The sequence below is a fragment of the Streptomyces sp. NPDC102441 genome, from assembly GCF_044765585.1.
Taxonomy (GTDB): domain Bacteria; phylum Actinomycetota; class Actinomycetes; order Streptomycetales; family Streptomycetaceae; genus Streptomyces.
In genome coordinates this window covers 519,518-573,997 of sequence record NZ_JBIWKH010000001.1, presented here as the reverse complement: position 1 = coordinate 573,997, position 54,480 = coordinate 519,518, and the positions used below count along the sequence as shown (strand labels likewise).

Genomic DNA, 54,480 nt, shown 5'->3' with positions numbered 1-54,480 from the left:
TGATGCTGACCCCGGACCGCTGGGACGACTGGCTCGACCCCTCGCACACCGGCATCGAGGAGCTCAAGGCGCTGCTGGAGCCGCCGCCAGGCGGGCTGATGAGGGCCTACCCGGTGGCCACCTCCGTGAGCAACGTCCGCAACAACGGCCCGGAACTCCTGGAGGAGCTGGCCGCGCCGGAGGTGAGCACGCTCTTCTGACCCGGCAGGATGGGCACTGTGAGCCGTACGACAGGGACAGCGCGGAAGACCGAGAGCGTCGAAACGGACGCCGGAGTGGCCAGGATCACCTGGATCCCCGCGAAGGGGGCCCGTCTGGTGCTCGCCGTCAGCCATGGCGCGGGCGGCGGCATCGAGGCCCGGGACCTCCAGGCCCTGGCCGGCGTGCTGCCGGGCCGGCGGGTGACGGTGGCCCTGGTGGAGCAGCCCTGGCGGGTGGCAGGGAAGAAGATGGCGCCCGCGCCCCGGACCCTGGACACCGGCTGGCGGGGGCTCTGGCCGGCGCTGGAGGCCCCGGGGCTCCCCGTCGTCGCCGGGGGACGCAGCGCGGGGGCCCGGGTGGCCTGCCGTACGGCGGCGGAGCTGGGCGCCCACGCGGTGCTCGCCCTGAGCTTCCCGCTCCATCCCCCGGGCAAGCCGGAGAAGTCCCGCGCGGACGAGCTGCTGGGCGCGGGCGTCCCCACCCTCGTGGTGCAGGGCGGCCGCGACCCGTTCGGGCGCCCGGAGGAGTTCCCTCCGGGGGACCACCGGCTCGTCGAGGTGCCGTACGCGGATCATGGCTTCGCCGTGCCGAAGAAGGCGCCGCTGACCGGGGATCAGGCGATGGATCTCCTCGCCGGCGCGGTGGGGGAGTGGCTGGACGGGCTTCCGACCACGTAGTCCCGGCACCCGGGCAGGCCTGGGAATGCGCCGTGCGGGGTGGCTGTTGTGCGTGGTGTCGGTACAGCACCGACCTACGTGGAGAGGGAGTCCGTCGCATGGGTTCGACCATCTGCCCGAGCCGCTCGAACGCCGCCGAACTGGAGTGGACGGTGCTTCACGCGGCCAAGAGCACTCCGGCGCGCGCCCCGGTCGGAGCCGATCGACAGCACGCGCAGAAGCAAGGTCGACTATTCTCCGATGCGAGCGGGTCCGGTCTCGGTTCCGCCACATCGTTGGAGGAGGTGGGTCCGGTCACTGGGACCGACACAGGGACCGACGACGGCCGTGCGCAGGAGACGACTGCCGAGCGCAACGCGCGCTTCGAGCGGGACGCCCTCGGATATCTGGACCAGATGTACTCGGCCGCGCTGCGCATGACGCGCAATCCCGCGGATGCCGAGGACCTGGTGCAGGAGACGTATGCCAAGGCGTACGGCTCCTTCCACCAGTTCCGTGAGGGCACGAACCTCAAGGCGTGGATGTACCGCATTCTCACCAACACCTTCATCAACTCGTACCGCAAGAAGCAGCGTGAACCCCAGCGGAGCGCCGCAGAGGAGATCGAGGACTGGCAGCTGGCGCGTGCGGAGTCGCACATGTCGACCGGTCTGCGCTCGGCGGAGTCCCAGGCACTCGACCACCTGCCGGACTCCGACGTGAAGTCCGCGCTGCAGTCGATCCCCGAAGAGTTCCGCATCGCCGTGTATCTGGCCGATGTAGAGGGCTTTGCCTACAAGGAGATCGCGGACATCATGGGGACACCCATCGGTACGGTGATGTCCCGGCTGCACCGGGGACGCCGTCAGCTGCGCGGCATGCTGGAGGACTACGCGCGTGAGCGCGGACTCGTCCCGGCCGGAGCCGGTGAGTCGGACGACAGGAAAGGCTCGGCCTCATGAGCTGCGGAGAGCCGCACGAGACGGACTGCTCAGAGGTTCTCGATCATCTCTACGAGTTTCTCGACCATGAGATGCCCGAGGGCGACTGCACCAAGTTCGAGGTGCACTTCGAGGAGTGCTCCCCGTGCCTGGAGAAGTACGGCTTGGAGCAGGCCGTGAAGAAGCTGGTCAAGCGCTGCTGCGGACAGGACGACGTCCCGGCCGACCTGCGCTCGAAGGTGATGGGGCGGATCGACCTGATCCGCTCCGGGCACGCCGTGCCCGAGCAGGACGTGGCGGTGGACAGCGCCGACAGCCCGGCCACCGCCGAGTGACGGTTCTCCACCCGCGCTCCGGAACCCCGGCTGTGTCACCCGAATGTGCTAATCCGGCCCGTTCGGGCCCTGGCCGACCCCCAACTCGCTAGCCTGGCGCCTCCATTGACCAGGCTGGGGGCGGGCGGTACGGGTGAGGGGCACACCGGGGGCAGCGCGCTTCCACATCCTGTGTGCGGCGTTCTGCGCCGCACTCTGCGCCCTTCCGGCACTGTCTCCCGGGGCGGCGACACCCTGGGGCACACTCGCGCTCCTCGCCGTGCTCTACCTCGCCTGTGAACTTCCGGGCCGCTGTCCCTTCTTCGGCAGCTCCGTGCCGCTCAGTGCCGGATCGTTCTTTCCCCTGCTGCTCGCCGCGGCGTTCCTGCTGCCTCCCTCCGCCGCCGCCCTCGTGGCCGTACCCGGCGCACTCGCGGGGAGGGTGGAGCGCCCGCCGGCGACGGCCCGCCGTGTCTGGCGGGCCGCCCAGCTCTCACTGACCGTGGGGGCCGCCTCATGGACTTACGCGTTCCTGGGCGGCCCCGCCACGCTCGGCGGATCCTCGGGAGACGCCGCGCCCGATCTTCCGTACGCCCTCCTCCCGGCCTGTGCGACGGCGCTCGTCTTCAGCCTGGTGCTGGCCGCGCTGGACGGCGGAATCCTCGTCACGGCCGAGCGCGTGGCCGTCAGGCACGCCTGGCGCGGGCTGCCGGGCCGCTCGGTCGGGCCCCATCTGGTGCACGCGCTCGCGGGGCTGATGATGGCCGTCCTCTGGCACAGCTCCTACGGTCCGCTGTCCGCGCTGGTCGTCCTGCTGCCGATGTACATCTCCTGCTGGGTCTTCGCGCAGTACCACCGCGAGCAAGCCGCCCACCGCGCCACCATCAGGGCGCTCGTCCAGGCGGTCGACATCAAGGACGGATACACCCGGGGGCACAGCGAGCGGGTGGGGCGTGCCTCCGAGCTGATCGCCCGTGAACTGGGCATGGAGGAGGAGCGGATGGAAGCCCTCCGCTTCGCCGGCATCCTGCACGACGTCGGCAAGCTCGGCGTCCCCACACGGGTCCTGCGCAAGGAGGGGCCGCTCACCCCCGAGGAGCGCCGTGTCATCGAGCTCCATCCGGAGTACGGCCACGAGATCGTCCGGGGCATCGGTTTCCTGGACGAGGCGCGCGCCGCCATCCTGCACCACCACGAGCGGCTCGACGGCAGCGGCTATCCGTACGGCCTCGCCGGGGACCGGATCCCCGAGTTCGCCCGGGTCGTCGCCGTCGCGGACGCCTTCGACGCCATGACCTCGACGCGCTCCTACCGACGCGGGCGGCCCGTCCCCGTGGCCGTCGAGGAGCTGAGGCGCTGCGCGGGAAGCCAGTTCGACCCGCGCATGGTCCGCGCGCTGGCGCGCGCCCTGGACCGCCACGGCTGGTCCGCCGCGGCCAACACGGTCACCTCGGACGAGGAACCCGCCGGGCTGCCGCGCCGGCGGGCCGGCGCACAGCAGCCCGCCACCGGGGCAAAGGACCGGCCGGGACAGCCCAGGTGACCCCGGCCCACCTGCCGCCGGCCGTCCTCGCGGTCCGTGGCGCGGCGCTCGCCGTCGCGCTCGTCGCGCTCGGGCACACCCTGTGGAACGGCGTCGTCGAGCCCGGCCATGCCCTCGCCTTCGGAGTCCTCGTCACCGTCGGTGAGCTGGCCCGCTGGGGCGCGCTGCCCGGTGAGCGCGAGCCCGCGCCGCTGGGGGCGGCGGGGGCACTCGCGTACGCCCTGCTGGGGCGCAGCGCAGGGCAGGAGACGGCGCACGGTGTGCTCCAGGTGATCACCGTCGTCGTCGCGGCGCAGCTGCTCGCCTCCGTGCCCCATATGGCACGGGGCAGCGGCCCCGGGCCTGACCAGGCGGCCCGCCGTGTGCTGGCCGTGGCCTTCGCCGCCGTGTGCTTCCAGCCGCTCCACCATGCGGGCCGGACGGAGCGCTGGTTCGGTGAGGGGCCGTACTTCGCTCTCTTCCTGCTCGTCCTGCTCGTGCTCACCGCCCTCTGCGACGCCGTCCTCGCGGCGGCCCTCGCGGCCGGGACCTCCCGTCCGTACGGGCCGCAGCTCCGGGACGAACTCCGCGCGCTCAGCGGCATCGGCTCGGCGGTCTGCGCGACCGGTGCCGTGATGGCGCTGGGGGTCGCCGTCGCGGGGCTGTGGGCGCTGCCCGTCCTGTGCGTACCGCTGCTGCTCACCCAGGTGTCGTTCCGCCGGTACGCCGCCGTCCGTACGACGTACCGGCAGACCATCGCGTCGCTGGCCCGGTCCACCGAGATCGCGGGCTACACCCCGCACGGGCACGCCCGCAGGGTGGCCGGACTGTCGACGGCCGTCGGGCGTGAGCTGGGGCTCACCGGCCCCGAGCTGACCGTGCTGGAGTACGCGGCGCTGATGCACGACATCGGCCAGCTCTCGCTCGTCGACCCGGTGGCCGACGGGGCGACCGCCGTGCTCCCGGCCGCCGAGCAGCGGCGGATCGCGCTGCTCGGAGGAGCGGTGGTCCGGCAGACCGGTGTGGACACCGCGGTCGCCGTGGTGGTGGAGCAGCAGGCGGATCCGTACCGGGAACAGCAGACCGCCGCGAGGATCGTCCGCGCGGTCAACGCGTACGACGACCTGTGCGGGGAAGGCGTCAAGGGGTCTCTTGGGGCCCTGGAGCAGCTCAGGCTCGGCACGGGCCGCGACTACCAGCCACGGGTGGTGGAGGCACTGGCCAGAGTCCTGGCGCGGGGCGGTCTGACCCGGGCCGGGACTGGGTAACCCATGGGTAATGAGCGAGCGTCCGGCCGGGCATGGTTGGATGCGAAGGAGAGCGGAAAACGAGGGTGTCCAGTCGGGACAGGCGGGAATCGTGAGGATCTTCGGGAAGGTACGGCATCGGCCGTCCGCCTCTTGGCGGCAGGCCACGGACCGCGCGTTCACGCTGATCGGCGACGGCCGGTACGAGGACGCGGGGGCGCTGCTGACACGCGCGGTGGACCTGGAGCCCTGGCTCTCCGAGTCCTGGTTCAATCTCGCGCTGCTGCACAAGTTCCGGCACGACTGGGAACAGGCGAGGGCCGCCGGCCTGCGCGCCGTCGCCCTGCTCGACCGGGAGTCCGGAGCCCCGGACTGGTGGAACGTCGGGATCGCGGCCACCGCGCTCCAGGACTGGCCGCTGGCGCGCCGGGCCTGGCAGGCCTACGGGCTGAGAGTGCCGGGCAACGGCCAGCACAACGCGGCGGCCAACAGCGAGCCCACGGGCATGGAGCTGGGCAGCGCGGCCGTGCGGCTCTCGCCCGAGGGCGAGGCCGAGGTCGTCTGGGGCCGCAGGCTCGATCCTGCCCGGCTGGAGGTGCTGTCGATCCCGCTGCCGTCCTCGGGGCGGCGCTGGGGCGAGGTCGTCCTGCACGACGGGGTGCCGAACGGCGAGCGGATCACGGTGGCCGGGCCGTCCTACCCGGTGTTCGACGAGATCGAGCTGTGGGCGCCCTCTCCCGTGCCCACCTGGGTGGTCCTCCTGGAGGCCGCCACCGAGGCCGACCGGGACGCGCTGGAGCAGCTCGCCTCCGATGCCGGATTCGCCGCCGAGGACTGGTCGTCCTCCGTGCGGCTGCTCTGCCGCGCCTGTTCGGAGAGCCGGATGGAGAGCGACGAGGGCGACGGCGAGCACCTGGACCCGCACGACCACAGTGAGCCGGGTCACCCCGGGCCCCTGGGCCACCGCACCGCCGGTGACCTGTGGGTGCCGGAGCGTGAGTGCGGCATAGCGGCCCCGGCCGGGCTGGTGCGCGGTCTGCTGGACGGCTGGGTGGCGGACAGCCCGGACAGCCGCGAGTGGCGGGATCTGGAAGAAGTCTGCTGACCGGTGCCCGTAGGCTGTACGCGCATCGATTCCGGTGCGGGTACACACGGTTTTCAGGTTTGCAGGAAGGCGTACGGCGGACATGTCGCAGCAGGAGACGGACGAGCAGACCGGTGTGGACGACGAGGGATTCCTCGTGGACACCGAGGACTGCGAGGCGCGTGAGGCGGCGCACCGGGAGCGCGGCACGTCCCGCCCCATCACGGTGGTCGGCAACCCGGTGCTGCACAAGGAGTGCCGGGACGTCACGGAGTTCGGCGACGAGCTCGCGCAGCTGATCGACGACATGTTCGCCAGCCAGCGGAATGCACAGGGCGTGGGCCTGGCCGCCAACCAGATCGGCGTCGACCGCAAGGTCTTCGTCTACGACTGCCCTGACGACGACGGGGTGCGGCACGTCGGCGCGATCTGCAACCCGGTGCTGGAGGACCTCGCGCCGGAGCAGCGCAACCTCGACGACTCCAACGAGGGCTGCCTCTCCGTGCCCACGGCGTACGCCGCGCTCGCGCGCCCCGACTACGCGGTCGTGCGCGGCCAGGACGCCCAGGGCAACGCGGTGAAGGTGCGGGGCGACGGCTACTTCGCGCGCTGCCTCCAGCACGAGACGGACCATCTGTACGGCTACCTCTACATCGACCGGCTCTCGAAGCGCGAGCGCAAGGACGCGCTGAAGGAGATGGCGGAAGGCACCCCGCGCTACGAGATCGTCCCGAACGACTGATCTCCCCTGCCGTACGGAGCGGGGGCCTCGCCGCAGGGCGGGGCCCCCGCTCCGTGCCCGGCGGCGCGGGCGGACGGTTCGGCTCCGTCAACCAGCGTTCTCCGGGGCGTAGTTGACGCGCGTCGACCCGTCCGCCAGGCTCGTCCCCACGCCGCACCACCACGCCTCACGTGCAGGGAGATCCCCATGCTCAGACGTACCGCACATCTGCTGCTCGGCCTTGTCATGACCATGGCCTTCGCCATCGGCGGTGCCGTCGTCACCGCGGGCACCGCACAGGCCGACGGCTGTTTCACCTGGACCCGCACCCTGAAGTCCGGTGCCACCGGCAACGACGTCACCCAGCTCCAGATCAGGGTGGCCGGTTATCCCGGATACAACTCCGTGCTGGCCGTCGACGGCTCGTACGGCCCCGCCACCACGGCCGCGGTCAAGCGCTTCCAGTCCGCGTACGGACTCGCGGCGGACGGGGTCGCCGGACCGGACACGCAGGCCAAGCTCTACGCGCTCCAGGACAACGACTGCACCCCCGTGAACTTCACCTACCCCGAGCTCAACAAGTGCAACAGCACCTGGGCGGGCGGAGCGGTCGCCGCGGGTACGGCCAAGGCCAACGCCCTGAGCAGCATGTGGAAGCTCCAGGCCCTGCGGCACGCGCTGGGCGACCAGCCCCTCCGGGTCACCAGTGGCTTCCGTTCCACGTCCTGCAACTCCGCGGTGGGCGGAGCGACGAACAGCCGCCACCTCTACGGTGACGCCGTCGACCTCGGCGCCGGGCCGCACTCCCTGTGCACCATCGCCCAGCAGGCCCGCAACCACGGATTCAACGGGATCCTCGGCCCCGGCTACGCGGGCCACAGCGACCACATCCACGTTAACCAGGGGCCGAGTCACTTCTGGTCCGCCTCGCAGTGCGGCATCTGACCGCACGCCCCTGGTGACCGGGCCCCGCCGGGACGATCGCGTGATCACCCCGGCGGGGCCTTCCCCGTCAGGCCACCTCGGTCAGGCCTACCGGCCCCCGGAACGTGCGCCGGTAGGCGTTCGGGGTCGTGTCCAGCGAACGTACGAACTGATGGCGCAGCGCCGCCGCGTTCCCGAAGCCGGTCCGCCCCGCGATCGTGTCCATGGTCTCGTCCGAGGTCTCCAGCAGATGCTGAGCCAGCAGCACACGCTGCCGGAGCAGCCAGCGGTAGGGCGTGGTGCCGGTCTCCTGCTGGAAGCGGCGGGCGAAGGTCCGGGGCGACATATGGGTCTGATCGGCCAGCTGTTCGACCGTTATCTCCTGGTCGAGGTGGCGCTCCATCCACGCGAGGGTGTCCCCGACCGTGTCGCACCGGGTGCGGGGCAGCGGGCGCTTGATGTACTGCGCCTGGCCTCCGTCCCGGTGCGGTGGGACCACCATGCGGCGGGCGACGGCGTTCGCGACGGCGGGCCCGTGCGCCTGGCGGACCAGATGCAGGGCGGCGTCGATGCCCGCGGCCGTCCCCGCCGACGTGATGACCGGCCCCTCGTCCACGTAGAGCACGTCCGGCTCCACGCGTGCCTTCGGGAAGCGGCGGGCCAGCTCGTCGGCGTGCCGCCAGTGGGTGGTGCAGCGGCGGCCGTCCAGCAGGCCGGCCGCCCCGAGGACGTACGCGCCGGAGCAGACGCTCAGCACCCGCGCCCCGCGGTCCACGGCCCTGCGCAGGGCGTCCAGGACCTCCTCGGGGTAGGTGCGCTCCACGAAGTGGGTCCCGGCCGGTACGGCGATGAGGTCGGCCTCCTCCAGACGGTCGAGACCGTAGGGGGTGCTGATGGAGAACCCGGCGTGTGTCTGGAGGACCGGGCCCTCCGCCGAGACGACCGCGAAGTCGTGGTTGGGCAGGCCCTCGTCGGAGCGGTCCAGCCCGAACACCTCGCACAGGACGCCGAGTTCGAAAGGGTTGACCTCGTCGAGCAGCAGAGCGGCGACATTCTTCAGCATGGCGCCAGTGTGGCAGCAATTCGATGGTGTGTGACAGTCCTGCCACTGCCGGAATTCGTCCGCCCGGACGACAGTAGAGCCATGAACACATTCCTGAGTTACCTGTCCATAGCCGCCCTTTTCGCCCTCGTTCTGCTGCCCGCCCTCGTCGGGCTCGCGCGGGAACGCCGGATCGACCGCGAGCTGCGTGACGCGGAACGGCGCAGGGAGACAGCGCCCCCGGAAACGGCGGGCGCCGCGCAGCCGCTCACGGCCACGCGGCGCCCGTACGTCAGGTCCTGGGCGCGGATCTAGAAGTCGTCGTCGAAGCCGACGGACCCCTCCACCGCCACCTGGTAGGCGGAGGGGCGCCGCTCGAAGAAGTTCGTCAGCTCCTGCACGCCCTGGAGCTCCATGAAGGAGAACGGGTTCTCGGAGCCGTAGAGCGCGGGGAAACCGAGCCGGGTGAGCCGCTGGTCGGCGACGCACTCCAGGTACTGGCGCATCGACTCGGTGTTCATCCCCGGCAGGCCCTCGCCGCACAGATCGCGGCCGAACTGGAGCTCCGCCTCGACAGCCTCCTTCAGCATGTCGGTGACCTGCTGCTGGAGGGCGTCGTCGAAGAGCTCGGGCTCCTCCTTGCGGACGGTGTCCACGACCTCGAAGGCGAAGTTCATGTGCATCGTCTCGTCACGGAACACCCAGTTGGTGCCCGTGGCCAGCCCGTGCAGCAGACCGCGCGAGCGGAACCAGTACACGTACGCGAAGGCGCCGTAGAAGAACAGCCCCTCGATGCACGCGGCGAAGCAGATCAGGTTGAGCAGGAAACGCCGGCGGTCGGCCTTCGTCTCCAGCCGGTCGATCTTCTCGACCGAGTCCATCCACCGGAAGCAGAACTGCGCCTTCTCCCGGATCGAGGGGATCTCCTCGACCGCGTCGAAGGCCGCCGCACGGTCCTCCGGGTTCGGCAGATAGGTGTCCAGCAGCGTCAGATAGAACTGGACGTGCACGGCCTCCTCGAACAGCTGACGCGACAGATAGAGCCGCGCCTCGGGCGAGTTGATGTGCTTGTAGAGCGTCAGCACCAGGTTGTTGGAGACGATCGAGTCACCCGTCGCGAAGAACGCGACGAGCCGGCCGATCATGTGCTGCTCACCCGGCGACAGCTTGGCGAGATCGGCGACGTCGGAGTGCAGGTCGACCTCCTCCACCGTCCAGGTGTTCTTGATCGCGTCCCGGTAGCGCTCGTAGAAGTCCGGGTAGCGCATGGGGCGCAGGGTCAGTTCGAAGCCCGGGTCGAGCAGGTTCTTGTTCTCGGATGTCGTCATTACTGACAGGCCTCGCAGGACTCGGGGTTTTCGAGGGAGCAGGCGATCGCGTCTGCGTCGGGAGCCGTCGCCTGCTGTACGGGAACGGTTGCGGCGGCGGCCTTGCCGGACGCCGCGCGGGCGATCCGGGTCGCCGGGCGCGACCGCAGGTAGTACGTCGTCTTCAGCCCCTGCTTCCAGGCGTACGCGTACATCGAGGAGAGCTTGCCGATCGTCGGCGTCTCCAGGAACAGGTTGAGCGACTGGCTCTGGTCGAGGAACGGCGTACGGGCCGCCGCCATGTCGATCAGGCCACGCTGCGGGATCTCCCACGCCGTGCGGTACAGCGCCCGCACCTCCTCGGGGATCCAGGCGAAGCCCTGCACCGAGCCGCTCGCCTCGCGCAGCGCCTCACGGGTCCGCGCGTCCCAGACGCCGAGCCTCTTCAGCTCGTCGACCAGGTAGGCGTTGACCTGGAGGAACTCACCGCTGAGCGTCTCGCGCTTGAAGAGGTTGGAGACCTGCGGCTCGATGCACTCGTACACGCCCGCGATGGAGGCGATCGTCGCCGTCGGCGCGATGGCCAGGAGCAGCGAGTTACGCATCCCCGTCCTCGCGACCCGGGCGCGCAGCGCCTCCCAGCGCTCCGGCCAGTTCAGCTCGGTGTCGTAGTGGTCGGGGTGCAGCACGCCGCGGGCGGCACGCGTCTCGGACCAGGCGGGGAGGGGACCCGACCGCTCGGCGAGTTCACAGGAGGCCTCGTAGGCGGCCAGCATGATCCGCTCGGAGATCCTCGTCGACAGGGCGCGTGCCTCGGGGGAGTCGAACGGCAGCCGCAGTTGGAAGAAGACGTCCTGGAGGCCCATCGCGCCCAGACCCACCGGCCGCCAGCGGGCGTTGGACCGGCCGGCCTGCTCGGTCGGGTAGAAGTTGATGTCAACGACCCGGTCGAGGAAGGTCACGGCGGTACGGACGGTGGAGTCCAGCCGCTCCCAGTCGATGGTGCCGTCGGCGACGAACGCGCCCAGGTTGACCGAACCCAGGTTGCAGACCGCCGTCTCGCCGTCGTCGGTGACCTCCAGGATCTCCGTGCACAGGTTCGAGGAGTGCACGACACGGCCCGGTTCGGCGGTCTGGTTCGCCGTGCGGTTGGAGGCGTCCTTGAACGTCATCCAGCCCTGCCCGGTCTGGGCGAGGGTCCGCATCATCCGGCCGTAGAGCTCACGTGCCGGCATCGTCCTGCGGGCGAGCCCCTTGGCCTCGGCGGCGCGGTACGCGGCGTCGAACTCGTCGCCCCACAGGTCCACCAGCTCGGGGGCGTCGGCCGGGGAGAACAGCGACCACTCCGTGTCCGCGTCGACGCGGCGCATGAACTCGTCCGGGATCCAGTGCGCCAGGTTGAGGTTGTGCGTACGCCGCTGGTCCTCACCCGTGTTGTCGCGCAGCTCCAGGAACTCCTCGATGTCCGCGTGCCAGGTCTCCAGGTAGACGGCGGCGGCACCCTTGCGGCGCCCTCCCTGGTTGACCGCGGCGACCGAGGCGTCCAGCGTCTTCAGGAACGGCACGATCCCGTTGGAGTGCCCGTTGGTGCCACGGATGAGCGAACCCCGGGCGCGGATTCGGGAGTACGAGAGCCCGATGCCGCCCGCGTGCTTCGAGAGGCGCGCCACCTGGTGGTAGCGGTCGTAGATCGAGTCCAGCTCATCCAGCGGCGAGTCCAGCAGATAGCAGGACGACATCTGCGGGTGCCGGGTGCCGGAGTTGAAGAGGGTGGGGGAGGAGGGCAGGTAGTCGAGCCGGTTCATCAGGCCGTACAGCGCGGTCACTTCCGCCAGGGCGTGCTCGGAGGTGTCCTCGGCGAGCCCGGCGGCGACGCGCAGCATGAAGTGCTGCGGGGTCTCGACGACGTCGCGGGTGAGCGGGTGGCGCAGCAGATACCGGCTGTGCAGCGTACGCAGCCCGAAGTAGCCGAAGCGGTCGTCGGCACCGTCGGCGAGCGCCTGGTCGACCAGGGCGTCGAGCGTGGCGGCGTGCAGCGTGACGAACTCGGCCGTACGGTCCGCGATCAGGCCCTCGCGATGTCCGACGGCGACCGACGCCGAGAAGGAGACAGCACCCTGGCCGGTGGCCTCGTCCGCGATGGCCCGGGTGAGCAGCCGGGCGGCGAGCCGGGAGTAGGCCGGGTCCTCGGAGATCAGGCCGGCGGCGGCCTCGGTGGCCAGCGAGCGCAGCTCGGCCTCGTCCGACCGGGCGTTGCGGCCGCGCAGTGCGGCGGCGGCCACGCGTCCGGGGTCGGTGTCGGGCAGATCGGCGGTGAGACCGGTCAGGGTCCGCAGCAGTGCGGTCCCGGGCGCGTCGGTCGTACGGCCTTCGGATTCCGTGGCTGAAACCGGGTCGGCTGGCGCGATGGTCACTGGGGCTATCCCTCGCTCGGCTCAGGGCCTGCGGGAGCGGGGCAGCCGGGCACGGCGGCGCCCGGGAAAGGGCGGCACGGCGCACGGCGTCCACCGGCCCTCCGCGGGGCCCGGACGTCTCGGCGCCCGGTTCGGTCGAGCCGGACGCACTGTCGACAGGTTTTCGGACTTCGGGGTACGCGAAAGCACACCGATCACACCGTTGCGGGACAGTTCCGGATTCGCACCGGATTCCCCTGCGGCGACAGCGAGGTTGAGCATACATGTGGGGGCTGCTGATTGAAGAAGCCCCCACATGTTGTGTCGTGGTGGGGTCAGAGCTCCAGCCGGAATGTCAGGAGTGCCGGGCCGGGCAGGGGGCACCAGTCCCGTTCCGGCGTTCGTCCGAAGCCGAGCCGGCGGTAGATCCGGTGGGCGTCCAGCATGGCGGACTGCGTCGACAGAACGATCCCGGAGAGCCCTCCGGTGGCCCGTGCCCGCTCGATACAGGCCCGTACGAGCGCCTCGCCCGCCCCCCGTCCACGGGCGTCAGGCGAGACGGCCAGCATCCGGAACTCGGCCTCGTCCTCGCCGGCGATGTCGGCCCAGGGGCTGCCGGGCGCGACATAGGTGACACCACCCAGCAACCGGCCGTCGGCGTCCACGGCCACCAGCACCTCGGCCTCGGCCGCCCGGCGTCCGACGGCGCGGAGGTGTTCCAGGTAGGGGTCGACGGCGCCGAAGTCCAGGAGTCCGTCGCCGAGATACGCCTGCGCGGTGATCTCGCCCAGTTCCTCGAACTGAGCGGGCAGAGCCGGCCTGATCGATACGTCCATGGGAGGAAGTCTGCCGCAGGCAACGGGTGGGGCGCGCCCCGGTTCCGGGCGACGACGGCCACGGGGACGGGGCCGGGAACGACGCCGTCCCGGCAGGGCGGACCCTGCCGGGACGGACGTCGTTGCCGTACGGCGGCTGCCGCGGAGGTCAGTGACCGCCCGGGGAGCCCGCCGTGGCCGGCGGGAGCTCGACCTTGACGCCCGGGTCGCCGGAGTCCGCCGTGTAGTCGGAGGGCGAGGTCTCGTCCACGCCGGCCGGAGCCTTCACCGCGTTGAGGACGAACGTCAGCACGACCACGACCACGAGGTTCAGCACGAAGGCGGTGAGACCGATGTAACCGATCTCGCCGAGGCCCGGGATCTCCTTCGAGGACCCGCCGAAGTGCTTCTGGGTCGGGCTGGCGACCCCGTACGCGGCCACCGTGCCGTAGACCATGCCGACCGCCCAGCCCGCTATCAGGGCCCAGCGGTGGAACCAGCGGGTGAACAGGCCGCCCACCAGCGCGGGCATCGTCTGGAGGATCCAGATACCGCCCAGCAGCTGGAAGTTGATCGCGACCGTCTTGTCCATGGTGAGGACGAAGGCGAGCGCGCCCACCTTGACCAGCAGCGAGACGAGCTTGGAGACCTTGGTCTCCTGGGCCGGGGTCGCGTCGGGCTTGAGGAAGTCCTTGTAGATGTTGCGGGTGAAGAGGTTCGCCGCGGCGATCGACATGATCGCGGCGGGCACCAGGGCGCCGATCCCGATCGCGGCGAAGGCCACGCCGGCGAACCAGTCCGGGAACATGTTCTCGAACAGCTGCGGGATCGCCAGCTGGCCGTTGTCCACCTTGACCCCGGCGGCGATGGCCATGAACCCGAGCAGCGCCAGCAGACCGAGCATCAGCGAGTACAGCGGCAGGATCGTGGTGTTGCGCCGGATCACCTCACGGCTGCGGCTGGAGAGCGTCGCCGTGATCGAGTGCGGGTACATGAAGAGCGCCAGTGCCGAGCCCAGGGCCAGGGTGGCGTAACCCCACTGACCGGAGACGCCTGGCGCGAGTCCGGCCACCGGTTTGCCCGCCGCCTCGTTCGCGGCGGAGAACTTCTCGTCCGCCGCGGCGAAGATGTCGTCGAACCCGCCGAGCTTGATGGGGATGTAGATGATCGCCACGACGATGACCAGGTAGATCAGGCCGTCCTTGACGAACGCGATGAGCGCGGGCGCGCGCAGCCCCGAGGAGTAGGTGTACGCGGCGAGGACGGCGAACGCGATCAGCAGCGGCAGGTCCTTGATGAACCAGTGCGTGGTCTCGCCGCCGCCGACGCCCATGACGTCCAGCACGGCCTGGATGCCGACCAGCTGGAGCGCGATGTACGGCATCGTGGCGAGGATGCCGGTGACGGCGACCGCCAGCGAGAGCCCCTTCGAGCCGAAGCGGCCACGGACGAAGTCCGAGGTGGTGACGTAGCCGTGCTTGTGCGACACCGACCACAGACGCGGCAGGAAGGTGAAGATCAGCGGGTAGACGAGGATCGTGTACGGCACGGCGAAGAAGCCGGCCGCGCCCGCCGCGTAGACCGCCGCGGGCACCGCGACGAAGGTGTACGCGGTGTAGAGGTCGCCGCCGAGCAGGAACCAGGTGACCCAGGTGCCGAACGACCGTCCGCCCAGGCCCCACTCGTCGAGGCTGGCCTCGTTCTCGGCCTTGCGCCAGCGCGCCGCCATGAACCCGATGACCGTGACGGCCAGGAAGAAGAAGATGAACACGGCGAGTGCGACGCCGTTCACGCCGTTGTCCGTCATGCTGACGCACCCCCCTTGCGGGCGCGCTGGTCACGCTGCCACAGCTTGTACGCGATCATGGTGAGAGCGGTCGAGATGAGCACCCAGAGCATCTGGTACCAGTAGAAGAACGGGATGCCGATGAAGGTCGGTTCGACCTTCGCGTACGAGCTGACCCAGAGCATCGCCACGAACGGGGCTATCAGGCAGAGCCCGATGACCACCCTGACGGGTGTCACTGTCGGCGCTGTTGGTGGGTTCGCATCGGTATCTTCTGGCATGTGGCGACTCCGTCCCCTCGCTGATCACCTGGTGTAACGCGCAGGAAATCTAAGCGAATGCCCCGTCCACCGTCACCCCTGTCCGCATTGCGGTCGTGCAACGGTCCGGTGTCGCCCGAAATGCCTGATCCCCCCGCGGGCGCAGGGGGATCGGCTGCCGGTGGGGCCCGGAACGGTCTCAGTCGGTGGGGCGCTTGAGGCGCGCCACGAACTTGTACCGGTCACCCCTGTACACCGAGCGCACCCACTCCACCGGTTCGCCCTCCCCGTCGATCGAGTGCCGGGACAGCATGAGCATCGGAAGGCCGACGTCCGTGCCGAGCAGTCCTGCCTCGCGCGGCGTGGCGAGCGAGGTCTCGATGGTCTCCTCCGCCTCGGCGAGCCGGACGTCGTACACCTCGGCCAGAGCGGTGTAGAGCGAGGTGTACTTCACCAGCGAACGGCGCAGTGCGGGAAAGCGCTTGGCCGAGAGGTGGGTGGTCTCGATGGCCATCGGCTCGCCGCTGGCGAGCCGGAGCCGCTCGATCCGCAGCACCCGGCCGCCCGCCGTGATGTCCAGCAGCCCGGCGAGCGTGTCGTCCGCCGTGACATAGCCGATGTCCAGCAGCTGGGAGGTGGGTTCCAGGCCCTGGGCGCGCATGTCCTCGGTGTACGAGGTGAGTTGCAGGGCCTGGGAGACCTTCGGCTTGGCTACGAAGGTCCCCTTGCCCTGGATGCGCTCCAGCCGCCCCTCGACCACCAGCTCCTGGAGCGCCTGGCGCACCGTGGTGCGTGAGGTGTCGAACTCGGCGGCCAGGGTCCGCTCGGGCGGCACCGGGGTGCCGGGCGGCATGGTGTCCGTCATTTCGAGGAGATGGCGCTTGAGCCGGTAGTACTTGGGGACGCGTGCCGTACGCACACCCGCACCGGTCTCGCTCGTGCTGCTGCCCCCGTCGGCACCCATGGCCCGCCTTCCCGACTGCTGCGTTGCTGCCGTCACCGGCTCCTCCGTCTGTCGCGGCTCACATGGTGGCACGGTCCGGTCACGGGTCGTCGCCCTCCCTCAGGTGTCGGTCCTGTAACGGACGCGAGTGCACTTCTTATACACCCTTGACACCCCTAAAGGTCTAGGCCAAGCTCCCGGTACTGGTCTAAACCATTAAAGACCAGGTCCCAGCCCCACAGGTAGCGCCAGGCGTACGTCTTCGCGGTGGGCGGGGGGTTGCAGCACCCTGAGGAGGGTTTGGCGTGAAGCGCAAGCTCATCGCGGCGATCGGCGTCGCGGGCATGATGGTCAGCATGGCAGCGTGTGGCTCCGACGACGGCGGCAGCGACAGCAAGAAGTCCGGTCCGGACAGCTACAAGGGGGAGACCCTGACCGTCTGGGCCATGGACGGTTCGACGCCCGAGCAGTGGCAGAAGGACCTGTCCGCCGAGTTCGAGAAGAAGACCGGCGCCAAGGTCAAGTTCGAGGTGCAGGTCTGGAACGGTATTCAGCAGAAGCTGACGACCGCTCTCTCCGAGGAGAACCCTCCCGACGTCTTCGAGATCGGCAACACGCAGACCGCGGCCTACGCCAAGACCGGGGGCCTCGCGGACCTGGGCGACCTCAAGTCGGAGATCGGTGGCGACTGGGCCGCCAACTTCAACGAGGCGTCCGTCGTCGACGGCAAGCAGTACGCGGCCCCGTGGTGGTTCGCCAACCGCGTCGTGGTCTACAACAAGTCGGTCTTCAAGGAGGCCGGCGTCACCGAGGCCCCCAAGACCCGTGACGAGTTCTTCGCGGCGCTGGACAAGATCAAGGCCAAGGGCAAGGCCGAGCCGATCTACCTGCCCGGCCAGAACTGGTACTTCTTCGACGGTCTCACCATCGGTCAGGGTGTCGACCTCATCAAGAAGGACGGGGACAAGTGGGTCTCCAACCTCGCCGACCCGAAGATCGGCGAGGCGATGGACCTGTACAAGAAGTTCCAGGGCTACTCCAAGGCCCCCAAGGACAAGGACGAGGCGACGCCGCAGCAGGCGGACGTCTTCGCCAAGGGGAAGACCGGCGCCTTCATCGGCATGGGCTGGGAGGCCGGCACGGCGATCAAGGCCAACCCGGCCATCGAGAAGGAGATCGGCTACTTCACCATTCCGGGTGAGACCGCCGACAAGCCCGAGGGTGTCTTCCTCGGTGGCTCCAACCTCGCCGTCGCCGAGGGCAGCGCGAAGCAGGACCTCGCCAAGGAGTTCCTGAAGCTCGCGCTCTCCGACAAGTACGAGGGCCAGCTGGCCAAGATGAACGGCGTCATCCCCAACAAGGAGTCGCTGAACTCGAACCTGACCGGTAACCCGGTCGCCGAGGCCGCCGCCCCGTCCGCGAAGTTCGGTGGCACCACGCCGCTGATCCCCGAGTGGGCCGCGGTCGAGAACGCGCCGAACCCGGTCAAGACCTTCATGACGGCGGTCCTGAACGGCAAGTCGAACGCCGAGGCCGCCGCGCAGGTCGAGGAAGAGTTCAACAAGCGCCTCGCGCAGAAGCAGTAAGCAGGCCGATTCGCCGGGGGCGGGCTCCATGACGGAGCCCGGCCCCCGGCTGTGTCCCATGGTGCCGAGAAAGAGATGGCGAGCATGACCGTGCAGACCGAACGGCCGCCCTCCGGGCCTACGGAGGTCACGAAGCGGGCCGAGACCGGACCGGGCCGCCGCAGGGCGGGCAGACCGCCCCTGGCCCCGTATCTGCTTCTGCTTCCCCCCGTGGCCGTGACCCTGGTGTTCCTCGGCTGGCCCGTGGTCAAGAACACCCTGCTGTCGTTCCAGAACCTCAACATGAGGCAGCTGATCCAGCACCTCACCGAGTGGAACGGGATCGACAACTACACGGAGATCCTCGGCAGCGAGAACTTCTGGAACGTCACCGGCAGGTCGATCGTCTTCGCCGGCACCAACGTCGTCCTGATCATGCTGTTCGGCACCCTGATCGGCCTCCTGCTCGCCCGTCTGGGCAAGCGCATGCGCGTCACTCTGCTCGTCGGGCTGGTTCTCGCCTGGGCCATGCCGGTCATCGCCGCGACCACCGTCTACCAGTGGCTCTTCGCCTCGCGGTTCGGAGTCGTCAACTGGGTGCTGGACGCCATCGGCTTCCACTCCATGGCGGAGTTCAACTGGACCGGCAGCCAGTTCTCGACCTTCTTCGTGATCACGGTCCTCATCGTCTGGCAGTCGATCCCGTTCGTCGCGATCAACCTGTACGCCGCTACGACGACGATCCCCAAGGAGCTCTACGAGGCCGCCTCGCTGGACGGCGCGGGCCCCTGGAAGAGCTTCACCTCGGTCACCATGCCGTTCCTGAAGCCGTTCCTCCTCGCGACCACGTTCCTCGAGGTCATCTGGGTCTTCAAGGCCTTCGCCCAGGTCTTCGCGATCAACGAGGGCGGCCCGGACCGGCTCACCGAGATCCTCCCCGTCTACGCGTACATCGAGGGCATCGGCAACCAGCACTACGGCATGGGATCGGCGATCGCGCTGCTCACCATCGTGATCCTGCTCGTCCTCACCTCGTACTACCTCAGGCTCGTCTCCAAGCAAGAGGAGGACGAGCTGTGAAGCGCTCGGCTTCGTCCCGGTTCCGCCGCATCTGGCCCAACGCCACGGCAATCCTGCTGGTCATCGGCTTCGTGTTCCCCGTGTACTGGATGTTCGCGACGGCCTTCAAGCCGACGCCGGACATCGTCTCCGAGGACCCGGTCTGGTTCCCGACCGACATCACGTTCGAACACTTCCAGACCGCCATCGACGCCGAGAACTTCTGGACGATGGTCCGGAACTCGCTCACGGTCACCGTGCTCGCCGTGGCGTTCTCCCTGATCCTGGCGCTCGCGGGATCGTTCGCCCTCGCCCGGATGCGCTTCAAGGGCAGGCGGGGCTTCATCATCGGCTTCATGGTCGCCCAGATGGCGCCCTGGGAAGTCATGGTCATCGCGATCTACTTCATCGTGCGCGACACGGACATGCTCAACAGCCTGATCCCGCTGACCCTCTTCTACATGGTCATGGTCCTGCCCTTCACCCTGCTGACGCTGCGCGGCTTCGTCGCCGCGGTGCCCAGGGAGCTGGAGGAGTCGGCCATGGTCGACGGGTGCACCCGGCCCCAGGCCTTCGTCAAGGTGATCCTCCCGCTGCTGGCTCCTGGGCTGATGTCCACCTCGCTGTTCGGCTTCATCACGGCGTGGAACGAATTCCCGCTGGTCCTGGTGCTCAACAAGCAGGCCGAGGCGCAGACCCTGCCCCTGTGGCTCTCCCAGTTCCAGAGTCAGTTCGGCGACGACTGGGGCGCCACGATGGCCGCCTCCTCGATCTTCGCCATCCCGATCCTCGTCCTCTTCGTCTTCCTGCAGCGCAAGGCCGTCAGCGGTCTGACCGATGGCGCAGTGAAGGGATAACACGGCTGTCATGACCACCCTCGTATCCACAACGGACACCCTCACCCGCGACGCGCTCGCCGTCCTTCAGCCCGGATTCACCGGGACGACCGCCCCGGACTGGCTCCTGCGCAGAGTCGGCGAAGGCCTGGCCTCCGTCGGACTGTTCGGCCGGAACATCCACTCGCCCGAGCAGCTCGCCGCGCTCACCGCCCAGCTGCGGGCCGAGCGCGACGACGTACTCGTCGCGATCGACGAGGAGGGCGGCGACGTCACCCGGCTGGAGGTCCGCAGCGGCTCGTCCTTCCCCGGCAACCTCGCCCTCGGCGCCGTCGACGACACCGGCCTGACCAGGGCCGTCGCCCGGGAGCTCGGCCGCAGGCTGGCCGAGTGCGGGGTCAACCTGAACTGGGCGCCGTCCGCCGACGTCAACTCTGATCCGGGCAATCCCGTCATCGGCGTACGTTCCTTCGGGGCCGGTACCGGGCTCGTCGCCCGCCACACCGCCGCGTACGTCGAGGGCCTCCAGTCCGCCGGCGTCGCCGCCTGCACCAAGCACTTCCCGGGGCACGGCGACACGGCGGTCGACTCGCACCACTCGCTGCCCCGCATCGATGTGGACCTGGAAACCCTGCACGCCCGTGAGCTGGTGCCCTTCCGGGCGGCCATCGCGGCGGGTTCCAAATCAGTGATGAGTGCACATATCCTGCTTCCCGCACTCGACCCGACCCGGCCCGCGACTCTGAGCCCCCAGATCCTCACTGGTCTGCTGCGCCAGGAGCTGGGCTACGACGGGCTGATCGTCACCGACGGCATGGAGATGGACGCCATCGCCGGTACGTACGGCATCGAGCACGGATCAGTCCTCGCCATCGCCGCCGGCGCCGACGCCATCTGTGTCGGCGGTGGACTGGCCGACGAGAACACCGTGCTGCGGCTGCGCGACGCGCTGGTGGCGGCGGTGCGGAGCGGTGAACTGCCCGAGGAGCGGCTGGCCGACGCGGCCGCACGTGTACGGGCCCTCGCGTCCTGGACGCAGGGGGCCAGGGGGGCCGCACCGGGGCCGGGCGCGGACACGCAGGAGGGGACCGCGCCCGGTTCCGGAGCCGACATCGGGCTCGTCGCGGCCCGGCGGGCCGTGACGGTCACCGGCACCGCCGCGCCGGTCGGCGAGCCGGCGTACGTCGCGGCGTTCACCCCGGTCGCCAACATCGCCGTCGGCGACGAGACGCCGTGGGGTGTCGCGGCCGAGCTGGCCCGGATACTGCCCGGCACGGAGACGGGCACCTACAGCACCGCGAGCGCCTCGCCGGCCGCGGAGGTGCTGAGGGCGGCGGGGGAGCGGCGCATCGTCGCCGTCGTCCGTGACGCACACCGGCACGCCTGGATGAGCGAGGCGCTGGACGCCGTGCTGGCGGCGCGTCCCGACACGGTCGTGGTCGAGATGGGCCTGCCCCACGCGCCGCCCCGGGGCGCCCTGCACGTCGCCACGTACGGCGCGGCGCGGGTGTGCGGGGCCGCGGCCGCGGAGGCGATCACGGGCACGGTCTCCTGAGACCGCGGGAGCGGACGCACGAGGGCCGGGCCACCGTCACAGGTGCCCGGCCCTCACGCGTACGGGGTCTTTACAGGCCCTGCCACTGCGGCTTCGCCGCGTACGTGGCGCGGAAGTAGTCCGCCAGTTTCAGCTTCGACGCCGCCGCCTCGTCGACCACCACCGTGGCGTGCGGGTGCAGCTGGAGCGCCGAGGCCGGCACGATCGAGGCGATGGGGCCCTCGACCGTCCGGGCGACCGCGTCGGCCTTGCCCTCGCCGGTGGCCAGCAGGACCGGGTGGCGGGACTCCAGGATCGTGCCGATGCCCTGGGTGATGACGTGGCGGGGCACCTGCTCGATGTCGTCGTCGAAGAAGCGCGCGTTGTCGATCCGCGTCTGCTCGGTGAGCGTCTTGATGCGGGTGCGGGAGGCGAGGGACGAGCACGGCTCGTTGAAGCCGATGTGCCCGTCGGTGCCGATGCCGAGCAGCTGGAGGTCCACGCCGCCCGCCTCGGCGAGCGCCTTGTCGTAGGCCTCGCAGGCCGCCTGCACGTCCTCGGCGGCGCCGTCCGGGCCCATGAAGGACTTCTCGGACAGGCCGAGCGGCTCGATGACCTCGCGCAGCACGACCGAGCGGTACGACTCTGGGTGGCCGGCGGGCAGCCCGACGTACTCGTCGAGCTGGCAGATGCGGGCGCGCGAGGCGTCCACGGCGCCGGAGCGGACCTTCTGGGTGAGGGCCTGGTAGATGGGCAGCGGGGTCGAGCCGGTGGCCACGCCGAGCAGGGCGTCGGGCTTGCCGCGCAGCAGGGCCGCGATGGCCTCCGCGATCAGTTCGCCGCCTGCCGTGGCGTCCGGGACGATGACAACTTCCACGCTGTGCCTGCCGATCTGAAGAGTGGCGTCATGTGGTATAGACCAATCTGGCCCCAATCTAGCAGAACGGCGCGGCCCGGAGGTGAACCGTCCGCGTGTGCGCCGCCGGTTGTCGCCCTGTCGGCGGACGGTCCCGACCCTCGGGGGAGCGTCCCCGGAAACACCTGCGGGGAACGCCCCCGGAAACACCCGCGGGGCGCGGCCCCCGGAAACACCCGCGGGCCGCGGCGCCAGGACGGGACCCTCAGCCCGTCCGGCACCGCAGCCCGGAGCTAGGGGCCCGCCTTTCGGCAGGCCCTGCCTGGCCGGCGGTGTGCGGTGCCTCCGGCCACTGGAGGCACCGGCGCAGTCAGGGCAGAGAGCGCCGGGTGCCTCGGTCCGCTCTCCTGTGCGGGGAGAGCGGAGGTTCGTCTCGCGGGGGGCATGTCCTGCCAGTCGCACCCCTACGTGGTGCATTGTGGACTAGACCAATAGCCTGTGTCCATCCATGTGCGCGGACATTCTCCGGTCCGGACCGCGCCCGCTCACAGTGTCACGTATGCGGGGACCCATCGGTTCGGAACCTCCTCGTCTTCACAGGTACGCTCGCACCTGTGCCCTCCATGAACGACCTTGTCCGCCAGCACACAGCCCTGAGTGACACCGACCTCGAGTGGCTCCATCTGCTGGTCTCGGAGTGGCAGCTGCTCTCCGACCTCTCCTTCGCCGACCTCGTCCTGTGGGTACCCACCCGCGACGGGACCCGCTATGTGTCCGTCGCGCAGATGCGGCCCAACACCGGCCCCACCTCCTACCAGGACGACATGGTCGGCCACCTCGTGCCGCGAGGCCGCCGGCCCCTGCTGGACGCCGCCCTGGACGAGGGCCGCATCGTGCGTGAGGGAGACCCGGAGTGGCGCGAGGAGGTGCCCGTCCGGGTCGAGTCGATCCCCGTACGGAGGGAGGGCCGGATCCTCGGGGTCATCGCCCGCAACACCAACCTGCTCACCGTGCGTACGCCGTCCAGGCTGGAGCTCACCTACCTCCAGTCCGCCTCCGACCTGGCCCAGATGATCGCCGCCGGGTCCTTCCCGTTCCCCGGCCAGCAGGTCGACATGGACGCCTCGCCGCGCGTCGGTGACGGGCTGATCAGGCTCGACGCCGACGGTGTCGTGCAGTACGCCAGCCCCAACGGCCTCTCCGCCTATCACCGGCTGGGTCTGGCCTCGGACCTCGTCGGCCACAACCTCGGCGCGACGACCGCCGAACTCGCGCCCTCGCGCGGCCCGGTGGACGAGGCCCTGGTCAAGGTGGCGAGCGGGTACGCCCCCCGGGAGTTCGAGGTCGAGGGTGCCGGCGGGGTCATCCAGCTGCGCGCGATCCCGCTCAAGCCCAAGGGTGTGCGTATCGGTTCGCTGGTGCTGCTCCGCGACGTCACCGAACTGCGGCGCCGTGAGCGCGAATTGATCACCAAGGACGCCACCATCCGGGAGATCCACCACCGGGTGAAGAACAACCTCCAGACCGTGGCCGCCCTGTTGCGGCTCCAGGCGCGCCGGATGGATTCCGAGCGGGGCCGTGAGGCGCTCAACGAGGCCGTGCGGCGCGTCGGTTCGATCGCCATCGTCCATGAGACGCTGTCCCAGAATCTGGACGAGCGGGTCGAGTTCGACGAGATCGCCGACCGGGTGATCGCGATGGTCGCCGAGATCTCGCCCGGAAAGGTCACCTGCCGCCGCACGGGCCGCTTCGGGATCCTCGACGCGGAGGTGGCCACTCCGCTCTCGATGGTGCTCACCGAAGTGCTGCAGAACGCCCTGGAGCACGCGTTCACCGTGGCCGAGCAGGGCACCGTGGAAGTGTCCGCGGTGCGCGGTGGCTCTCCGGCCGAGGGCCGGCTGCGGATCACCGTGACCGACGACGGGCGTGGACTGCCCGAGGGGTTCGATCCCCAGCGGACCGGAAATCTGGGGCTGCAGATCGTGCGGACACTGGTGGAGGGTGAGCTGAGCGGCACCTTCGGCATGGTCCCGGCCCCGGTGCGTGGCACACAGGTGGTGCTCGACATCCCCGTACAGAACGACAAGTAGCGACCGACGTCGCCACACAGCAGTGGGCCCGGACCGTTGTGACGGTCCGGGCCCACTGCGTCGTGCTCACGGTGCGATGCGCTTCGGGGGTACTGCGCGCTGCGACTCGAAGGCGGGGCTGTGCGTACGCTCTGTACGCGCCGCCTGGCTGAGGCTCGTCGTGCGGGTGGCGTCGGTCAGGCGCTGGCGTTACGCGCCCGGTTGCGAGCGGCACGGCGCTTCATTGCGCGGCGCTCGTCCTCGCTGAGGCCACCCCAGACGCCGGAGTCCTGGCCGGACTCGAGCGCCCACTGCAGGCACTGCTCCATGACGGGGCAGCGACGGCAGACGGCCTTGGCTTCCTCGATCTGCAGCAGCGCAGGACCGGTGTTGCCGATGGGGAAGAACAGCTCGGGGTCTTCCTCACGACAAACGGCGTTGTGACGCCAGTCCATGGCTGCTACCTCTCCTTGGTATTACATGCTGATGCTTGTGAATGTGAACGCTTTCACGAATCCCCCCGCAGACGAAGGTCCGACGCCCAGACGAACTGGATGTGGTCCTGTTGTGGTGAGGAGGGGTTCTGGCTCTCAGTGGAGGCCGATGTTGCGGGCCGTCCCGATCGCCATGTAGAGATTCGCAAACCTCGGCGGCGGATACAACCCCTTCTGGAAAGTTTTTTTTGATTCCTCGGTGTCGACTAGGTCACAGCCGTACTTCTAAGGGGTGGGGGCCAGCCCAAACGTTCGAGTTAAAGGACTTTCGCCCCTTCTACTCACACAATCACACGCAGTGCACGGCGTACGCCTGTGAACGTCACGCTCGTACGCAGTCCCAGGTGGTCACCGTCCATCTGGAAGGGCAGTGGAGCCTTTGAATGCAAGGTGAAGTCCGTGAGGTCGTGCAGGGAGACGGCGTGCTTGCCGTGAGGGCCTTTCTCCGGGCTCGAAGTGAGCAGCTGGGTGGCGTACCGGGTCACGGCGGGGGTGGAGAGACGCTTGAGCGCGAGGACGTCCAGGGCGGTGTCGAAGGAGGCCTTCGGGGAGGCGTATATCGGACGATTCCCCAGGTAGGTCCAGGGTGCGGTGTTGCAGATTATCGACAGCGCGAGGTCGGTGACCGGGTCCTGGCCGGGCACCTCCAGGGTGATCATGCCGTTCCGCCGGTGCGGGTCGTCCATGAACTGCCGGAGCACCTGGCGCACGTACAGCGCATGGGTCGACCGCTTGCCCCGCTCGCGTTTCTGTTCGACCCGGCCGATGACGCCCGCGTCGAAACCGAGCCCCGCGCAGAAGGTGAACCACCGGCCGGGAACGGCCTCGTCCGGCGTACCCGGGGTGCCGGCCGCCAGGCCGAGGCCCACCGTGCGCTCGCTGCGGGCCTCGAGGGCGTCGAGGATGGCGCCCGTCGCCTCCACGGCGTCGTTGGGGATGCCCAGGGCGCGGGCGAAGACATTCGTGGAACCGCCGGGAACCACGGCCAGGCTGGGCAGGCCCTCGGGGTCCGGGCCGTTGTGCAGCAGCCCGTTGACCACCTCGTTGACCGTGCCGTCGCCGCCGAGGGCGACCACCAGCTCGATGTCGTCGGAGTCGGCTGCCCGCCGCCCCAGGTCCCGGGCGTGCCCGCGGTACTCCGTCGTCACGGCCTCGATCTTCATCTCGCTCGCCAGGGCGTGGATCAGCACGTCACGCGTGCGCGCGCTGGTAGTGGTGGCAGCTGGGTTGACCACGAGGAGTGCGCGCATGTCCGCCAGAGTACCTACCGCGCGGTACCGCCCTGAAGTCACGATCCGCCGGGTCCATGGGTGGTCACACAGCGTGACCTCCTGCCCGTGGCCCGTGTCCGCCGCTGCCCCGGCTTCGCGTTCCGGAAGTCAGGATGCGAATCTGAAAGACGTGAGCACTCAGCAGAACACGCCCTCTCCGTCGCCCTCGGCCGGCCCGGAGAAGCCGGGTCGGATCGCCGCACTGGCCGTACTCAACGCGCTCGAAGGCGCGGCGCTCGCCGTCGGCGGGATCTACATGCTGGCCGTCGGACTGTTCGGGCGGCCCGACAGCATCCAGCAGGCCGAGATGGGCGGACTCACGCTGGTGGCACTCGGCCTGATCCCGCTGTTCGCCGCCCGTGGACTGCTGCGGAGGCGCAGCTGGAGCCGCGGGCCGGCGCTCATCACCCAGCTGATGGCGCTGCCGGTCGCCTGGACGCTGCTGCGGTCCCAGGGCGCGCTCATCCCCGCGGGCATCGTCCTCGCGGCGGTCGCCGTGACGGCACTCGTGCTGCTGTTCGACCCTGCGACGACGGAGGCGCTGGGCATCCGTCGGGGGCCGCGTACGACCCCCGACGCCTGACCTGATCCGTCTGACCTGATCCGTCTGACCTGATCCGTCCCGGACCGGCCACCGCCGGCTCTCCGGCCGGCGGTGGTCCGGCGCCCGGCTACTCCTCGACGAGCAGTCGCTCGCGCAGCTGCGCGAGCGTGCGCGCCAGGAGCCGGGAGACGTGCATCTGGGAGATGCCGACCTCCTGGGCGATCTGCGACTGGGTCATGTTGCCGAAGAAGCGCAGCAGCAGGATCCGCTTCTCGCGCGGCGGGAGATCCTCCAGCAGCGGCTTGAGCGACTCGCGGTACTCGACACCCTCCAGCGCCTCGTCCTCGGATCCCAGCGTGTCCGCGACCGCCGGCGAATCCTCGTCCGTGTCCGGGACGTCGAGCGAGAGGGTGCTGTAGGCGTTGGCCGATTCCAGCCCCTCCAGGACCTCCTCCTCGGAGATCCCCAGGCGCTCCGCCAGCTCGTGGACCGTGGGGGAGCGGCCGTGCTGCTGGGAGAGCTCCGCGGTGGCCGTGGTCAGCGACAGCCGCAGCTCCTGGAGGCGCCGGGGCACCCGCACCGCCCAGCCCTTGTCCCGGAAGTGGCGCTTGATCTCGCCGACGACCGTGGGCGTCGCGTACGTCGAGAACTCGACGCCGCGGTCCGGGTCGAACCGGTCGACCGACTTGATCAGGCCGATCGTGGCGACCTGCGTCAGGTCGTCCAGCGGCTCGCCGCGGTTGCGGAACCTGCGGGCCAGGTGCTCCACGAGCGGCAGATGCATCCGGACGAGCCGGTTGCGCAGCTCGGCCTTCTCCACCGAGCCGTCGGGAAGCTCCCGGAGCTCGATGAAGAGCGCCCGTGCCCCGCTGCGGTCATGTGGATCGTGGTGCCCGTGCTCGCTCATCCGGCCCGCCCGCTCCGACTGCACCTGTTCCTCCGGCGCGGCCGGACGTCCCTGCGCGCCGTCCACGCCGTCCGCCCCGCCTTCCGGATGCGGCCGGGCCTGCTGCTCCGGAAGGGCTGCCGGGCGCACCGGCCCCGACCGGATCGTCTCGTCCCGCACAGGACCGTCCCCGTTCCCGTCGCTCACGCCGGCCCGGGTCCCGCGCCGCGCTGTTTGTAGAGGCTGATGCTGACCGTACGGTCGTCGGCGACCGTGGAGTCGACCTTGCCGGCCAGCGCGGAGAGCACCGTCCAGGCGAAGGTGTCGCGCTCAGGGGCGCGGCCGTCCGTCGTGGGGGCCGAGACGGTCACCTCGAGGGAATCGTCCACGAGCCGGAAGACGCAGCTGAGGACGGAGCCGGGCACGGCCTGCTGGAGCAGGATCGCGCAGGCCTCGTCGACCGCGATGCGAAGATCCTCGATCTCGTCGAGAGTGAAGTCCAAGCGCGCTGCGAGGCCGGCCGTGGCCGTACGCAGCACCGACAGGTAGGCACCCGCAGCGGGCAGCCGGACCTCTACGAAGTCCTGGTTCCCGGGCTCGCCTGCGATCTGGGACACCCTCACCTCCAAGGTGGCACAAACTCGTTCGAGGCTCCGGGACGGGTGCCCGGGGCCATGCGGTCCGTCGTCGGTTCTGTGGTTCGGCGACGCTGTCGCGACCCATGATGCCGTGTCGCCGAGACCGCAACCCGCTGATTACTCATGGTAAGCACATGAGTACACACAGTGGCTAGAGGTCTGCGGTGGTCAATTGCGAAGAACCGGCGCCGGTTTGACGTACCCAGGCGTCAGACGATCGAACCGTCCACGAAGCACCAGCGCCAGCTCTCGGCGCATTCGAAGCTGCGCATCACCGGATGGCCGGTCGCCTCGAAGTGCGCCGTGGCGTGCTTCAGGAGCGAGGAGTCGCAGCACCCGACGTGTCCGCAGACGAGGCAGAGCCGCAGCTGCACGGGATGGGTGCCGGCCGCGACGCACTCCCGGCAGGTGTCGCTGAGCGGGGCGGGTTCGGGGCGCGGCAGTTCGGATACGTGGAGGCACTCACTCATGATGGCCAGGTTACGGCCGGGTGGGGCCGTCGCGTCGGATGTGAGGACAGCGAGATGGACGCACTGCAGCTGGTGGCGCTCGTCGCGGTGAGCGCGGCGGTCGCGGGGGCCGCCCGCCGCACACCGGTGCCCCCGCCGCTGCTGCTGGTCGCCGCCGGCCTGCTGGCCGCGTACCTGCCGGGCGTGCCGAGCTACACGCTGGACGCACACATCGTGCTGCCCCTGCTGCTGCCGCCGTTGCTGTACACGGCGGCGGTCGACAGCTCGTACCTCGACCTCCGGGCCAATCTGCGGCCGGTCGCCCTGCTCTCCGTGGGGTACGTGCTCTTCGCCACGGTCGCGGTGGGATGGCTGGCCTATCTCCTCGTGCCCGATCTGCCGCTCACCGCCGCCCTGGTGCTCGGCGCGGTGGTCGCCCCGCCGGACGCCGTCACGGCCGCGGCCATCGCCCGCAGGGTGGGACTGCCCGCACGGGTCACCACGATCCTCCAGGGCGAGTCCCTGGTGAACGACGCCACCGCGATCACCGCGTTCAAGGTGGCCCTCGCGGCGGCCGTCGGTGAGGGGATGAGCTGGGGCGCGGGGATCGGTGAGTTCGCGCTGGCGTCGGTGGGGGGCATCGGCGTGGGCCTGCTCCTGATGGTTCCGCTGCACTGGCTGCGTACGCACCTCAAGGAGGCGTTGCTCCAGAACACCCTGTCGCTGCTGATCCCTTTCGTCGCGTACGCGGCGGCGGAGCGGGTGCACGCCTCCGGGGTGCTCGCGGTGGTCGTCGTCGCGCTCTACCTGGGACACCGCTCCTGGCAGGTCGACTTCGCGACGCGACTCCAGGAGGCGGCGGTCTGGAAGATGGTCGCGTTCGTCCTGGAGTCCGCGGTCTTCGCGCTCATCGGGCTGCAGCTGCCCTTCGTGCTCCGGGGGCTGGGCTCGTACGGCGTGGCGGAGGCCCTCGGCTACGCGGTCCTCGTGTTCGTGGCCGTGGTCGTGGTGCGTTTCGTCTGGGTGTACCCGGCGACCTATCTGCCCTCCTGGCTGTCCAGGCGCGTCAGGGAGCGCGAGGGCCCGCTCTCCTGGAGCTCGCCCCTGATCGTCTCCTGGGCCGGGATGCGGGGCGTCGTCTCGCTCGCCATCGCCTTCTCCATCCCCATGGTCACGCACGACGGGGGCGACTTCCCCGCGCGCAATCTGGTGCTGTTCCTGACCTTCACGACGGTCATCGGGACACTGGTCGTCCAGGGGCTGAGCCTGCCCTTCCTGGTGCGGGTCCTGAGACTGCCCACACGCAGCGCGCGTGACGAGACGCTGGCCGAGGCGCAGGCGCAGAGCGAGGCTTCCACGGCCGCCGACGCCTCGCTGGAGGCGTTGCTGGCCGACCCGCGCAACGCGCTGCCCGACCCTCTCCTCCAGCGGCTGCGCGCCGTCATGGAGCGGCGCCGCAACGCCGTGTGGGAAAGGCTCGGGGCGGCCAATCCGGTCACCGGGGAGTCGGCGGACGACACCTACCGGCGGCTGGCGAGGGACATGATCGCCGCCGAGCGCGAGGTCTTCGTGCGTCTCAGGGACGAGCGGCGGATCGACGACGAGATGCTGCGTGCCCTGCTTCGGCGGCTGGACCTGGAGGAGGCCGCCGCGTACCGGGAGCCGGACGGCGGGTGACGGCGACCCGGCCGCCTCGGAGGCGGCCGGGTGGCCTCTCAGGGCCGGCCGGTGACGACCGCGGTGACCGTGGACCCCGGGGCGAAGGCGCCCTCCCCGGCCAGCACGGTCAGCCCGTACAGGAGTTTGGCCACATAGAGCCGCTCGACGGGCAGGCCGTGCCGGTCCTCGAAGTCGTCGGCGAAGGCGTGCAGCTCCGGTGGCGTGCGGGCGTACCCGCCGAAGTGGAAACGTTCGTCCAGGGACCACTGCCCGGCGGGGGCGCCGAAGGCCTCCTGCTGCAGATCGCGCACCGCCGCTCCCAGGAAGCCGCCACGCAGGACCGGGACGCCCAGGGCGCGCTGCCCGTGGCCGAGCCCGGCGGCCAGCCCCGCGAGGGTGCCGCCGGTGCCGCAGGCGACCGCCACCGTGCCGGTCAGGCCGCGCAGTTCACGGCCGAGCTCTGTGCAGCCCTCTGCGGCGAGCGCGTTGCTGCCCCCTTCCGGGATGACCAGACAGTCCCCGAAGAGGCTCAGCAGGCCGTCCAGGACGCCGGGAGAGGCCTTCGCGCGGTAGGTCGTCCGGTCCACGAAGTGCAGACGCATGCCGTCGGCCGCGCACCGGTCCAGTGAGGGGTTGAGCGGGCGCCCGGCCAGCTCGTCGCCCCGTACGACGCCGACGGTGGGGAAGCCCAGCAGGCGTCCGGCTGCGGCCGTCGCCCGCAGATGGTTCGAGTAGGCGCCGCCGAAGGTCAGTACGGTACGGCTGCCGGCGGCCCGGAGGTTGAGGGCGAGTTTGCGCCACTTGTTGCCCGGCAGGTCCGGGTGGATCAGGTCGTCGCGCTTGAGCAGCAGCGTCACGCCGTACCGGGCGAAGCGCTCGTCCTCGACCGGCTGCAGGGGCGAGGGGAGCGCCGGCTGCAGCCGGGAGAGGTCGAGTGCTTCGTCGGTCATGCCCTCATTGTGTGCCGCCCGGTGCCGCCCTACTTCAGCCGGTCATGGATGCGGTTGCGCATCCCGTTCATGGAGAAGCCGCGTGGGTCGACCTTGCCGGGCTGCCACTCCAGGTGTCCGATGACCGAGGGGGAGTCCCAGTCGTGGAAGCGGCAGACCGCTGCCGCCGCCTTCTCGATGGCCTCGAGCTGGACGGCCGGCCAGGGGTCCTTCCCGTCGCCGAGGTTCTCGCACTCGAAGCCGTAGAAGTGCCTGTTCCCGTCGGTGTTGGCCTCGTTGTCCGACGGCAGGCGCTTCTCGGCCACCACGGCGCGCAGGACGTCGTCGTCGCCGAGGCCGGCGTGGTTGGCGCGGCCGTAGCCGACCAGGTGGACCCGCCCGTCCTTGGCGATCACGCCGTGGCAGAGCGGGCCCGGCAGCCCGGAGTGGCCGTCACGGCAGATCTCGACCGTGCGGGCGGTGCCCTTCGTGACGGTGTGGTGGAGCAGCACACCGTGCACCGGCCCCCAGGGGCCCTTGTGGTTGCGGTTGTGCGTACGCCAGTCGCCCACCTGGACGACGGTGAGCCCCTCGTCCTTGAGGGCCTTGAGGAAGTTGCTGGCGGACATGGGTGAGGACATGGCCGACTCCTTCGCTAGCGGGCGAGCGTGTCCGTACAGCGCTTGTACCGGAACACACAGCTCCGGCAAACCTGTTCGGGCGCTGTTCGCGGCGTGTGCGATTTGATCCGGACAGTCCGAGTGCCCCGGGGGGTCGTGCTCAGTCCTGGGCGATCCACAGGTCGGGGCCGAACACCTCGTAGTGGATGTCTGCCGCGGGCACTCCCTTCGCGAGGAGCTGCGAGCGGACGGCTCGCATGAACGGCAGCGGACCGCAGAGGTAGGCGCGGGTGTCCGGGGCGACGGGAAGGCCGCTCAGGTCGACCGTGCCGGTGCGCTCGGCGGTCCGGCCGGGCTCCGGGTTCTCGTACCAGAAGTGGGCCGAGGCGTCGGGGAGCTTTCCGGTGAGCGCCTCGTGTTCCGCACGCAGCGCGTGGTCGGCCGGCGACCGGTCGCCGTGCACCACGGTGACGGGCGAACGGTGCCCCTCCTCCGCCAGGTGCTCCAGCATCGACAGGATGGGGGTGCAGCCGATGCCGGCCGAGGCGAGGAGCAGTGGGCCCTCGGAGCCGTCGAGCACCAGGTCGCCGTACGGTGCGGAGACGCGCAGCCGGTCGCCCGTGCGCAGCCGTGCGTGCAGGTGGGCGGAGACCTCGCCCTCCGGGCCGGCCCCGCCCCGTACCCGCTTGACCGAGAAGGAACGCAGACCGGAACCGGGCGCTCCGGTGAGGCTGTACTGGCGTATCTGGCGGGCGCCGTCGGGGAGGTCCACCTGGACGGAGACGTACTGGCCCGCCCGGAAGGCGGGGGCCGGTGTGCCGTCGGAGGGGGTGAGCCGGAAGGTGGCCACGTCAGGGGTGTCCTCGACCCGGGAGGCGACCGTCCACTCGCGCCACACGTCGTCCGCCGTCACACCCTGCTGCGCGTGGAGCCGGTCCTCGATCGCGATCAGGGCGTTGGCCATCAGCCAGTAGACCTCGTCCCAGGCCTCGGCGACCTCGGGGGTCACGGCGTCGCCGAGCACCTCGGCGATCGCGGCGAAGAGGTGGGTGTGCACGATCCCGTACTGCGGGGCGGTGATGCCCAGTGAGGCGTGTTTGTTGGCGATACGGCTGAGCATCACGTCGGGCCGGGTGTCCGGGTGTTCCACGAGGTGGGCGGCGAAGGCGGCGATCGACCCCGCGAGCGCCTGACGCTGGGTGCCCGAGGCCTGGTTGCCCCGGTTGAACAGGTCCCGGAGAAGCTCCGGACGGGCGTCGAACAGCTTCCGGTAGAAGAGATCGGCGATGTCCCCGATGGCCGCCCCCACGGCGGGGAGTGTGGCTCGGACAGTGGCGGTCGACGTCTCGGAGAGCATCGGGTGACTCCTGGGGTGTGAGGGCGGGCCGTGCGGCGGCCGGCCTGGTAACTGGTATATGAGATGCGTATTTTTGACCGGCGTGAGCCGCGTGGCGCGCGGAGGGGTGCGTGGGGGCGGGTGCGGGCGGATCAGCCGGGCGCGGGGCGGCCGCGGCTGATGCCGAGCAGCAGCGGACCGGTGGGGGAGGAGACGAGGTCGCCGACGGTGAGCGGGTCGAGCGAGGCGTAGAAGGCCTCCTCGGCCCTGCGCAGTGCGGAGCGGAGCAGGCAGGCGGAACGCAGGGGGCACGGGGTGCCGCCCTCGCAGTCGACGACCTCACCGGGCCCTTCCAGCTGCCTCACCAGGGCGCCGATCGACGCGGAGTGTCCGGCGGTGGTGAGCGAGAGGCCTCCGCCCCGGCCCCGCCGCGCGTCGACCAGGCCGAGGTGCTGGAGGCGGGCGACAACCTTCGCCGCGTGGGTGTACGGCACCTGCATGGTGGCCGCCACCTCGCGGGTGGTCGGGGGGGCCTCGTCCTCCGCCGTGACGGTCAGGCGCATGAGCACCCGGAGCGCCACATCGGTGAATCGCGTCAGCCGCATGGCGGCAGCGTAGGTAAGTTGCATCCGGGATGCAACTTAGGGCGCCCGTCCGTCGCGCGGGAGGCCGCGTCATCATGGGAGGTGCGGACCCGTGACGGATGCGGGACGTGTGTGGGACGAGAGAGGCGGTCAGCGGCAGTGCCGAAGCCGAACGCAGCCGACGGGATACCGGCGGCCAAAGTCATCACCGACCCGGACAGCCTGGGCCGCTACGCGCACGACGAGGCGGAGTGGGCCCCGGCGGGGCAGCCACTGGCCGTCGTGCGGCCACAGGACACCGATGAGGTGCGGGCGGTCGTCGCGTACTGCGTCGAGCACCGGATTCCGGTGATCCCGCGCGGCGCCGGTACGGGCCTGTCGGGCGGGGCCAACGCGGTGGACGGCGCCGTCATCCTCTCGTTCGAGGACATGAACCGGATCCTGCGTATCGACCCGGTGGAACGCCTCGCCGTCGTCCAGCCGGGCGTCGTCAACGACGATCTGCGCGCCGCGTGCGCCGCACAAGGCCTCTGGTACCCGCCGGACCCGGCGAGTTCGCCCTGGTCCACCATCGGCGGCAACACGGCCACCAACGCGGGAGGCATGTGCTGCGTCAAGTACGGCGTGACCCGCGACTACGTTCTCGGGCTCGAGGTGGTCAACGGCCTCGGTGAGACCGTGCGGGTGGGCCGGCAGACCGCCAAGGGCGTCGCGGGCTACGACCTGTGCGGCCTGTTCGTCGGCTCCGAGGGCACTCTCGGCGTGATCACCGAGATCACCGTGAAGCTGCGCGGTGCGCGGCCCGCGGAGCGCACGGTGGCCGGCTTCTTCGACTCGGTCGTCGCGGCGGGCGACGCGGTGAGCCGGGTGACGGCGGCGGGCATCGTGCCCTCGGCACTCGAACTCCTCGACCGGCACTGCCTCAAGGCCGTCGACGAGTGGAAGAACATGGGCCTGTCGTCGGACGCGAACGCCATCCTGCTCGGCCGCGTGGACACCCCGGGAGCCGCGGGTGACGCCGAGGCCGAGGCCGTAAGGGCCTGTTTCGCGGAGGCCGGCGCGGCCTGGGCCGAGGTCTCCACCGACCAGGCAGAGGCGGACGCCCTGTTCCAGGCCCGCAGGCTCGCCTACCCGGCGCTTGAGCGGCTGGGGCCGGTGCTCACCGAGGACGTCGTCGTTCCCCGGTCCCAGGTGCCGCGGATGCTCGCGCGCATCGAGGAGATCTCCGTCGCGCACGACGTCCTCATCGCCAACATCGCTCACGCGGGCGACGGGAACCTGCACCCCCTGATCATCACCGAACCCGGCGACGACGCGGCAAGGGCACGCGCCCAGCTCGCCTTCGAGGACATCCTCGACGCGGCGATCTCCTTCGGCGGCACGGTCACCGGTGAACACGGCGTGGGGCTGCTGAAGATGGGCGGCATGGACCGCGAGGTGGGCCCTGTCAACCTCGCCATGCAGCGAGCGGTCAAGGCAGCCCTGGACCCCCACGGCATCCTCAACCCGGGCAAGGTCGTCGTGTCGGGAGCGCCCCTGGCGTACTGAGCGGGTCCTCCCTACCGCAGCGGTTCGCTGAGCTCGACTGCGCGCAGGGCCGCCGCGAGCGACTGCTCGTCGCCGAAGTCCATGGCCGTGTCGGTCAGCTTGATGACGTGCTCGTCGCCGTGGGCCAGGGCCCGTTCCACGACCTCCTCGGGCGTGATCCGGCCCGGCGGTACGTAGGCCACCGGGGCGCCCGGCGCGTACATGGCGGTCACCGCCGCGGAGGCGGTCCAGGCCGCCTGGAGGCTCGGCACCCACAGGGCGTGCGGGAGCGCGGGGAGGGTGCGAAGGACGGCGTTGGGCGCCGTGGCCGCGTGAACCAGCATGGTCTCGTTGCCGTGGCCGTGGGTCGCGTACCGGTGGGTGGCCGCCCGGACCAGCTCGGTGAGCCGACTGTGCGCCTCGGCCGGGTCCGTGACCGTGGCGGCCCACACCGGCACGCTCCTGACCTGGCCGAGCCGGGCGGGGAAGCCGCCTGCCCGTTCGGCGACGGGCTCCACCGCGTCGAGAGCCGCCGCGGCGCTGCCGGCGCCGGGCACGGGGACGAGCCCGGCGACGGGGTGGTGGCGGGCGGCCCAGTAACCGAGGCCGTGGGCGAGTTCGGTCAGACGCGGTCCGGTCGCGTCGTCCGCCAGGAGCGTGCGCACGGCATGGCCCACACGGATCACCGGATGCGTCGATCCGCCGTACATGCCGGGCAGGAGGCGCGGCCACCACAGGGCGAGCACCTCGCGCCAGGGATGCTCGGCGAGCTCCCGGCCGAAGTAGGCGATCCAGTCGGCGGCGCGGCGGGGATCGCCCAGCGCGGAGCGCCAGTCGGCGTCCGTGACCGGCTCGACGCCGGCCGGGAACTCCTCGAGTCTCGGCGCGTACAGGTCGAGCCAGCGGTGCACGGCCGCCGCCTGGCCGTTGGCGGCGAGCGCCTCGACGGCCATCGGCGCGTGGTTGGTGAGCCGCCCGAGCCGCTCGGGACCCGAGGTGTGCAGTCGCTGGAGTGCCTCGTCGAGGGTGCCTGTCGTATCCATGGCGGGAACGCTAGGCGGCCGTGCGCGGCGCCGTAACGGGCGGAAGTCCCGGTCGCGGAGCGGGCTGAAGTCCTAGGTCCTGAGGCCCGGTTCCGGTACGCCGCCACGGCCGGCCCGAGCCCTTCCGGCCTGTCCCCGGGCGCCCGGGTGCGGGCAATGTGCCCCGACCCGGGCCCGAATAGTCACACTCTTTTGTGTAATAGCGCGCCGTGTCCTCCTCCTGCAAGTCTTCCTCTCGCAGGTCAGCCCATGATCGAGAGGATGTCGGATGTCCGTTGGTGAAGAGGTTCGCGACACGCAGCCGCCGCAGCAGAGTCTCGGCACAGCGGCTGCGCGGAACCTCGCGACGACGACCAAGTCCGCCCCGCAGATGCAGGAGATCAGCTCCCGGTGGCTGCTGCGCATGCTGCCGTGGGTGCAGGTGCAGGGCGGCACGTACCGGGTGAACCGGCGGCTGAGCTATTCGGTCGGCGACGGCAGGGTGACTTTCGTCCAGACGGGCGACCGGGTCACGGTCATCCCCGCAGAGCTCGGCGAACTCCCCGCCCTGCGCGATTTCGGCGACGAGGAGGTGCTGGCCGAGCTGGCGCGCCGGTGTGAACAGCGCGACGTCGCGGCCGGTGAGGTGCTCGTCGCGGCGGGTGAAGCGGCGGACCGTGTCCATCTGCTGGCCCACGGCAAGGTCGAGAAGATCGGGACCGGGCAGTACGGCGACGAGACGGTGCTCGGAGTCCTCGCCGACGGCTCCTACTTCGGCGACCACGTCCTGCTCGACGGTGACGCGACCTGGGAGTACACGGCCCGTGCCGTGACCGCCTGCACGCTGCTGACTCTGCGTCGCTCGGACGTGCTCAACCTCGCCGCCCGCGCGGACTCGCTCCGCGACCATCTTGCCGGGCTGCTCGCCATCCCGCACCAGAGGACCAACCAGTACGGCGAGGCGGAGATCGATCTGTCCGCGGGACACGTGGGGGAGAGCGTCGTCCCGCACACCTTCGTCGACTACGAGTCGGCGCCCCGTGAATACGAACTGAGCGTCGCCCAGACCGTGCTGAAGGTCCACAGCAGGGTGGCCGACCTCTACAACCAGCCGATGAACCAGACCGAGCAGCAGTTGCGGCTCACGGTCGAGGCACTGCGCGAGCGCCAGGAACACGAGCTCATCAACAACCGGGAGTTCGGCCTGCTCAACAACTGCGACTACGGGCAGCGCCTCCAGCCCCACGACGGGGCACCCGGCCCCGACGACATGGACGAACTCCTCTCGCGGCGGCGCGGATCGAAGCTGTTCCTCGCGCATCCGCGGGCCATCGCCGCGTTCGGCCGCGAGTGCAACAAGCGAGGCCTGGTGCCGGAGAGCGTCGAGGTCGGGGGGCACCATGTGCCCGCCTGGCGGGGAGTGCCGATCTTCCCGTGCAACAAGATCCCGGTCACCGACGCCCGCACCACATCGATCATCTGCATGAGGACCGGTGAGGCGGACCAGGGCGTCGTCGGGCTCCAGCAGAGCGGCATCCCGGACGAGATCGAGCCGAGCCTCTCGGTCCGCTTCATGGGCATCGACGAGCAGGCGATCATCTCGTACCTCGTGACGGCGTACTACTCCGCCGCCGTACTGGTGCCGGACGCCCTCGGCGTCCTGGAGAACGTGGAGGTGAGCCGCTGGCGGTGACGCTCCCCGGACCCGGGCGGCGGGACCGCCCGCCCGGGCCCCGGCAGGCCGAGGCCGCGACCAAGGCGCCCGTGGCGCCCGGAAGGAGTGACCGTGACCATGACCAGTACGGATGCCGCGATGGAGGGGCACAAGGCAGCCGCGCTCCTGGAGCACACCCGCAGCGCCGTCGACCCCCACCTCCGGGCGGCGGTCGAAACACTGCCCGGGGGGATGCGCCGGGTCGCCATGTACCACTTCGGCTGGCAGAACGCCGACGGGACGCCGGCCTCGGGGCAGGCAGGCAAAGCCATCAGGCCGGCGCTCGTCCTGGCGGCCGCCCGAGCGCTGGGTGGGGACCCGGAGGCGGCGATGCGGGCGGCCGTCGCCGTCGAACTCGCTCACAACTTCACCCTGCTCCACGACGACGTCATCGACGAGGACACCACCCGGCGGCACCGGCCCACGGCCTGGGCGGTGTTCGGTGTGCCGGACGCCGTCATCACGGGCGACGCCATGCTCGCCCTCGCCCTGAGACTGCTGGCCGACGACCCGCACCCCGCGTCCGCGCCCGCCGCGGTGCGGCTCTCCACCTGTGTCATCGAGCTCTGTGCGGGGCAGCAGGCCGACTGCGCCCTGGAGGACCGCGGTCCCGACGACGTCACGCTGGACGAGTGCCTCGCCATGGCCATGGCCAAGACGGGCGCCCTGCTCGGCTGCGCCTGCGCTCTCGGGGCGCTCTACGCCGGTGCGGGGGACCGGGTGGTCCGCGCCATGGACGGCTTCGGCAGGGAAGCCGGCCTCGCCTTCCAGCTCATCGACGACCTGATCGGCATCTGGGGGGACACAGCCCGCACGGGCAAACCCGCCGGTGCGGACCTGAGCGCGCACAAGAAGTCCCTTCCGGTGGTCGCCGCGCTCACCTCGGACACCCCGGCCGCCGCCGAGCTCGCCGCCCTCTACCGGGGGGCCATGGACACACCGGGGGAGGTGAGGAGCGCCGCCGACGCGGTCGACCGGGCCGGCGGGCGCGACTGGGCCCAGACCGCCGCGGCGGACCGAATGGCCAGGGCCGTGCACCACCTGTCCCGTGCGGTGCCCGTACCGGCCGGTGCCGGAGATCTGCTCGCCCTGGCCGAATTCGTCACCCGCAGAAGCCACTGAGCCGGACTGCCCGTGACCGGCCCCCGAGGCCAACTCTAGGATTCCGTGCGTCGGTCGGGACCAACACCACGGGACGAAGAGAGCGGGGCCGGTCATGGGCGTACGGGTACGGCGGGCGGACGAGCAGGACAGGGGCCAGGTCGTACGACTCCTGGAACAGGCGTTCCATCACGATCCGGTGAGCAGCTGGGTCTTTCCCGACGAGGAGCACCGGCGCGCGGTGCACGGGAAGTTCCTCGGGGTCTTCGCCGACATCACGCTGGAGGGAGGCCGTATCGACCTGCTGGAGGACGGCACCGCCACGGCCCTCTGGCTCTCCGTGCCGGCGGGTCTGCCGGAGGAGGACGACACCCCCGCGCTCATGCGGGAGACCGCGGACCCGGACAACGAACGGGCCGAGCTGGTGGGGAGGCTGACCGGTGCCGTCCATCCCCACGACCGTGCCCACGAGTACCTGCTGATGATCGGAGTCTCTCCGGAGCGCCAGGGGGAGGGGATCGGCGAGGCGCTGATGAGGGGGGTGCTGGAGCGGTGCGACCGGGAGGGGACCCCCGCCTATCTGGAGGCGAGCAGCGAGCGCAGCCGCGGCCTCTACGAGCGGCTCGGTTTCACCTTCATGGGACAGACCGTCGACCTTCCCCAGGGCCCGTCGATGTGGCCCATGTGGCGTGAGCCCCGGACCGGATGAGCGGGGCCCGGCCGCCGGAGGCACGGAAGGGGAGGGCGCCACAGGGCGGTCCGGGGGGTACGGGCTACAGTCCCTGCTCATGACAGATGAGTCGTGGGCAGGCTGGTACCGGGACCGTCATGGTTCCGAGGCCGTCATTCTCACCACGGACGGACAGCAGCTCCGTGTCCGCGTACGGGGCACGGACTTCGAGGGCGCGAGCTTCGACGGCCTGGCTCCCGTGGCGGGGGTGCCGGTTCCCGAGGGCCTGTTCGGCCTGGCGGAAGGGGCGCTCGACGACTGTGTCCTGGAGTGGGACCTCCCGCTCCCGGTCCTCGTGTCCGGCACGGTCCGCCAGGCGACGCTCAGCTGTCTGCTGTCCCTGCGGAGGGCGGACCCGGATCTGTATCTCGCCCTCCATCTGGACGGGGCGGTGTACGAGTCGAACCGCGCCGAGGGCGACTTCGCCGCCGCGCTGGCCACGGTCCAGCGGATCCTGCCGCCGGACATGCATCTGCAGACGTGCATCGCCTGCGCCTTCTCCGACTACTTCCCGGCCCCGGTCCGCGGCCTGTCCGGCGGGCTCGCCTGCTTCCGTGGCGCGAAGGCCGCCTACCGCGACGTGGCGGGCGGGGCCGATGTCGCGGACCTCTGGGACCGGCGTACGGGATTCGTCCAGGAGATATGGAGCTGCCGGGAGTTCGAACCGCGTCCGGCGCACGGCGCCGGCACCGGCCACCGGGGTGCCTTCCCGCTCGAAGTCGCCTGATCGTCCCGCCTCGCACCCGGGGGCCGCTCCGCTCCCGCGGAACGGCCCCCGTCTCGTGCGTCGAGGTGCGTCAGGACGTGGCGAGCGCCGCCGCGAGCCCGTTCTGCCAGAGGGAGTTCACCCGCGACCGTTCGGTGGTGTCCGGGTAGGCGTTCGTGCAGGACGGGCCGGGGCCGCCGCCCGACATGAGCTCGCTGCACGGCCCGGTGTAGTGGTCCGGAAGCCCCAGCACGTGTCCGGTCTCATGAGTGGTGACCCGGGTCGAGTCGTACTGCTGGTTCTGGGCGTAGTCGAGGAAGACGTAGCCGCTGCCGTGCCCGTCCGTGCTCGCGTACGAGCCCCGGGAGTCGTTGCCCTCGCGGTAGGTGAAGTCCGCGTTCGAGCCCTCCTGCAGCTTGACGTTGCTCACCGAGCTGTTCCAGATGCTGGCGCTGCCGGCTATCTGGCTGCGGAAGCTCGGGGCGTTGGCGGCGCTGTAGACCACGGTGACCGCCTGGGCGCCCGGGTTCGCGGCCCGCTTCTCGGCGACCGACTTCATGACGGCTTCGAAGAACGCCTTGTTCGCAGCGGCGTTCTCGCTCGAACCGGCGTACGCGGCATAGCCGGACTGCGCCGTGGCCACGGTGTCCGTGGACGCGGGGGACGGAGCGGCTGCGACCGCGGGAGTGGCGACCAGCGCGGCGGCGAGGCCGAGTCCGGCCACGGCCGACATGAAGGCTGTCCTGGGGTGTCTCATGGGGGGTGTCTCCTACCTGTCCGAAGAACCCCGTCCGGAGGCCGGACGGGGAACGGGTGGGGGGTACGGAGAGAGTGTCAGGGCAGCCGGGCCCGCAGCGGATGATGTCAACCGGCGATAGCGCCGCCCTATCCCCCGGACAGGGAGCACACAGAATCAGCACGTACCGGTGGACCGAGACCCTCTGAATAGGCCCGGTTGGTGGTGGTTGGGACATCTGGTGCTCGGCATGCGAACAGCCATACGCTCACCGTCATGGAGCTCGAGGTGAGGCACCTCAGGGCGCTCTGCGCCATCGCCGACACGGGCAGCCTGCACCAGGCCGCACGGCGGCTCGGCGTCAGCCAGCCCTCCTTGACCACCCAGCTCCAGCGGATCGAGAAGACCTTGGGTTCGGAGCTGTTCCGCCGCGGGCGGACGGGCTGCCGTCCGACCCTCCTGGGACGTGCCGTCCTCAGCCGCGCCCGGCCTCTGGTGGACGGCATGTCCGCCCTGGTCGGCGCGGCGACGGCGGAGGCCGCTGCCGCCCGGGCCGGTGGCCCGGGACTGCGGATCGGATCCACCGCGAGCCGGGTCATCGGCGGCTGGCTGCGCGGACTGCGGGTGCGTCTGCCCGGCACCGACATCTCTCTCCGGGTCGACGTGTCGGCCCGGGCGCTGCTGGGATCGGTGGCGGCAGGCCGGCTCGACGTGGCCTTCGTGCACGAGGTGGAGGGCTCTCCGCTCGCCGTACCGGACGGTCTGAGCCAGCGCGTACTCCTGGAGCGCGAACCGCAGTTCATCTCCCTGGCCAGGGACCATCCGGCGGCAGGGCGGCCGGTGGTGGACCTCGACGACCTGGCAGGCGACCGGTGGATGGTCGACCCCTCGGTGGACGGTGAATGGGACGGCGTGCGCCGGGTCCTGGGCGCCGCGGGCCTCGACCCGACCGTCCTGCACGGCGACTACCTCACGGCGGCCTCGCTCGTCGTCCTCGGCGAGGCGGTCGCCCCCTGCCAGCCGACCTCCGGCCCACGTGACGACATGGCGATCCGTCCCCTGCGCGGCGACCCGCTGGCGGTGCGTCTGCTGCTGGTCTCACGGCCGGGAGCGGACGTGGACGCCGTGTACGAGGAACTGGAGACGGCCTACCGCGACGCGGCACGGCGCGCCGAGGAGTACCACCGGTGGCTGTTGCGCCACAGCAGTCCTCTGGCGCGCATCTCCTGAACGGCGTCCCGCAGCCCTTAGCGTGGCCCGATGACCGAACAGCTGCTGCACCTCACGGAAGAGCCCTTGTGGGAGGCCGCCCGCAGAGCGGGGACGTACGAGATGTCCACCAGGGGCCGCACCCTCCGCGAGGAGGGCTTCATCCACTGCTCGCTCCCTCACCAGCTGCCCGCCGTGGCCCGGGCGCTGTACGGATCCGACGGCGAGGGCCTGGTGGTCCTGGTCATCGACACCGGCCTGCTCCCGGCACCCGTCAGGTACGAGGCCATGGAGCCGGGCGGCGAGGAGTTCCCGCACATCTACGGACCATTGCCGGCGAGCGCGGTCGTGGAGGTGCGCCCCTGGGCCGAGCCCATGGCGCCGGAGGGGGAGGCGGGATGATCAGTCCACTGGTGGCGGTGACCGGCGCGAGCGGATCCGTCGGCGGCCGGGTGGCCGCGAGGCTGGCCCGGACGGGCGTCCCCGTGCGTCTCCTCGGCCGGGACCCCTCCCGGCTGCCCCGGCTGCCGGGCACGGTCGCCGCACCGGCCGCCGCGTACGGGGACGGCGAGGCTATGCACCGCGCGCTCGACGGCGCGCACACCCTGTTCCTCGTCTCGGCGCACGAGAGCGCCGACCGGGTGACGGAGCACATCACCGCGGTGGACGCGGCGCTGGCCGCGGGCGTCGAGCGCATCGTGTACGTGTCGTTCCTCGGCGCGTCACCGGACGCGACGTTCACGTTCGCCCGCGACCACTGGCACACCGAGGCGCACATCCGGATGACCGGTGTGCGCCACACCTTCCTGCGGGACGGCTGGTATCTCGCGGGAATCCCCGCGATGACCGGAGCCGACGGAGTCCTGCGCGGCCCCGGCGGCGACGGGCGGGTCTCGGCCGTCTCGCACGACGACATCGCCGACTCGGCGTCAGCCGTACTGCTGGACGAGGGGACCACCCACGACGGCGCGACGTACGACCTCACCGGCCCCGAGGCGTTCACGCTGGCGGAGGCGGCCGGCGAACTGAGCCGCCGCACCGGCCGCGCGATCCGGTACGTGGCCGAGACCAGAGAGGAGGCATACGCCTCCCGTGCCCACTACGGCGCCGAGGACTGGGAAGTGGCCGGCTGGGTCACGTCGTACGAGGCGATCGCGGCCGGCGAGCTGGCGAAGGTCTCGGACGCCGTGCCCACCCTCACGGGCCGTCCGGCCCAGAACCTGGCGGCCTACCTCCAGGCGCACCCGGACAGTTACAGCCACCTCCTGCCGGGCTCCTGAGCCCGGCGGCACGCTCCGGAAACGACCGCACCCGGCCTGCCTGCTCCCCGGAGGGGAAGCGGCGGGCCGGGCGCGGTCGTTGCTGACCTTGCGGAACGGGACCGCAGATCAGGCCTTCTTGGTCTCCCAGAAGATCGTGTCGATCCGGGCGATCAGGTCCAGAGCCTTCTGGCCCGTGGCCGGGTCGTTCGAGCCCTTGGCCGCGGAGAGCGCCTTCAGGGTGTCGTTGACCAGCTGGTGCAGCTCCGGGTACTTCTCGAAGTGCGGGGGCTTGAAGTAGTCGCTCCAGAGCACCGAGACGTGGTGCTTCGCGAGCTCGGCGCGCTGTTCCTTGATCAGAACGGCGCGCGTGCGGAAGTCCGCGTCCTCATTGGCCTGGTACTTCTCCTGGACGGCCTTGACCGACTCGGCCTCGATGCGGGCCTGGGCCGGGTCGTACACGCCGCAGGGCAGGTCGCAGTGGGCGCTGACCTTCACCTTGGGGGCAAACAGGCGGGAAAGCATGGAGCTGTCCTTCCTCGTGATCGTCTTCTCAGGTGGGACATTACTCCGTAGGGAGCCTGTTTCAGCGGCTGCCCCCTAGGGCTTAGGCCAAAAGTCCGGGGTGAGGATGGGACCGCTGGCCGAAAATACGGAGCGGTGCGCGCAGCCGTGTACCGGAGAATGGACCGGGAGGTGCCACAGATGCCGGAGCCGTCACAGGAACCGTGGAGCGGACGGGCGGCGCGTAAGCCGTTCCAGGTGGTGGAGGTGACGGGACCGTCGATGGTGCCCACGCTCTACCACGGGGACGTGCTGCTCGTGCAGCGCGGAGCGCCGGTGCGCCCGGGGGACGTGGTGATCCTGCGTCACCCGTTGCAGCAGGACCTGCTGATCGTCAAACGGGCCACCGAGCGACGCGGCGGCGGCTGGTGGGTGCTGGGCGACAACTCGTACGCCGGCGGGGACAGCACGGACTACGGGGCGGTGCCCGAAGAGCTCGTGCTGGCCAGGGTGCGGGCCCGCTACCGGCCGCTGAGGAAGGATCAGCGGTCGGTGCTCGGGCTGCTGGGCTGGGCGGTGTCCGCGGTGCGCAGGGTCTCGCCGGAGCGGTCCGCCTCCAGGCGCTTGCGGGCGCGGTAGGCGGCCACGTTGGCCCGGGTCGCGCAGCGGTCCGAGCAGTAGCGCCGTGAGCGGTTGGTCGAGGTGTCGAGGTAGGCGTTGCGGCAGGGAGCGGCCTCGCACAGGCCGAGCCGGTCCACGCCGTGCGTGGTGAGGTGGAAGGCCAGGCCCATCGCGGCGATGGCGGCGAAGCCGGCCGTCGCGTTCGACGGGTGGTCGGCCAGGTGCATGTGCCAGTCCGGATTGCCCTCGTCGTCACGGGTGTCGTGGCCGGAGATCTGCGGGCTGACCGGGAACTCAAGCAGCAGCGAGTTGAGCAGAGCGACCGCGAGTGTCTCGTCACCGCCGTCGGCCGCCTCGAAGACCGCGCGCAGCCGGGCGCGCACGGAGCGGAAGCGCGTCACATCGGCGTCCGTGGCACGCCGGGCCGCCTGGGCGTTGGGGCCGAACAGCTCGCGGATGCACTCGACGGTGGTGAGGGAGTCCTTGTTGCGGGCCGGCTCCTCGGTGTTGACCAGACGCACGGCGTAGTCCGAGTAATAGGCCAGTTCCACTTGTAGTCCTTACGGCGTCGGTCTATGGTCGCTGTGCCGACCAGTGTAATGGTCGATGGCGAACGCTGAGTATTACATGGAGGATGGGATGACAGAGGCGGCTGCGGGCACCGACTGGCGGTCCTGGCAGGAGAGCTGGGACCGGCAGCAGGAGTGGTACATGCCGGACCGCGAGGAGCGGTTCCGGGTGATGCTGGACATGGTCGAGGCCGTCGTGGGGCCCGAACCGAGAGTGCTCGACCTGGCGTGCGGTACGGGCAGTATCACCGACCGGCTCCTCAGGCGGTTCCCCGGTGCCACCAGCACCGGTGTCGACCTCGACCCCGCGCTGCTCGCCATCGCGCGTGGCACCTTCGAGGGGGACGACCGGGTCACCTTCGTGAGCGCCGATCTGAAGGACGCCACCTGGACCGAGAGGCTCCCGCACGCGTCGTACGACGCCGTGCTCACCGCCACCGCCCTGCACTGGCTGCACAGCGAACCGCTGGCCGCCCTGTACGGGCAGATCGGCGCAGTGGTCAGGGACGGAGGGGTCTTCCTGAACGCGGACCACATGATCGACACCGACACCCCCCGCATCAACGCCGCCGAGCGCGCCCACCGGCACGCGGCGATGGACCGGGCCAGGGCCGCGGGCGCGGTGGACTGGAGTGAGTGGTGGGCCCTGATGGCGAAGGACCCGGTCCTCGCGGAACCGACCGCCGAGCGGTACCGCATCTACGGTGAGCACGCGGACGGTGACATGCCCTCCGCGCAGTGGCACGCCCGCACCCTGCGGGAGTCCGGCTTCGGCGAGGCCCGCACGGTCTGGGCGTCACCGTCGGACACCATGGTCCTCGCCGTGAAGTAGGGCGCGCACGGCGCGAACGAGGGGCGGCCCGGGCCGCCCCTCGTTCGCGCCGCACGAGTTCGCGCCGCCGCTACAGCACCTTCGACAGGAAGGACTTCGTCCGGTCCTGCTGCGGGTTCGACAGGACGTCGCGCGGGTGGCCGGACTCGACCACGACGCCGTCGTCCATGAAGACCAGCGCGTCGCCGACCTCGCGGGCGAAGCCCATCTCGTGGGTGACGACGATCATCGTCATGCCGTCCTCGGCCAGCCCGCGCATGACGTCCAGGACGTCGCCGACCAACTCGGGGTCGAGAGCCGACGTCGGCTCGTCGAAGAGCATCAGCTTCGGCTCCATGGCCAGGGCGCGGGCGATGGCCACGCGCTGCTGCTGCCCGCCGGAGAGCTGGGACGGGTAGGTCTTCGCCTTGTCGGACAGACCCACCCGGTCCAGCAGCCGTTCCGCGCGGGCCCGGGCGACGGCCTTGGCCTCGCCCTTGACCTGGATCGGAGCCTCCATGACGTTCTCCACGGCGGTCATGTGCGGGAACAGGTTGAAGCGCTGGAAGACCATGCCGATGTCCCGGCGCTGCAGGGCGACCTCGCTGTCCTTGAGCTCGTAGAGCTTGTCACCCTTCTGCCGGTAGCCGACCAGTTCGCCGTCGACGTACAGCCGCCCGGCGTTGATCTGCTCCAGGTGGTTGATGCACCGCAGGAACGTCGACTTGCCGGAGCCCGACGGGCCGATCAGGCAGAAGACCTCCCGCGGGGCGACCTCCAGGTCGATGCCCTTGAGGATGTGCGCGGCGCCGAAGGACTTGTGGACGCCCTCGGCCTTCACCATGGCGGTCATGCGGAGACACCTCCCGAGGGGCGGTTACTGAAGGAGGCGAGGTTGACCTTGACCCGCTGGAACGGCGTGAGCGGCAGACTCCGCAGGGTGCCGCGGGCGTAGCGCCGCTCCAGGTAGTACTGGCCCACGCTGAACACGCTGGTCATCACGATGTACCAGATCGAGGCGACGAAGAGCATCTCCATCACCGCGTAACTGGTCGAGCCGATCTGCGACGTGGAGCGCAGCAGCTCGTTGTAGGTGACCGCGTAGACCAGGGACGAGGTCTTCAGCATGTTGATGAACTCGTTGCCGGTCGGCGGGATGATCACCCGCAGGGCCTGCGGGAGCACCACGCGGCGCATGGTCTTGGCCTGGGTCATGCCGAGGGCGTGCGAGGCCTCGGTCTGGCCCTCGTCCACCGACTGGATGCCGGCCCGGACGATCTCCGCCATGTACGCGGCCTCGTTGAGGGCCAGTCCCAGCAGGGCGCACATGAACGGGGTCATCACATCGGTCATCTCGTCCTTGTAGACGAACGGGATGTTGAGGACCGGGAAGATCAGGGCCAGGTTGAACCAGAGCAGCAGCTGCACGTAGACCGGAGTGCCGCGGAAGAACCAGATGTAGAGCCAGGCGACCCAGCTGGTCACCGGGTTCCTGGAGAGCCGCATGACGGCGAGCACCACGCCCAGGATCACGCCGAGGACCATGGAGAGCACACTGATCATCAGCGTGCGTCCCGCGCCGGCCAGGACGGTGTCGTCGAACAGCTTGTCCCGGACCGCCTGCCACTGGATGTCGCCCTGCGAGAAGGCGTATACCAGGGCGGCGAGCAGAGCGATCACGACCACGCCGCTGATCCAGCGGCCGACGTGCCGGACGGGGATGGCCTTGATGGTCTCCGGTGCGACGGTGGTGGCCTTGGAGACGGGTGCGGCGGCGGCCGATGGGCCGCCGGGCACCTTGTCGAACTTGTCAGTCACGGTGACTGCCCTTCGGTGGTGCGCCGGTCACTTGCCGCCGTTGACGGCGGCCTTGTCGATCGCGCCGGTGCCGGCACCCCACTTGTCGAGCACCTTCTTGTAGGAGCCGTCGGCGATGATCGCGTCCACGGCCTCCTTGAGCACGTCACGCAGCTCGGTGTTGTCCTTGTTCACGGCGATACCGAACGGTCCGGCGTCGACCTGCTCACCGACGACCTCGAAGTCCTTGCCGCCACCGGCCTTGAGGGCCAGGTCGACAGCGACCGGGTAGTCGTTGACACCGGCGACGGCGCCGCCCGACTTCACACGCGTCTGGGCCTCGGTGTCGTTCTCGAAGGACTCGATCTTGACGGCCTTCTCACCACCGTCCGTGCAGGCCGCGGACTGCTTCTTCAGGGCCTCCTCGTACGTGGTGCCGCGCTGGACCGCCGCCACCTTGCCGCACAGGTCCTCGATGGACTTGATGCCCTCGGGGTTGCCCTTCTTGGTGTAGACGGCGGTGCCGGCCAGGAAGTAGTCGACGAAGTCGACGCCCTTGCCGAGCTTCTTGCCCTTGTCGTCCAGGCCTTCCTGACGCTGCTTGTTGTCCGTGATGGACGACATGGCGATGTCGTGGCGGCCCGTGTTGAGCGCGGTGATCAGGCCGTCGAAGGAGCCGGAGGTGAACTCGAACTTCACGCCGAGCTGCTTGCCGAGGGCCGACGCGAGGTCGGGGTCGACACCGACGATCGTGCCGTTCTCGACGGACTCCATCGGGGCGTACTCGGCATTCGTGCCGACCTTGATGACACCGGACTTCTGGTACTTCTCCGGAAGCTTGTCGAAGAGCGGGGCGCTGTTCCCGGAGGTGTCGCCGCCGGTCTTCTTCGAACCACTGTCGGTCTGGTCGCCACAGGCTGTCAGCAGCAGGGTGCCGGCGACCGCGACTGCGCAGGCCGCGGCAATCCGGGACTTCGCGGTCGTACGACAGAGGGTGCTTGCGGTCATGATCGGAGTCCTCCGGCGGTGAGGGAATGCTGGTCAGGCGGGGCGCGCACGCATCTTCGAATGACGCCACCTTGTGTGATTAGGGCATCTTGCCATTCGGACTCACCCAACCAGGGGGCCGGTCATGTCAAAATCGGGTAACGGGCGACCCCCGAACCTCAACGGGCCGGTACCGCAAGGCCGGACCATCTGCTGGAAAGTGCGTGCCCCTCCGGAGAATCTCCGGTGCGTCTCGACCTACGGACGGCCTTTGTGGGCCTTAGTGGACTTGTCCAGATATTCGGCTATGAGTCATGTCACCGAGTCGATACCGACTCGTAAGAGGCCCGGTCCGTCCGGTAAGAAAGACCTTTACACCCCTCATCCGGGGCTCAGGGCGCGTGTGCGGCGCGCCCGCGCGTATGTGTCTCCCCTGCCGGAGCGGTCCAACCGCTCAGCGCCGGGAACGTACGCGGTGCCCGCCCACCCCTCCTCAACCAGGAGTGGCCACCCTCAACTGATGAAGACTTAAGGGGTCAACACAATGGCAGCGGAGATCGTCAATCCTCGCAGCGACAGCAAGACGCACGGCACGGCCGCTGCGGAAGGGCTCAGCAGTGCGGACGAGCCCTTCGATCCGGCTTTCGCGCTCCACCGCGGCGGGAAGATGGCCGTGCAGGCCACCGTCCCGATCCGCGACAAGGACGACCTGTCCCTCGCGTACACGCCCGGTGTCGCGAAGGTGTGCAGCGCCATCGCCGAAAATCCCGAGCTCGTCCACGACTACACCTGGAAGTCGCAGGTCGTGGCCGTCGTGACGGACGGCACGGCCGTCCTCGGCCTGGGGGACATCGGTCCCGAGGCCTCCCTCCCGGTGATGGAGGGCAAAGCGATCCTCTTCAAGCAGTTCGGCGGGGTCGACGCGGTTCCGATCGCGCTCGCCACGACCGACGCGGACGAGATCGTCGACACCGTCGTTCGTCTCGCGCCCTCCTTCGGAGGGGTGAACCTGGAGGACATCTCGGCGCCCAGGTGCTTCGAGATCGAGCGCAAGCTCCAGGAGCGTCTCGACATCCCGGTCTTCCACGACGACCAGCACGGCACGGCCGTGGTGACCCTCGCGGCCCTGCGCAACGCGACGAAGCTGTCCGGCCGCACGCTCGGCGATCTGCGCGCCGTCATCTCCGGCGCCGGCGCCGCGGGTGTGGCCATCGCGAAGTTCCTGCTGGAGGCGGGCATCGGCGATGTCGCCGTGGCAGACCGCAAGGGCATCGTCAGCGCCGACCGCGACGACCTCACCGAGGTCAAGCGCGAGCTGGCGGAGCTGACGAACCGCGCCGGCATCACCGGCTCCCTGGAGACGGCGCTGGCCGGCGCCGACGTCTTCATCGGAGTCTCCGGCGGTACGGTCCCCGAGCCGGCCGTGGCCTCGATGGCACCCGGCGCGTTCGTGTTCGCCATGGCCAACCCGAACCCCGAGGTCCACCCCGACGTCGCGCACAAGTACGCGGCAGTGGTGGCGACCGGGCGGTCGGACTACCCGAACCAGATCAACAACGTGCTGGCGTTCCCCGGGATCTTCGCGGGCGCGCTGCAGGTGCGCGCCTCCCGGATCACCGAGGGCATGAAGATCGCCGCGGCGAACGCCCTGGCGGACGTCGTCGGCGACGAACTGGCCGCGGACTACGTGATCCCGTCGCCGTTCGACGAGCGGGTCGCTCCCGCGGTCACCGCGGCGGTGGCCGCGGCCGCTCGTGCGGAGGGTGTCGCGCGGCGCTGACGCCGTGCGGGGCGAGGTGGGGAGGCGGGGCCGCTGCGCGGGGCCTGTTCCCCGCCCCGCCCCTTCCCGAAACCGGGGCTCCGCCCCGGACCCCGGCCCTCGAACGCCGGGCGGGCCGGGTTTCGCCCAGGCTCGCCCGCGGCGCGGCGCGTGTCACACTCCCGAACGGTTACGTCACGTCGCGTCACGGCCTATCGTCATGGCCATGTTCGCCGCCTACGCCGCACGCATCGACCGCGACCAGCCCCTCGACGGCCTTGAGCTGGGCGAACGCCCCTCGCCCGAGAGCCGGCCCGGCTGGACCACCGTCAACGTCCGCGCCGCCTCCCTCAACCACCACGACCTCTGGTCCCTGCGTGGTGTGGGCCTCGCCGAGGACAAGCTGCCCATGATCCTCGGATGCGACGCCGCCGGCATCGACCAGGACGGCAACGAGGTGGTCCTGCACTCCGTCATCGGCCAGACGGGACACGGCGTCGGCCCGGACGAGCCGCGCTCCATCCTCACCGAGCGCTACCAGGGCACGTTCGCCGAGCAGGTCACCGTGCCCAGCTGGAACGTGCTGCCCAAGCCGAAGGAACTCACCTTCGAGCAGGCCGCCTGCCTGCCGACCGCCTGGCTGACGGCGTACCGGATGCTGTTCACCAACGCCGGTGTGCGACCTGGGGATTCCGTTCTCGTGCAGGGGGCGGGCGGCGGTGTGGCCACTGCCGCGATCGTGCTCGGCAAGGCCGCCGGGCTCCGGATGTTCGCCACCAGCCGCGACGAGGCCAAGCGCGAGCGGGCCGTCGAACTGGGAGCCGTCGAGGCGTACGCGCCCGGCGCCCGGCTGCCGAAGCGTGTCGACGCCGTCATCGAGACGGTCGGAGCTGCGACCTGGTCCCACTCGGTCAAGTCGCTGCGGCCCGGCGGCACCCTGGTCATCTCCGGTGCCACCAGCGGCGACCGGCCCTCGCACGCCGAACTGACCCGGATCTTCTTCCTGGAACTCAGGATCGTCGGCTCGACGATGGGCTCGAAGGACGAGCTGGAGGACCTGCTGTCGTTCTGCGCGGCCACCGGCGTGCGGCCCGTGATCGACGAGACCCTGCCGCTGGACCGGGCCCGTGAGGGCTTCGAGCGGCTCGCCGCCGGAGACCTGTTCGGGAAGATCGTGCTCACCACGTCATGAAGCGGCCGGTCACGGAACTGCTGACGCCGGAAGGGATGTCGCTGAGGCCCTGGCGGGCCGAGGACGCTCCGGCGGTACTCCGCGCCTTCGTGCCCGAGGAGATGGCGCGTCAGGCAGGCCGGCCCGTCACGGACGCCGCCGAGGCGCAGGAATGGATTGCCGCCCGAGAGAGCGAGCGGGCGGCGGGCAGCGCGTACACATGGGCCGTTGTCCGCGACGGCGCCGCGCTCGGCTCGGTGGCCGTGGCGGCGGTGAACCACGTCCACGACACCGGCTGGGTCTCGTACTGGACCGTCGAGAGCGCGCGGGGGAGGGGCGTCGCGCTCGCGGGCGTGCGGGCTCTGGCCCGCTGGGCCTTCGACGAACTGGGCCTCCACCGTCTTGAGCTCGGGCACAGGACGAACAACCCCGCCTCCTGCGCGGTCGCCCTGCGGGCCGGCTTCGTCCCGGAGGGCATCGACCGGCAGAAGCTCCGCTACGGGGACGTCCGGTACGACGTGGAGCGTCACGCGCGCCTCGCCACCGATGATGTCAATGACGGGCGGGGCCGGGCCCAGGCGAACTGACCTGGCGGTCGCTGTCCGGCCGGGGCTTCTCCGGCCGGACAGCACCTGGGATCAGGACGGACCTGAGCTGCCCTTCGCCTCGTCGGCCGGTGTGCGCAGCAGCGCGTCGATGTGCGTCGCCGCTGTGGCCAGGTGGCGGCGGGCCTCCGAGAGTTGCGCCTCGGTGACACCACGGTCCCGGGCCGCGTCGCGGATGTCGTCGCGGAAGCGGTCCAGCAGGCGGTCCAGATCGCGGGCCGGATCACCGGTGGCCGTGGCGTCGGCGGCCCATTCGATATCCGGCTCCTCGGGCGCCGGACGGCTGTACGAGGGCCAGCTGCCGGTCCTGGCGAAGCCGCCGAGCTGGCCGGTGATCTCGGCCAGCCCGTCCCGCACACCCGCCGGCCAGTCGCCGCGCGCGAAGTGCTCCTGGACCTGACGGGCTGCGTTCTGCATCTGCTCCCGCGCCTTCTCGTGTGCCTCCTGGGCCTGACGGCGGGCCTGTTCGGCGTCCTCACGGGCTCTGCGGGACTCGTCCTTCGCCCTGCGGGCCTGTTCCTTCCACTCCTGCTTGGCCTTGCGCAGCTCTTCCTTCGCCGTGCGCCACGCCTCCTTGTCTCCCAGGCCGGCGTCCCAGCCGCCCTTTCCGCTGCCGGAGGTGTGACGGGACTCGGAGGCCGCGGCGCGCATCTCGCTGCGGAGCTGGCCGGCCGCACCCCGCACATCGTCACGGATCTCGGCCGCCAGCTCGGAGACGGACTCGCGGATCTCCAGCTCCAGATCGGCCAGTTCACCCCCGCGGCCCGCCAGCTCGGCACGCCCGGCGTCGGTGATGGAGTAGACCTTGCGGCCACCCTCGGTGGCGTGAGTGACCAGGCCCTCGGCCTCCAGCTTGGCCAGCCGCGGATACACGGTGCCCGCCGAGGGGGCGTACAGCCCGTGGAAGCGCTCCTCCAGGAGCCGGATCACCTCGTATCCATGGCGGGGGGCCTCGTCCAGGAGCTTGAGGAGGTACAGGCGCAGACGGCCGTGGGCGAATACGGGGGCCATGTCAGAGCACCTTTCCGGTCGGCTCGGCGTCATGCGTGTTGTCCTGGGCGGGTGGGCGGCGCAACAGGGCGATCGAACCCGAGACGGTGGTCGCCTTCAGCTTTCCCGTGCCCGCGCCCAGCGTTCCGGTGATCTTCTTGGCGCCCCACTGGCCGCCCACCCGAAGGTCCTCGAAGGCGTTGGAGACCGTGCCGCTCGCGGTGTTCGCCTCGACCTTCGCGTCCGCAGGGTGCGGAAGCCGGATGGCGATCTCGCCGGACACCGAGGTCAGCCTGATGTCCGTCGGCTTCGGTGAGGTGTCGAGGTCGAGCACCATGTGGCCGGTGACCGTCTCCCCGCGGACCGAGGTGCCGGCGCCGTCGACGATCGTGAGATCGCCGGACACGGACTGGAAGCGGAGGTCGCCGGTGACGGTCTGGGCCTCCAGGCTGCCGGACACGGTCTCGGCCCGGACGGCGCCGGAGAGGCCGACCAGGGTGCTGTCCCCGGAGATGCCCCGCACCTCGGTGCGTCCCTGGATCCCCGAGACGACGGCCTCGGCGCCGATGACGCCGACCTCCACCGTCGCGGCGGCCGGCACGGCGAGCGAGACCGCGGCGCTGCGGCGCGGACTCCTGCGGTCGAGCCAGCTGATGAGGCCCTGCCACGGCAGATCCTCGTAGGTGACGGTGAGGGTGCCGTCCTCCAGGGTCACGACCAGCGGCGGGCCCTCGATCGCGGACACCTCCAGCCGGGCGGCCGGCTCGTCGGTGCCGACGACATTGATCACGCCGTCGACGATGCGCACATTGAGCGCGGTCACAGGCTCGTCGAAAGTGAGCTTCTGGGGCTCGGTGACGGTCCACGTCGACTCGGGCATGGATCTGACCTCCCACTGGGTGGTACGACGCAACATATCGCGTCTTCTTGAGAACACGATATATCGCGGATAGGAGAAGTCAAGATGAAACTGGAAAGGCCGCTCGCGGAAGGCCGGTGGGAGTCGTAAATGGTTCACACGGGGGCAAATTGCCCTAGCGTGTGGGGCATGACCGCGACATCCGTGGGCGCCCTGCTCCTGTGCCGGGCCGACCCCGAGACCGTACGGCCCGTGGCCCATCTGCTGCAGGAGCGCATGCTGCTCGTGCCCGCCGGGGAGGGCTGGAGCGTGCTCGTC

General features: G+C 70.5%; 57 protein-coding genes and 1 riboswitch (2 of these 58 only partly in view). Of the genes, 31 read left to right on the top strand and 26 right to left on the bottom strand.

The features are described from left to right. The 9 genes from ACIREO_RS02675 to ACIREO_RS02635 all read left to right on the top strand — a co-directional run. A protein-coding gene (locus ACIREO_RS02675) for an SOS response-associated peptidase (protein WP_404103989.1) crosses the window boundary here: on the top strand, window positions 1–200 show its 3' portion. 616 nt of this gene lie to the left of the window's left edge; 200 of the gene's 816 nt are visible here — the last part of the coding sequence; its start codon lies beyond the left edge, outside the window; it ends in the stop codon at window positions 198–200. A 9-nt stretch (window positions 201–209) separates the two neighbouring features. Further along, window positions 210–878, top strand: a complete 669-nt coding sequence (locus ACIREO_RS02670; protein ID WP_404103987.1) for an alpha/beta family hydrolase — start codon at window positions 210–212, stop codon at window positions 876–878. A 284-nt stretch (window positions 879–1,162) separates the two neighbouring features. Further along, window positions 1,163–1,819 carry a sigma-70 family RNA polymerase sigma factor gene (locus ACIREO_RS02665; protein WP_033298180.1) on the top strand — a complete coding sequence of 219 codons (657 nt, stop codon included), beginning with the start codon at window positions 1,163–1,165 and terminating at the stop codon, window positions 1,817–1,819. Next, the gene (gene rsrA, locus ACIREO_RS02660; protein WP_404103985.1) at window positions 1,816–2,133 is read left to right on the top strand and encodes a mycothiol system anti-sigma-R factor; all 318 of its coding nucleotides are present in this window, start codon (window positions 1,816–1,818) and stop codon (window positions 2,131–2,133) included. Before ACIREO_RS02665 ends, rsrA begins: the two co-directional genes overlap by 4 nt. Before the next feature lie 133 nt (window positions 2,134–2,266). After that, window positions 2,267–3,655 carry an HD-GYP domain-containing protein gene (locus tag ACIREO_RS02655; RefSeq protein ID WP_404103982.1) on the top strand — a complete coding sequence of 463 codons (1,389 nt, stop codon included), beginning with the start codon at window positions 2,267–2,269 and terminating at the stop codon, window positions 3,653–3,655. Then, the gene (locus ACIREO_RS02650) at window positions 3,652–4,902 is read left to right on the top strand and encodes an HD-GYP domain-containing protein (protein WP_404103979.1); all 1,251 of its coding nucleotides are present in this window, start codon (window positions 3,652–3,654) and stop codon (window positions 4,900–4,902) included. Before ACIREO_RS02655 ends, ACIREO_RS02650 begins: the two co-directional genes overlap by 4 nt. Before the next feature lie 91 nt (window positions 4,903–4,993). After that, window positions 4,994–5,986: a tetratricopeptide repeat protein gene (locus ACIREO_RS02645; RefSeq protein ID WP_404103977.1), complete on the top strand. Its 993-nt coding sequence runs from the start codon at window positions 4,994–4,996 to the stop codon at window positions 5,984–5,986. An 82-nt stretch (window positions 5,987–6,068) separates the two neighbouring features. Then, complete coding sequence (gene def, locus ACIREO_RS02640; RefSeq protein ID WP_404103974.1) at window positions 6,069–6,707, top strand: peptide deformylase; 639 nt, start codon at window positions 6,069–6,071, stop codon at window positions 6,705–6,707. Between the two features lie 186 nt (window positions 6,708–6,893). Continuing rightward, window positions 6,894–7,631 (top strand): D-Ala-D-Ala carboxypeptidase family metallohydrolase, encoded by a 738-nt coding sequence (locus ACIREO_RS02635; RefSeq protein WP_404103971.1) that lies wholly within the window; start codon window positions 6,894–6,896, stop codon window positions 7,629–7,631. Window positions 7,632–7,698: 67 nt separating this feature from the next. Here the strand turns inward: ACIREO_RS02635 and ACIREO_RS02630 are convergent, their stop codons facing one another. Next, on the bottom strand, window positions 7,699–8,673 hold the full coding sequence (locus tag ACIREO_RS02630; RefSeq protein ID WP_404103969.1) for a GlxA family transcriptional regulator: 975 nt from the start codon (window positions 8,671–8,673) through the stop codon (window positions 7,699–7,701). A gap of 81 nt (window positions 8,674–8,754) precedes the next feature. Between ACIREO_RS02630 and ACIREO_RS02625 the strand changes: the two genes are divergently transcribed. Continuing rightward, window positions 8,755–8,967, top strand: coding sequence for a hypothetical protein (locus tag ACIREO_RS02625; protein ID WP_404103966.1), 213 nt, complete (start codon window positions 8,755–8,757; stop codon window positions 8,965–8,967). On the opposite strand, the gene ACIREO_RS02620 is transcribed toward ACIREO_RS02625, so the two are convergent. From ACIREO_RS02620 to ACIREO_RS02595, 6 genes are all read right to left on the bottom strand, one after another. Then, window positions 8,964–9,980, bottom strand: coding sequence for a ribonucleotide-diphosphate reductase subunit beta (locus ACIREO_RS02620; protein WP_404103963.1), 1,017 nt, complete (start codon window positions 9,978–9,980; stop codon window positions 8,964–8,966). The genes ACIREO_RS02625 and ACIREO_RS02620 overlap by 4 nt on opposite strands. Further along, window positions 9,980–12,373, bottom strand: coding sequence for a ribonucleoside-diphosphate reductase subunit alpha (locus ACIREO_RS02615; protein ID WP_404103960.1), 2,394 nt, complete (start codon window positions 12,371–12,373; stop codon window positions 9,980–9,982). The genes ACIREO_RS02620 and ACIREO_RS02615 overlap by 1 nt, the downstream gene beginning before the upstream one ends. A gap of 158 nt (window positions 12,374–12,531) precedes the next feature. Continuing rightward, a riboswitch (cobalamin riboswitch) is annotated at window positions 12,532–12,609 on the bottom strand. Window positions 12,610–12,687: 78 nt separating this feature from the next. Next, window positions 12,688–13,188 (bottom strand): GNAT family N-acetyltransferase, encoded by a 501-nt coding sequence (locus ACIREO_RS02610; RefSeq protein ID WP_404103957.1) that lies wholly within the window; start codon window positions 13,186–13,188, stop codon window positions 12,688–12,690. 148 nt (window positions 13,189–13,336) lie between these two features. Then, entirely contained in the window at window positions 13,337–14,974 is a 1,638-nt protein-coding gene (mctP, locus tag ACIREO_RS02605; protein ID WP_404103955.1) for a monocarboxylate uptake permease MctP, read from the bottom strand. Continuing rightward, the gene (locus ACIREO_RS02600; RefSeq protein ID WP_404103952.1) at window positions 14,971–15,234 is read right to left on the bottom strand and encodes a DUF3311 domain-containing protein; all 264 of its coding nucleotides are present in this window, start codon (window positions 15,232–15,234) and stop codon (window positions 14,971–14,973) included. The genes mctP and ACIREO_RS02600 overlap by 4 nt, the downstream gene beginning before the upstream one ends. Window positions 15,235–15,412: 178 nt before the next feature. Then, a complete protein-coding gene (locus ACIREO_RS02595; RefSeq protein ID WP_404104476.1) occupies window positions 15,413–16,177 on the bottom strand; it encodes a GntR family transcriptional regulator in 765 nt (254 codons plus the stop codon). Between the two features lie 284 nt (window positions 16,178–16,461). Between ACIREO_RS02595 and ACIREO_RS02590 the strand changes: the two genes are divergently transcribed. The 4 genes from ACIREO_RS02590 (at window position 16,462) to ACIREO_RS02575 (ending at window position 21,171) form a co-directional block, all read left to right on the top strand. Then, window positions 16,462–17,742 (top strand): extracellular solute-binding protein, encoded by a 1,281-nt coding sequence (locus tag ACIREO_RS02590; protein WP_404103950.1) that lies wholly within the window; start codon window positions 16,462–16,464, stop codon window positions 17,740–17,742. Between the two features lie 84 nt (window positions 17,743–17,826). Beyond that, a complete protein-coding gene (locus ACIREO_RS02585; protein WP_404103948.1) occupies window positions 17,827–18,801 on the top strand; it encodes a carbohydrate ABC transporter permease in 975 nt (324 codons plus the stop codon). Next, window positions 18,798–19,637 (top strand): carbohydrate ABC transporter permease, encoded by an 840-nt coding sequence (locus ACIREO_RS02580; protein ID WP_404103945.1) that lies wholly within the window; start codon window positions 18,798–18,800, stop codon window positions 19,635–19,637. The genes ACIREO_RS02585 and ACIREO_RS02580 overlap by 4 nt, the downstream gene beginning before the upstream one ends. A 10-nt stretch (window positions 19,638–19,647) precedes the next feature. After that, window positions 19,648–21,171, top strand: coding sequence for a glycoside hydrolase family 3 protein (locus ACIREO_RS02575; RefSeq protein ID WP_404103943.1), 1,524 nt, complete (start codon window positions 19,648–19,650; stop codon window positions 21,169–21,171). A 70-nt stretch (window positions 21,172–21,241) separates the two neighbouring features. On the opposite strand, the gene nagB is transcribed toward ACIREO_RS02575, so the two are convergent. Further along, window positions 21,242–22,027 (bottom strand): glucosamine-6-phosphate deaminase, encoded by a 786-nt coding sequence (gene nagB / locus ACIREO_RS02570; protein WP_404103940.1) that lies wholly within the window; start codon window positions 22,025–22,027, stop codon window positions 21,242–21,244. A 602-nt stretch (window positions 22,028–22,629) separates the two neighbouring features. On the opposite strand from nagB, the gene ACIREO_RS02565 reads away from it, so the two are divergent. Then, on the top strand, window positions 22,630–24,096 hold the full coding sequence (locus ACIREO_RS02565; protein WP_404103938.1) for a sensor histidine kinase: 1,467 nt from the start codon (window positions 22,630–22,632) through the stop codon (window positions 24,094–24,096). Window positions 24,097–24,272: 176 nt separating this feature from the next. Here the strand turns inward: ACIREO_RS02565 and ACIREO_RS02560 are convergent, their stop codons facing one another. Further along, window positions 24,273–24,530: a WhiB family transcriptional regulator gene (locus ACIREO_RS02560; RefSeq protein WP_003953983.1), complete on the bottom strand. Its 258-nt coding sequence runs from the start codon at window positions 24,528–24,530 to the stop codon at window positions 24,273–24,275. A 320-nt stretch (window positions 24,531–24,850) separates the two neighbouring features. After that, entirely contained in the window at window positions 24,851–25,819 is a 969-nt protein-coding gene (locus ACIREO_RS02555) for a diacylglycerol/lipid kinase family protein (RefSeq protein ID WP_404103935.1), read from the bottom strand. Window positions 25,820–25,970: 151 nt separating this feature from the next. Here ACIREO_RS02555 and ACIREO_RS02550 point away from each other — a divergent pair, with 151 nt between their 5' ends. Next, window positions 25,971–26,423, top strand: a complete 453-nt coding sequence (locus ACIREO_RS02550; RefSeq protein ID WP_404103932.1) for a hypothetical protein — start codon at window positions 25,971–25,973, stop codon at window positions 26,421–26,423. Between the two features lie 88 nt (window positions 26,424–26,511). Here ACIREO_RS02550 and ACIREO_RS02545 read toward each other — a convergent pair whose 3' ends face one another. The 3 genes from ACIREO_RS02545 to ACIREO_RS02535 form a co-directional block, all read right to left on the bottom strand. Next, window positions 26,512–27,477, bottom strand: coding sequence for an RNA polymerase sigma factor SigF (locus ACIREO_RS02545; RefSeq protein ID WP_404103930.1), 966 nt, complete (start codon window positions 27,475–27,477; stop codon window positions 26,512–26,514). Continuing rightward, on the bottom strand, window positions 27,474–27,887 hold the full coding sequence (locus ACIREO_RS02540) for an anti-sigma regulatory factor (RefSeq protein ID WP_003966375.1): 414 nt from the start codon (window positions 27,885–27,887) through the stop codon (window positions 27,474–27,476). The genes ACIREO_RS02545 and ACIREO_RS02540 overlap by 4 nt, the downstream gene beginning before the upstream one ends. A 230-nt stretch (window positions 27,888–28,117) precedes the next feature. Beyond that, window positions 28,118–28,378 (bottom strand): UBP-type zinc finger domain-containing protein, encoded by a 261-nt coding sequence (locus tag ACIREO_RS02535; protein WP_404103927.1) that lies wholly within the window; start codon window positions 28,376–28,378, stop codon window positions 28,118–28,120. A 54-nt stretch (window positions 28,379–28,432) separates the two neighbouring features. On the opposite strand from ACIREO_RS02535, the gene ACIREO_RS02530 reads away from it, so the two are divergent. Continuing rightward, complete coding sequence (locus tag ACIREO_RS02530; protein ID WP_404103924.1) at window positions 28,433–30,034, top strand: Na+/H+ antiporter; 1,602 nt, start codon at window positions 28,433–28,435, stop codon at window positions 30,032–30,034. 38 nt (window positions 30,035–30,072) lie between these two features. On the opposite strand, the gene ACIREO_RS02525 is transcribed toward ACIREO_RS02530, so the two are convergent. The 4 genes from ACIREO_RS02525 to ACIREO_RS02510 all read right to left on the bottom strand — a co-directional run bounded on the left by ACIREO_RS02525 (window position 30,073) and on the right by ACIREO_RS02510 (window position 33,506). Then, the gene (locus tag ACIREO_RS02525; protein ID WP_404103922.1) at window positions 30,073–30,966 is read right to left on the bottom strand and encodes a 1-aminocyclopropane-1-carboxylate deaminase/D-cysteine desulfhydrase; all 894 of its coding nucleotides are present in this window, start codon (window positions 30,964–30,966) and stop codon (window positions 30,073–30,075) included. Window positions 30,967–30,995: 29 nt separating this feature from the next. Continuing rightward, window positions 30,996–31,586 carry an N-acetylmuramoyl-L-alanine amidase gene (locus ACIREO_RS02520; RefSeq protein WP_404103919.1) on the bottom strand — a complete coding sequence of 197 codons (591 nt, stop codon included), beginning with the start codon at window positions 31,584–31,586 and terminating at the stop codon, window positions 30,996–30,998. Window positions 31,587–31,725: 139 nt separating this feature from the next. Then, window positions 31,726–32,922 carry a globin domain-containing protein gene (locus tag ACIREO_RS02515; RefSeq protein ID WP_404103916.1) on the bottom strand — a complete coding sequence of 399 codons (1,197 nt, stop codon included), beginning with the start codon at window positions 32,920–32,922 and terminating at the stop codon, window positions 31,726–31,728. Between the two features lie 131 nt (window positions 32,923–33,053). Beyond that, entirely contained in the window at window positions 33,054–33,506 is a 453-nt protein-coding gene (locus ACIREO_RS02510; protein WP_404103914.1) for an RrF2 family transcriptional regulator, read from the bottom strand. A 138-nt stretch (window positions 33,507–33,644) separates the two neighbouring features. Here ACIREO_RS02510 and ACIREO_RS02505 point away from each other — a divergent pair, with 138 nt between their 5' ends. Next, entirely contained in the window at window positions 33,645–35,033 is a 1,389-nt protein-coding gene (locus ACIREO_RS02505; protein WP_404103911.1) for an FAD-binding oxidoreductase, read from the top strand. A gap of 11 nt (window positions 35,034–35,044) precedes the next feature. On the opposite strand, the gene ACIREO_RS02500 is transcribed toward ACIREO_RS02505, so the two are convergent. Beyond that, on the bottom strand, window positions 35,045–36,055 hold the full coding sequence (locus ACIREO_RS02500; protein WP_404103908.1) for a questin oxidase family protein: 1,011 nt from the start codon (window positions 36,053–36,055) through the stop codon (window positions 35,045–35,047). Window positions 36,056–36,323: 268 nt separating this feature from the next. Between ACIREO_RS02500 and ACIREO_RS02495 the strand changes: the two genes are divergently transcribed. The 4 genes from ACIREO_RS02495 (at window position 36,324) to ACIREO_RS02480 (ending at window position 40,306) form a co-directional block, all read left to right on the top strand. Further along, window positions 36,324–37,727, top strand: a complete 1,404-nt coding sequence (locus tag ACIREO_RS02495; protein ID WP_404103905.1) for a family 2B encapsulin nanocompartment shell protein — start codon at window positions 36,324–36,326, stop codon at window positions 37,725–37,727. Window positions 37,728–37,826: 99 nt separating this feature from the next. Then, on the top strand, window positions 37,827–38,870 hold the full coding sequence (locus tag ACIREO_RS02490; protein ID WP_404103902.1) for a family 2 encapsulin nanocompartment cargo protein polyprenyl transferase: 1,044 nt from the start codon (window positions 37,827–37,829) through the stop codon (window positions 38,868–38,870). Window positions 38,871–38,964: 94 nt separating this feature from the next. Continuing rightward, the gene (locus tag ACIREO_RS02485; protein ID WP_404103899.1) at window positions 38,965–39,558 is read left to right on the top strand and encodes a GNAT family N-acetyltransferase; all 594 of its coding nucleotides are present in this window, start codon (window positions 38,965–38,967) and stop codon (window positions 39,556–39,558) included. A gap of 79 nt (window positions 39,559–39,637) precedes the next feature. Beyond that, window positions 39,638–40,306, top strand: a complete 669-nt coding sequence (locus tag ACIREO_RS02480) for a DUF6304 family protein (protein WP_404103896.1) — start codon at window positions 39,638–39,640, stop codon at window positions 40,304–40,306. Window positions 40,307–40,376: 70 nt separating this feature from the next. Here the strand turns inward: ACIREO_RS02480 and snpA are convergent, their stop codons facing one another. After that, window positions 40,377–41,042, bottom strand: coding sequence for a snapalysin (gene snpA / locus ACIREO_RS02475; protein ID WP_404103893.1), 666 nt, complete (start codon window positions 41,040–41,042; stop codon window positions 40,377–40,379). A 255-nt stretch (window positions 41,043–41,297) separates the two neighbouring features. Here snpA and ACIREO_RS02470 point away from each other — a divergent pair, with 255 nt between their 5' ends. The 3 genes from ACIREO_RS02470 to ACIREO_RS02460 are packed head-to-tail and all read left to right on the top strand — an operon-like array spanning window position 41,298 to window position 43,510. Then, a complete protein-coding gene (locus tag ACIREO_RS02470) occupies window positions 41,298–42,251 on the top strand; it encodes a LysR substrate-binding domain-containing protein (protein ID WP_404103890.1) in 954 nt (317 codons plus the stop codon). Between the two features lie 30 nt (window positions 42,252–42,281). Further along, window positions 42,282–42,632 carry a DUF952 domain-containing protein gene (locus tag ACIREO_RS02465; protein ID WP_404103887.1) on the top strand — a complete coding sequence of 117 codons (351 nt, stop codon included), beginning with the start codon at window positions 42,282–42,284 and terminating at the stop codon, window positions 42,630–42,632. Continuing rightward, the gene (locus ACIREO_RS02460; protein WP_404103884.1) at window positions 42,629–43,510 is read left to right on the top strand and encodes an SDR family oxidoreductase; all 882 of its coding nucleotides are present in this window, start codon (window positions 42,629–42,631) and stop codon (window positions 43,508–43,510) included. Before ACIREO_RS02465 ends, ACIREO_RS02460 begins: the two co-directional genes overlap by 4 nt. Window positions 43,511–43,618: 108 nt before the next feature. Here ACIREO_RS02460 and sodN read toward each other — a convergent pair whose 3' ends face one another. After that, on the bottom strand, window positions 43,619–44,014 hold the full coding sequence (gene sodN, locus ACIREO_RS02455) for a superoxide dismutase, Ni (protein WP_404103881.1): 396 nt from the start codon (window positions 44,012–44,014) through the stop codon (window positions 43,619–43,621). A 180-nt stretch (window positions 44,015–44,194) separates the two neighbouring features. Here sodN and sodX point away from each other — a divergent pair, with 180 nt between their 5' ends. Further along, the gene (sodX, locus tag ACIREO_RS02450) at window positions 44,195–44,632 is read left to right on the top strand and encodes a nickel-type superoxide dismutase maturation protease (RefSeq protein ID WP_404103878.1); all 438 of its coding nucleotides are present in this window, start codon (window positions 44,195–44,197) and stop codon (window positions 44,630–44,632) included. Here the strand turns inward: sodX and ACIREO_RS02445 are convergent. Beyond that, window positions 44,536–45,165: a CGNR zinc finger domain-containing protein gene (locus ACIREO_RS02445; protein WP_404103875.1), complete on the bottom strand. Its 630-nt coding sequence runs from the start codon at window positions 45,163–45,165 to the stop codon at window positions 44,536–44,538. The genes sodX and ACIREO_RS02445 overlap by 97 nt on opposite strands. 88 nt (window positions 45,166–45,253) lie before the next feature. Here ACIREO_RS02445 and ACIREO_RS02440 point away from each other — a divergent pair, with 88 nt between their 5' ends. Then, window positions 45,254–46,015: a class I SAM-dependent methyltransferase gene (locus ACIREO_RS02440; protein ID WP_404103872.1), complete on the top strand. Its 762-nt coding sequence runs from the start codon at window positions 45,254–45,256 to the stop codon at window positions 46,013–46,015. Window positions 46,016–46,085: 70 nt separating this feature from the next. Here ACIREO_RS02440 and ACIREO_RS02435 read toward each other — a convergent pair whose 3' ends face one another. The 3 genes from ACIREO_RS02435 to ACIREO_RS02425 are packed head-to-tail and all read right to left on the bottom strand — an operon-like array spanning window position 46,086 to window position 48,799. Continuing rightward, a complete protein-coding gene (locus tag ACIREO_RS02435) occupies window positions 46,086–46,847 on the bottom strand; it encodes an amino acid ABC transporter ATP-binding protein (RefSeq protein ID WP_404103869.1) in 762 nt (253 codons plus the stop codon). After that, window positions 46,844–47,812, bottom strand: coding sequence for an amino acid ABC transporter permease (locus tag ACIREO_RS02430; RefSeq protein ID WP_404103866.1), 969 nt, complete (start codon window positions 47,810–47,812; stop codon window positions 46,844–46,846). The genes ACIREO_RS02435 and ACIREO_RS02430 overlap by 4 nt, the downstream gene beginning before the upstream one ends. A gap of 27 nt (window positions 47,813–47,839) precedes the next feature. Further along, the gene (locus tag ACIREO_RS02425) at window positions 47,840–48,799 is read right to left on the bottom strand and encodes an ABC transporter substrate-binding protein (protein WP_404103862.1); all 960 of its coding nucleotides are present in this window, start codon (window positions 48,797–48,799) and stop codon (window positions 47,840–47,842) included. Window positions 48,800–49,322: 523 nt separating this feature from the next. Between ACIREO_RS02425 and ACIREO_RS02420 the strand changes: the two genes are divergently transcribed. The 3 genes from ACIREO_RS02420 (at window position 49,323) to ACIREO_RS02410 (ending at window position 52,295) form a co-directional block, all read left to right on the top strand. Then, the gene (locus tag ACIREO_RS02420; protein ID WP_404103859.1) at window positions 49,323–50,558 is read left to right on the top strand and encodes an NADP-dependent malic enzyme; all 1,236 of its coding nucleotides are present in this window, start codon (window positions 49,323–49,325) and stop codon (window positions 50,556–50,558) included. Window positions 50,559–50,763: 205 nt separating this feature from the next. Then, window positions 50,764–51,729 carry a zinc-binding dehydrogenase gene (locus ACIREO_RS02415; protein ID WP_404103856.1) on the top strand — a complete coding sequence of 322 codons (966 nt, stop codon included), beginning with the start codon at window positions 50,764–50,766 and terminating at the stop codon, window positions 51,727–51,729. Further along, window positions 51,726–52,295: a GNAT family N-acetyltransferase gene (locus tag ACIREO_RS02410; RefSeq protein ID WP_404103853.1), complete on the top strand. Its 570-nt coding sequence runs from the start codon at window positions 51,726–51,728 to the stop codon at window positions 52,293–52,295. Before ACIREO_RS02415 ends, ACIREO_RS02410 begins: the two co-directional genes overlap by 4 nt. Window positions 52,296–52,346: 51 nt before the next feature. Here the strand turns inward: ACIREO_RS02410 and ACIREO_RS02405 are convergent, their stop codons facing one another. After that, window positions 52,347–53,324: a helix-turn-helix transcriptional regulator gene (locus ACIREO_RS02405; RefSeq protein ID WP_404103850.1), complete on the bottom strand. Its 978-nt coding sequence runs from the start codon at window positions 53,322–53,324 to the stop codon at window positions 52,347–52,349. Window position 53,325: 1 nt separating this feature from the next. Beyond that, on the bottom strand, window positions 53,326–54,183 hold the full coding sequence (locus ACIREO_RS02400) for a DUF4097 family beta strand repeat-containing protein (protein WP_404103847.1): 858 nt from the start codon (window positions 54,181–54,183) through the stop codon (window positions 53,326–53,328). A gap of 168 nt (window positions 54,184–54,351) precedes the next feature. Between ACIREO_RS02400 and ACIREO_RS02395 the strand changes: the two genes are divergently transcribed. Then, a protein-coding gene (locus tag ACIREO_RS02395) for a hypothetical protein (protein ID WP_404103844.1) crosses the window boundary here: on the top strand, window positions 54,352–54,480 show its 5' end (the start). The gene runs 780 nt beyond the window's last position; the window shows 129 of its 909 coding nt (coding positions 1–129); it begins with the start codon at window positions 54,352–54,354; the stop codon falls past the right edge of the window.

Excerpts from the sequence above, each read along its gene's own strand:
- ACIREO_RS02495 (WP_404103905.1), top strand. The coding sequence starts at position 36,324 with ATGTCCGTTGGTGAAGAGGTTCGCGACACGCAGCCGCCGCAGCAGAGT.
- ACIREO_RS02620 (WP_404103963.1), bottom strand. The coding sequence starts at position 9,980 with ATGACGACATCCGAGAACAAGAACCTGCTCGACCCGGGCTTCGAACTG.
- ACIREO_RS02595 (WP_404104476.1), bottom strand. The coding sequence starts at position 16,177 with ATGGGTGCCGACGGGGGCAGCAGCACGAGCGAGACCGGTGCGGGTGTG.
- ACIREO_RS02575 (WP_404103943.1), top strand. The coding sequence starts at position 19,648 with ATGACCACCCTCGTATCCACAACGGACACCCTCACCCGCGACGCGCTC.
- ACIREO_RS02490 (WP_404103902.1), top strand. The coding sequence starts at position 37,827 with ATGACCAGTACGGATGCCGCGATGGAGGGGCACAAGGCAGCCGCGCTC.
- ACIREO_RS02420 (WP_404103859.1), top strand. The coding sequence starts at position 49,323 with ATGGCAGCGGAGATCGTCAATCCTCGCAGCGACAGCAAGACGCACGGC.
- ACIREO_RS02515 (WP_404103916.1), bottom strand. The coding sequence starts at position 32,922 with ATGCTCTCCGAGACGTCGACCGCCACTGTCCGAGCCACACTCCCCGCC.
- ACIREO_RS02465 (WP_404103887.1), top strand. The coding sequence starts at position 42,282 with ATGACCGAACAGCTGCTGCACCTCACGGAAGAGCCCTTGTGGGAGGCC.
- ACIREO_RS02435 (WP_404103869.1), bottom strand. The coding sequence starts at position 46,847 with ATGACCGCCATGGTGAAGGCCGAGGGCGTCCACAAGTCCTTCGGCGCC.
- ACIREO_RS02520 (WP_404103919.1), bottom strand. The coding sequence starts at position 31,586 with ATGTCCTCACCCATGTCCGCCAGCAACTTCCTCAAGGCCCTCAAGGAC.
- ACIREO_RS02440 (WP_404103872.1), top strand. The coding sequence starts at position 45,254 with ATGACAGAGGCGGCTGCGGGCACCGACTGGCGGTCCTGGCAGGAGAGC.
- ACIREO_RS02600 (WP_404103952.1), bottom strand. The coding sequence starts at position 15,234 with ATGCCAGAAGATACCGATGCGAACCCACCAACAGCGCCGACAGTGACA.
- def (WP_404103974.1), top strand. The coding sequence starts at position 6,069 with ATGTCGCAGCAGGAGACGGACGAGCAGACCGGTGTGGACGACGAGGGA.
- ACIREO_RS02555 (WP_404103935.1), bottom strand. The coding sequence starts at position 25,819 with ATGCGCGCACTCCTCGTGGTCAACCCAGCTGCCACCACTACCAGCGCG.
- ACIREO_RS02565 (WP_404103938.1), top strand. The coding sequence starts at position 22,630 with ATGAACGACCTTGTCCGCCAGCACACAGCCCTGAGTGACACCGACCTC.
- ACIREO_RS02625 (WP_404103966.1), top strand. The coding sequence starts at position 8,755 with ATGAACACATTCCTGAGTTACCTGTCCATAGCCGCCCTTTTCGCCCTC.
- snpA (WP_404103893.1), bottom strand. The coding sequence starts at position 41,042 with ATGAGACACCCCAGGACAGCCTTCATGTCGGCCGTGGCCGGACTCGGC.
- mctP (WP_404103955.1), bottom strand. The coding sequence starts at position 14,974 with ATGACGGACAACGGCGTGAACGGCGTCGCACTCGCCGTGTTCATCTTC.
- ACIREO_RS02585 (WP_404103948.1), top strand. The coding sequence starts at position 17,827 with ATGACCGTGCAGACCGAACGGCCGCCCTCCGGGCCTACGGAGGTCACG.
- ACIREO_RS02535 (WP_404103927.1), bottom strand. The coding sequence starts at position 28,378 with ATGAGTGAGTGCCTCCACGTATCCGAACTGCCGCGCCCCGAACCCGCC.
- ACIREO_RS02470 (WP_404103890.1), top strand. The coding sequence starts at position 41,298 with ATGGAGCTCGAGGTGAGGCACCTCAGGGCGCTCTGCGCCATCGCCGAC.
- ACIREO_RS02525 (WP_404103922.1), bottom strand. The coding sequence starts at position 30,966 with ATGACCGACGAAGCACTCGACCTCTCCCGGCTGCAGCCGGCGCTCCCC.
- ACIREO_RS02530 (WP_404103924.1), top strand. The coding sequence starts at position 28,433 with ATGGACGCACTGCAGCTGGTGGCGCTCGTCGCGGTGAGCGCGGCGGTC.
- ACIREO_RS02410 (WP_404103853.1), top strand. The coding sequence starts at position 51,726 with ATGAAGCGGCCGGTCACGGAACTGCTGACGCCGGAAGGGATGTCGCTG.
- rsrA (WP_404103985.1), top strand. The coding sequence starts at position 1,816 with ATGAGCTGCGGAGAGCCGCACGAGACGGACTGCTCAGAGGTTCTCGAT.
- ACIREO_RS02415 (WP_404103856.1), top strand. The coding sequence starts at position 50,764 with ATGTTCGCCGCCTACGCCGCACGCATCGACCGCGACCAGCCCCTCGAC.
- ACIREO_RS02560 (WP_003953983.1), bottom strand. The coding sequence starts at position 24,530 with ATGGACTGGCGTCACAACGCCGTTTGTCGTGAGGAAGACCCCGAGCTG.
- ACIREO_RS02670 (WP_404103987.1), top strand. The coding sequence starts at position 210 with ATGGGCACTGTGAGCCGTACGACAGGGACAGCGCGGAAGACCGAGAGC.
- sodN (WP_404103881.1), bottom strand. The coding sequence starts at position 44,014 with ATGCTTTCCCGCCTGTTTGCCCCCAAGGTGAAGGTCAGCGCCCACTGC.
- ACIREO_RS02480 (WP_404103896.1), top strand. The coding sequence starts at position 39,638 with ATGACAGATGAGTCGTGGGCAGGCTGGTACCGGGACCGTCATGGTTCC.
- ACIREO_RS02510 (WP_404103914.1), bottom strand. The coding sequence starts at position 33,506 with ATGCGGCTGACGCGATTCACCGATGTGGCGCTCCGGGTGCTCATGCGC.
- ACIREO_RS02485 (WP_404103899.1), top strand. The coding sequence starts at position 38,965 with ATGGGCGTACGGGTACGGCGGGCGGACGAGCAGGACAGGGGCCAGGTC.
- ACIREO_RS02630 (WP_404103969.1), bottom strand. The coding sequence starts at position 8,673 with ATGCTGAAGAATGTCGCCGCTCTGCTGCTCGACGAGGTCAACCCTTTC.
- ACIREO_RS02425 (WP_404103862.1), bottom strand. The coding sequence starts at position 48,799 with ATGACCGCAAGCACCCTCTGTCGTACGACCGCGAAGTCCCGGATTGCC.
- ACIREO_RS02635 (WP_404103971.1), top strand. The coding sequence starts at position 6,894 with ATGCTCAGACGTACCGCACATCTGCTGCTCGGCCTTGTCATGACCATG.
- sodX (WP_404103878.1), top strand. The coding sequence starts at position 44,195 with ATGCCGGAGCCGTCACAGGAACCGTGGAGCGGACGGGCGGCGCGTAAG.
- ACIREO_RS02405 (WP_404103850.1), bottom strand. The coding sequence starts at position 53,324 with ATGGCCCCCGTATTCGCCCACGGCCGTCTGCGCCTGTACCTCCTCAAG.
- ACIREO_RS02610 (WP_404103957.1), bottom strand. The coding sequence starts at position 13,188 with ATGGACGTATCGATCAGGCCGGCTCTGCCCGCTCAGTTCGAGGAACTG.
- ACIREO_RS02400 (WP_404103847.1), bottom strand. The coding sequence starts at position 54,183 with ATGCCCGAGTCGACGTGGACCGTCACCGAGCCCCAGAAGCTCACTTTC.
- ACIREO_RS02500 (WP_404103908.1), bottom strand. The coding sequence starts at position 36,055 with ATGGATACGACAGGCACCCTCGACGAGGCACTCCAGCGACTGCACACC.
- ACIREO_RS02460 (WP_404103884.1), top strand. The coding sequence starts at position 42,629 with ATGATCAGTCCACTGGTGGCGGTGACCGGCGCGAGCGGATCCGTCGGC.